At 66.3% G+C, this 55521-nt stretch carries 53 protein-coding genes, 1 other RNA gene and 1 riboswitch (1 of these 55 only partly in view); of the genes, 30 read left to right on the top strand and 24 right to left on the bottom strand.

Translation table 11 applies throughout. The features are described 5' to 3' along the window. On the bottom strand, positions 1 to 909 hold the 5' portion of the coding sequence (gene ilvG / locus ABIA73_RS19090) for an acetolactate synthase 2 catalytic subunit (RefSeq protein WP_059065039.1). 828 nt of this gene lie to the left of the window's left edge; 909 of the gene's 1737 nt are visible here — the first part of the coding sequence; it begins with the start codon at positions 907 to 909; its stop codon lies off the left edge, out of view. Between the two features lie 37 nt (positions 910 to 946). Continuing rightward, a complete protein-coding gene (gene ilvC, locus ABIA73_RS19085; RefSeq protein ID WP_025874152.1) occupies positions 947 to 1921 on the bottom strand; it encodes a ketol-acid reductoisomerase in 975 nt (324 codons plus the stop codon). Between the two features lie 800 nt (positions 1922 to 2721). Here ilvC and ggt point away from each other — a divergent pair. After that, entirely contained in the window at positions 2722 to 4383 is a 1662-nt protein-coding gene (ggt, locus tag ABIA73_RS19080; protein WP_080149926.1) for a gamma-glutamyltransferase, read from the top strand. A gap of 549 nt (positions 4384 to 4932) precedes the next feature. Here the strand turns inward: ggt and ABIA73_RS19075 are convergent. Further along, positions 4933 to 6510: a BCCT family transporter gene (locus ABIA73_RS19075; RefSeq protein WP_033831957.1), complete on the bottom strand. Its 1578-nt coding sequence runs from the start codon at positions 6508 to 6510 to the stop codon at positions 4933 to 4935. Positions 6511 to 6757: 247 nt separating this feature from the next. After that, a riboswitch (TPP riboswitch) is annotated at positions 6758 to 6859 on the top strand. A 93-nt stretch (positions 6860 to 6952) separates the two neighbouring features. On the opposite strand from ABIA73_RS19075, the gene thiC reads away from it, so the two are divergent. The 5 genes from thiC (at position 6953) to ABIA73_RS19050 (ending at position 16107) form a co-directional block, all read left to right on the top strand. After that, a complete protein-coding gene (gene thiC, locus ABIA73_RS19070; protein ID WP_025874155.1) occupies positions 6953 to 8797 on the top strand; it encodes a phosphomethylpyrimidine synthase ThiC in 1845 nt (614 codons plus the stop codon). A gap of 101 nt (positions 8798 to 8898) precedes the next feature. After that, entirely contained in the window at positions 8899 to 9570 is a 672-nt protein-coding gene (locus ABIA73_RS19065; protein ID WP_032976761.1) for an ion channel, read from the top strand. A gap of 259 nt (positions 9571 to 9829) precedes the next feature. Then, positions 9830 to 12154 carry a winged helix-turn-helix domain-containing protein gene (locus ABIA73_RS19060; protein ID WP_354276163.1) on the top strand — a complete coding sequence of 775 codons (2325 nt, stop codon included), beginning with the start codon at positions 9830 to 9832 and terminating at the stop codon, positions 12152 to 12154. A 115-nt stretch (positions 12155 to 12269) separates the two neighbouring features. After that, a complete protein-coding gene (locus ABIA73_RS19055) occupies positions 12270 to 13169 on the top strand; it encodes a helix-turn-helix transcriptional regulator (protein ID WP_025874158.1) in 900 nt (299 codons plus the stop codon). Between the two features lie 49 nt (positions 13170 to 13218). Continuing rightward, positions 13219 to 16107, top strand: coding sequence for a TonB-dependent receptor domain-containing protein (locus tag ABIA73_RS19050; protein ID WP_025874159.1), 2889 nt, complete (start codon positions 13219 to 13221; stop codon positions 16105 to 16107). Between the two features lie 318 nt (positions 16108 to 16425). Here the strand turns inward: ABIA73_RS19050 and ABIA73_RS19045 are convergent, their stop codons facing one another. Then, positions 16426 to 17547 carry an HDOD domain-containing protein gene (locus ABIA73_RS19045; protein ID WP_025874160.1) on the bottom strand — a complete coding sequence of 374 codons (1122 nt, stop codon included), beginning with the start codon at positions 17545 to 17547 and terminating at the stop codon, positions 16426 to 16428. Between the two features lie 151 nt (positions 17548 to 17698). Continuing rightward, positions 17699 to 18235, bottom strand: coding sequence for an inorganic diphosphatase (gene ppa, locus ABIA73_RS19040; RefSeq protein WP_354276162.1), 537 nt, complete (start codon positions 18233 to 18235; stop codon positions 17699 to 17701). Positions 18236 to 18417: 182 nt separating this feature from the next. Between ppa and ABIA73_RS19035 the strand changes: the two genes are divergently transcribed. The 5 genes from ABIA73_RS19035 to ABIA73_RS19015 all read left to right on the top strand — a co-directional run bounded on the left by ABIA73_RS19035 (position 18418) and on the right by ABIA73_RS19015 (position 24100). Beyond that, complete coding sequence (locus ABIA73_RS19035; RefSeq protein ID WP_025874162.1) at positions 18418 to 18909, top strand: hypothetical protein; 492 nt, start codon at positions 18418 to 18420, stop codon at positions 18907 to 18909. Beyond that, entirely contained in the window at positions 18909 to 19385 is a 477-nt protein-coding gene (locus ABIA73_RS19030) for a hypothetical protein (RefSeq protein WP_354276161.1), read from the top strand. The genes ABIA73_RS19035 and ABIA73_RS19030 overlap by 1 nt, the downstream gene beginning before the upstream one ends. An 85-nt stretch (positions 19386 to 19470) precedes the next feature. Next, positions 19471 to 19971 (top strand): RNA polymerase sigma factor, encoded by a 501-nt coding sequence (locus ABIA73_RS19025; RefSeq protein WP_354276160.1) that lies wholly within the window; start codon positions 19471 to 19473, stop codon positions 19969 to 19971. Positions 19972 to 20074: 103 nt separating this feature from the next. Beyond that, positions 20075 to 21016 carry a FecR family protein gene (locus tag ABIA73_RS19020; protein ID WP_354276159.1) on the top strand — a complete coding sequence of 314 codons (942 nt, stop codon included), beginning with the start codon at positions 20075 to 20077 and terminating at the stop codon, positions 21014 to 21016. A 168-nt stretch (positions 21017 to 21184) separates the two neighbouring features. Continuing rightward, complete coding sequence (locus ABIA73_RS19015; RefSeq protein ID WP_354276158.1) at positions 21185 to 24100, top strand: TonB-dependent receptor; 2916 nt, start codon at positions 21185 to 21187, stop codon at positions 24098 to 24100. Positions 24101 to 24241: 141 nt separating this feature from the next. On the opposite strand, the gene ABIA73_RS19010 is transcribed toward ABIA73_RS19015, so the two are convergent. Further along, complete coding sequence (locus tag ABIA73_RS19010; RefSeq protein WP_032976752.1) at positions 24242 to 24499, bottom strand: DUF2789 domain-containing protein; 258 nt, start codon at positions 24497 to 24499, stop codon at positions 24242 to 24244. Positions 24500 to 24606: 107 nt separating this feature from the next. Between ABIA73_RS19010 and ABIA73_RS19005 the strand changes: the two genes are divergently transcribed. The 5 genes from ABIA73_RS19005 to ABIA73_RS18985 are packed head-to-tail and all read left to right on the top strand — an operon-like array spanning position 24607 to position 27558. Continuing rightward, complete coding sequence (locus ABIA73_RS19005) at positions 24607 to 25194, top strand: biliverdin-producing heme oxygenase (protein WP_263929489.1); 588 nt, start codon at positions 24607 to 24609, stop codon at positions 25192 to 25194. Positions 25195 to 25225: 31 nt separating this feature from the next. Continuing rightward, entirely contained in the window at positions 25226 to 25693 is a 468-nt protein-coding gene (locus tag ABIA73_RS19000; RefSeq protein WP_025874169.1) for a YbaN family protein, read from the top strand. After that, positions 25680 to 26408: a tonB-system energizer ExbB gene (gene exbB / locus ABIA73_RS18995; protein WP_032976748.1), complete on the top strand. Its 729-nt coding sequence runs from the start codon at positions 25680 to 25682 to the stop codon at positions 26406 to 26408. Before ABIA73_RS19000 ends, exbB begins: the two co-directional genes overlap by 14 nt. An 8-nt stretch (positions 26409 to 26416) precedes the next feature. Continuing rightward, positions 26417 to 26842 (top strand): TonB system transport protein ExbD, encoded by a 426-nt coding sequence (gene exbD / locus ABIA73_RS18990; RefSeq protein WP_032976747.1) that lies wholly within the window; start codon positions 26417 to 26419, stop codon positions 26840 to 26842. Continuing rightward, on the top strand, positions 26839 to 27558 hold the full coding sequence (locus tag ABIA73_RS18985) for an energy transducer TonB (RefSeq protein ID WP_354276157.1): 720 nt from the start codon (positions 26839 to 26841) through the stop codon (positions 27556 to 27558). Before exbD ends, ABIA73_RS18985 begins: the two co-directional genes overlap by 4 nt. A gap of 81 nt (positions 27559 to 27639) precedes the next feature. Here the strand turns inward: ABIA73_RS18985 and ABIA73_RS18980 are convergent, their stop codons facing one another. Beyond that, positions 27640 to 29667 carry a sodium-translocating pyrophosphatase gene (locus ABIA73_RS18980; protein ID WP_025874173.1) on the bottom strand — a complete coding sequence of 676 codons (2028 nt, stop codon included), beginning with the start codon at positions 29665 to 29667 and terminating at the stop codon, positions 27640 to 27642. 306 nt (positions 29668 to 29973) lie between these two features. On the opposite strand from ABIA73_RS18980, the gene ABIA73_RS18975 reads away from it, so the two are divergent. Continuing rightward, positions 29974 to 30477 carry a hypothetical protein gene (locus ABIA73_RS18975; RefSeq protein ID WP_025874174.1) on the top strand — a complete coding sequence of 168 codons (504 nt, stop codon included), beginning with the start codon at positions 29974 to 29976 and terminating at the stop codon, positions 30475 to 30477. A 271-nt stretch (positions 30478 to 30748) separates the two neighbouring features. Here ABIA73_RS18975 and ABIA73_RS18970 read toward each other — a convergent pair whose 3' ends face one another. Both ABIA73_RS18970 and ABIA73_RS18965 read right to left on the bottom strand, forming a co-directional pair. Continuing rightward, positions 30749 to 31138, bottom strand: coding sequence for a DUF488 domain-containing protein (locus ABIA73_RS18970; protein ID WP_218787946.1), 390 nt, complete (start codon positions 31136 to 31138; stop codon positions 30749 to 30751). 31 nt (positions 31139 to 31169) lie between these two features. Then, a complete protein-coding gene (locus ABIA73_RS18965; protein ID WP_025874176.1) occupies positions 31170 to 32426 on the bottom strand; it encodes a 6-phosphofructokinase in 1257 nt (418 codons plus the stop codon). Between the two features lie 136 nt (positions 32427 to 32562). Here ABIA73_RS18965 and ABIA73_RS18960 point away from each other — a divergent pair, with 136 nt between their 5' ends. The 3 genes from ABIA73_RS18960 (at position 32563) to ABIA73_RS18950 (ending at position 35393) form a co-directional block, all read left to right on the top strand. Continuing rightward, complete coding sequence (locus ABIA73_RS18960) at positions 32563 to 33126, top strand: adenylate kinase (protein ID WP_025874177.1); 564 nt, start codon at positions 32563 to 32565, stop codon at positions 33124 to 33126. Positions 33127 to 33453: 327 nt separating this feature from the next. Next, on the top strand, positions 33454 to 34818 hold the full coding sequence (gene mpl / locus ABIA73_RS18955) for a UDP-N-acetylmuramate:L-alanyl-gamma-D-glutamyl-meso-diaminopimelate ligase (protein WP_105164600.1): 1365 nt from the start codon (positions 33454 to 33456) through the stop codon (positions 34816 to 34818). Then, positions 34815 to 35393, top strand: coding sequence for an LON peptidase substrate-binding domain-containing protein (locus ABIA73_RS18950; protein ID WP_032976742.1), 579 nt, complete (start codon positions 34815 to 34817; stop codon positions 35391 to 35393). Before mpl ends, ABIA73_RS18950 begins: the two co-directional genes overlap by 4 nt. Before the next feature lie 144 nt (positions 35394 to 35537). On the opposite strand, the gene ABIA73_RS18945 is transcribed toward ABIA73_RS18950, so the two are convergent. After that, positions 35538 to 37535, bottom strand: coding sequence for a bifunctional DedA family/phosphatase PAP2 family protein (locus ABIA73_RS18945; protein WP_105164599.1), 1998 nt, complete (start codon positions 37533 to 37535; stop codon positions 35538 to 35540). 85 nt (positions 37536 to 37620) lie between these two features. On the opposite strand from ABIA73_RS18945, the gene ABIA73_RS18940 reads away from it, so the two are divergent. Next, on the top strand, positions 37621 to 38283 hold the full coding sequence (locus ABIA73_RS18940; protein WP_105164598.1) for a serine/threonine-protein kinase: 663 nt from the start codon (positions 37621 to 37623) through the stop codon (positions 38281 to 38283). Further along, complete coding sequence (locus ABIA73_RS18935; protein ID WP_025874182.1) at positions 38280 to 38768, top strand: DUF2867 domain-containing protein; 489 nt, start codon at positions 38280 to 38282, stop codon at positions 38766 to 38768. The genes ABIA73_RS18940 and ABIA73_RS18935 overlap by 4 nt, the downstream gene beginning before the upstream one ends. A gap of 47 nt (positions 38769 to 38815) precedes the next feature. Here the strand turns inward: ABIA73_RS18935 and ABIA73_RS18930 are convergent, their stop codons facing one another. After that, positions 38816 to 39499 (bottom strand): hypothetical protein, encoded by a 684-nt coding sequence (locus ABIA73_RS18930; protein ID WP_025874183.1) that lies wholly within the window; start codon positions 39497 to 39499, stop codon positions 38816 to 38818. Positions 39500 to 39606: 107 nt separating this feature from the next. On the opposite strand from ABIA73_RS18930, the gene ABIA73_RS18925 reads away from it, so the two are divergent. From ABIA73_RS18925 to ABIA73_RS18915, 3 genes are all read left to right on the top strand, one after another. Next, entirely contained in the window at positions 39607 to 40425 is an 819-nt protein-coding gene (locus ABIA73_RS18925; RefSeq protein ID WP_059065008.1) for an SDR family oxidoreductase, read from the top strand. A gap of 92 nt (positions 40426 to 40517) precedes the next feature. Then, on the top strand, positions 40518 to 41510 hold the full coding sequence (locus ABIA73_RS18920; protein ID WP_025874185.1) for a YiiG family protein: 993 nt from the start codon (positions 40518 to 40520) through the stop codon (positions 41508 to 41510). Between the two features lie 190 nt (positions 41511 to 41700). After that, positions 41701 to 42615 (top strand): YiiG family protein, encoded by a 915-nt coding sequence (locus tag ABIA73_RS18915; RefSeq protein WP_425603212.1) that lies wholly within the window; start codon positions 41701 to 41703, stop codon positions 42613 to 42615. Between the two features lie 150 nt (positions 42616 to 42765). Here the strand turns inward: ABIA73_RS18915 and ABIA73_RS18910 are convergent, their stop codons facing one another. Further along, positions 42766 to 43638 carry an ion transporter gene (locus ABIA73_RS18910; protein WP_025874187.1) on the bottom strand — a complete coding sequence of 291 codons (873 nt, stop codon included), beginning with the start codon at positions 43636 to 43638 and terminating at the stop codon, positions 42766 to 42768. A 63-nt stretch (positions 43639 to 43701) separates the two neighbouring features. On the opposite strand from ABIA73_RS18910, the gene ABIA73_RS18905 reads away from it, so the two are divergent. Next, positions 43702 to 44928: an acetylornithine transaminase gene (locus ABIA73_RS18905; protein ID WP_088101212.1), complete on the top strand. Its 1227-nt coding sequence runs from the start codon at positions 43702 to 43704 to the stop codon at positions 44926 to 44928. Between the two features lie 72 nt (positions 44929 to 45000). On the opposite strand, the gene ABIA73_RS18900 is transcribed toward ABIA73_RS18905, so the two are convergent. Beyond that, entirely contained in the window at positions 45001 to 45603 is a 603-nt protein-coding gene (locus ABIA73_RS18900; protein ID WP_354276156.1) for an HAD-IA family hydrolase, read from the bottom strand. Positions 45604 to 45725: 122 nt separating this feature from the next. Between ABIA73_RS18900 and azu the strand changes: the two genes are divergently transcribed. Next, positions 45726 to 46175 carry an azurin gene (gene azu / locus ABIA73_RS18895; RefSeq protein WP_033831930.1) on the top strand — a complete coding sequence of 150 codons (450 nt, stop codon included), beginning with the start codon at positions 45726 to 45728 and terminating at the stop codon, positions 46173 to 46175. Between the two features lie 46 nt (positions 46176 to 46221). On the opposite strand, the gene ABIA73_RS18890 is transcribed toward azu, so the two are convergent. The 3 genes from ABIA73_RS18890 to thiE are packed head-to-tail and all read right to left on the bottom strand — an operon-like array spanning position 46222 to position 48390. Further along, a complete protein-coding gene (locus ABIA73_RS18890; RefSeq protein ID WP_354276155.1) occupies positions 46222 to 46395 on the bottom strand; it encodes a hypothetical protein in 174 nt (57 codons plus the stop codon). Between the two features lie 54 nt (positions 46396 to 46449). After that, entirely contained in the window at positions 46450 to 47739 is a 1290-nt protein-coding gene (hemL, locus tag ABIA73_RS18885; RefSeq protein ID WP_025874191.1) for a glutamate-1-semialdehyde 2,1-aminomutase, read from the bottom strand. A 15-nt stretch (positions 47740 to 47754) separates the two neighbouring features. Next, a complete protein-coding gene (thiE, locus tag ABIA73_RS18880) occupies positions 47755 to 48390 on the bottom strand; it encodes a thiamine phosphate synthase (protein ID WP_088101054.1) in 636 nt (211 codons plus the stop codon). A 34-nt stretch (positions 48391 to 48424) separates the two neighbouring features. On the opposite strand from thiE, the gene ABIA73_RS18875 reads away from it, so the two are divergent. Then, on the top strand, positions 48425 to 48649 hold the full coding sequence (locus ABIA73_RS18875) for a rubredoxin (RefSeq protein WP_025874193.1): 225 nt from the start codon (positions 48425 to 48427) through the stop codon (positions 48647 to 48649). Between the two features lie 90 nt (positions 48650 to 48739). Here ABIA73_RS18875 and ABIA73_RS18870 read toward each other — a convergent pair whose 3' ends face one another. The 8 genes from ABIA73_RS18870 to ABIA73_RS18835 all read right to left on the bottom strand — a co-directional run bounded on the left by ABIA73_RS18870 (position 48740) and on the right by ABIA73_RS18835 (position 52993). After that, complete coding sequence (locus ABIA73_RS18870; protein WP_025874194.1) at positions 48740 to 49585, bottom strand: SirB1 family protein; 846 nt, start codon at positions 49583 to 49585, stop codon at positions 48740 to 48742. Between the two features lie 317 nt (positions 49586 to 49902). After that, complete coding sequence (locus tag ABIA73_RS18865; RefSeq protein ID WP_025874195.1) at positions 49903 to 50349, bottom strand: DUF192 domain-containing protein; 447 nt, start codon at positions 50347 to 50349, stop codon at positions 49903 to 49905. A gap of 21 nt (positions 50350 to 50370) precedes the next feature. Next, entirely contained in the window at positions 50371 to 51018 is a 648-nt protein-coding gene (rpiA, locus tag ABIA73_RS18860) for a ribose-5-phosphate isomerase RpiA (protein WP_032976728.1), read from the bottom strand. A gap of 24 nt (positions 51019 to 51042) precedes the next feature. Continuing rightward, positions 51043 to 51522, bottom strand: a complete 480-nt coding sequence (locus ABIA73_RS18855; protein ID WP_025874197.1) for an EVE domain-containing protein — start codon at positions 51520 to 51522, stop codon at positions 51043 to 51045. After that, a complete protein-coding gene (locus tag ABIA73_RS18850) occupies positions 51519 to 52112 on the bottom strand; it encodes a 5-formyltetrahydrofolate cyclo-ligase (RefSeq protein WP_032976727.1) in 594 nt (197 codons plus the stop codon). Before ABIA73_RS18850 ends, ABIA73_RS18855 begins: the two co-directional genes overlap by 4 nt. A gap of 83 nt (positions 52113 to 52195) precedes the next feature. Next, a non-coding RNA gene (gene ssrS / locus ABIA73_RS18845) (6S RNA) lies at positions 52196 to 52381 on the bottom strand. A gap of 97 nt (positions 52382 to 52478) precedes the next feature. After that, positions 52479 to 52775: a cell division protein ZapA gene (locus tag ABIA73_RS18840; protein ID WP_025874199.1), complete on the bottom strand. Its 297-nt coding sequence runs from the start codon at positions 52773 to 52775 to the stop codon at positions 52479 to 52481. Next, positions 52772 to 52993 carry a TIGR02449 family protein gene (locus ABIA73_RS18835; RefSeq protein ID WP_025874200.1) on the bottom strand — a complete coding sequence of 74 codons (222 nt, stop codon included), beginning with the start codon at positions 52991 to 52993 and terminating at the stop codon, positions 52772 to 52774. The genes ABIA73_RS18840 and ABIA73_RS18835 overlap by 4 nt, the downstream gene beginning before the upstream one ends. A 153-nt stretch (positions 52994 to 53146) precedes the next feature. Here ABIA73_RS18835 and ABIA73_RS18830 point away from each other — a divergent pair, with 153 nt between their 5' ends. Further along, positions 53147 to 53695: a YecA/YgfB family protein gene (locus ABIA73_RS18830; RefSeq protein ID WP_059064996.1), complete on the top strand. Its 549-nt coding sequence runs from the start codon at positions 53147 to 53149 to the stop codon at positions 53693 to 53695. A gap of 5 nt (positions 53696 to 53700) precedes the next feature. After that, positions 53701 to 55023: an aminopeptidase P N-terminal domain-containing protein gene (locus ABIA73_RS18825; RefSeq protein WP_248149062.1), complete on the top strand. Its 1323-nt coding sequence runs from the start codon at positions 53701 to 53703 to the stop codon at positions 55021 to 55023. Positions 55024 to 55521: the final 498 nt, after the last annotated feature.

Below are 55521 nucleotides of genomic sequence, written 5' to 3'. Positions count from 1 at the left end.
CACCACGCGGGCAAACGGTGCGAACTCGGCCAGCTTGCCGGTCGCCCGATCATCGAAGCGCGCACCCAGCACCAGCAGCAGATCGCTTTCCTGCACGGCCATGTTCGCCGCGCGGGTGCCGTGCATGCCCAGCATGCCCAGCGACTGCGGGTGCTGGGGAGGCAGCGCGCCCAGCCCACGCAGGGTCATCACGGTGGGGATGGCGCTGGCTTCGACGAATTCGCGCAGGTCCTGCACGGCATCGCCCAGGGCGATGCCACCACCGGCGTAGACCACCGGCTTCTCGGCCGCCGCCAGAGCCGCGATGGCCTCGGCGATGGCCGCGTCGGCGGGGGCCGGCGGCGGTTCCACATTGGCCGGCACATGCGCCGGCAGGTGGCTGGCATCGGCCAGCTGCACGTCCTTGGGCAGATCGATCAGCACCGGGCCGGGACGGCCTTCGCGGGCGATGCGGAAAGCATCGGCCACCACGCGCGGCAGGTCATCGACGCTGCGCACCAGCCAGCTGTGCTTGACGATCGGCATCGTCAGGCCGAACACGTCCAGTTCCTGGAACGCATCGGTGCCCAGCAGCGGCGTGGCGACCTGGCCGGTGATGCAGACCATCGGCACCGAATCGAGCATCGCATCGGCGATGCCGGTGACCAGGTTCGACGCGCCCGGACCGGAGGTCGCCACGCAGACGCCGACCTGGCCACTGGCGCGCGCAAAGCCGTTGGCGGCCAGTGCCGCGCCCTGCTCATGGCGCACCAGGATGTGCTTCAGCGACGAATCCACCAGCGCGTCGTAGAACGGCATGATGGTGCCGCCCGGATAGCCGAACAGCGTACGGACACCCTCGGCCTCCAGCGCCTGGGTCAGCCAGCGCGCGCCGTTGGGCGGCGCGCTGCGGTGTGTGGGAGAGTTCATGGGGGAACCTTGCAGAGCGGGTGGGGGTGCCGCGTTGTTACGCGGCTTGACCTTGCAACCAGACCATCTTGGCGCGCAGTTCCTTGCCTACCTTCTCGATCGGGTGCTCCAGGTCGGCCTGCTTGAACTTGTTGTAGTTCGGCAGGCCCGCTTCGTACTCGGCCACCCAGTTCTTGGTGAAGGTGCCGTCCTGGATGTCCTTCAGCACTTCCTTCATGCGCGCCTTGGTACCGGCGTCGATCACCCGCGGGCCGCTGACGTAGTCGCCGTACTGCGCGGTCTCGGAGATGAACTCCAGCATCCGCGAGATGCCGCCTTCGTAGAACAGGTCGACGATCAGCTTCAGTTCGTGCAGCACTTCGTAGTAGGCGATTTCCGGCTGGTAACCGGCTTCCACCAGCGTCTCGAAGCCCGCCTGCACCAGTGCCGAAGCGCCGCCGCACAGCACTGCCTGCTCGCCGAACAGATCGGTTTCGGTTTCTTCCTTGAAGGTGGTCTGGATCAGGTTGGCGCGCGCACCACCCAGGCCGGCCGCATAGGCGAGCGCGTACTCGGCGGCCTTGCCGCTCTTGTCCTGGTAGACCGCCCAGATGCATGGCACACCGCGGCCGATTTCATATTCGCGACGGACCAGTGCACCCGGGCCCTTCGGTGCGACCAGCACGACGTCCAGGTCTTCGCGCGGCTTGATCATGTCGAAGTGCACGTTCAGACCATGCGCGAACAGCAGCACCGCGCCCTGCTTCATGTTCGACGCCAGCACATCCTCGTACAGCTTCTTCTGCACCATGTCCGGGGTCAGCACCGCGACCAGGTCGGCATCCTTCACCGCATCGGCCGGTGCCTTCACGGTGAAGCCATCGGCCTGTGCCTTGACCTCGGTGGGGCCGCCCGGACGCAGGCCTACCACCACATCGAAGCCGGATTCACGCAGGTTCAGCGCGTGCGCGCGGCCCTGGCTGCCGTAGCCGATGACGGCGATCTTGGTCTGGGGCAGTTCGTTGGTGCTCATGGGGGAGGTTCCTTGCGGGTGGGAAGAAAAAAGACGGCCGGCAGTCGAAGCGACGTACCGGCCGGTCAGGGAAAAGCGGGGAGGGCAGCGCCGCGCATCGCACAGGTACTGCCACCACGAGAGTTCGTGGTGCAGCGGGTCCAGGTTGTGGAGGAGGCGGTGGTCATGGTGGTTGCGTCTGAAACCAGGTCCTGAAATGAAAAAACCCGCACCTGGGCGGGTGCGGGTTTTTGAAGAGTTCCGGTGTGTTTGTTGCTTACACGCTGGCTCGTCCCGCACCTGTTGGTTGGGTAATAAGTACGAGCACAACAATCGAACGCAGCGAGGCGGCGCCGGTATCGGCGGCTTCGATGTGGGTTCGCGGTGGTGTGTTGTGATGCAACATGTGATCGAGAAAACCACAGCCATTTCCGCTGTGTCAACCCTCGCAGCACTATTTCCGTCAGTTTCCGCTGCATGCAGTGCAATCGCTTGTGGCACAAGGATGGTTGCTGCTGAAAGTGTTTCGGTGAACCCGAATTCACTCTTTTCAACGGGTTTTTTGCGCGGATTTTGGCGATACCAGCTGCGCTCGTCGGGTCGTGCAGCGCCCCGTGTGTCGCGGGAGGTTCCGCGCGCATTGCGATGCGTTCGTGGCAATGGCGTCCGTGGCTCCATGAGGCGCCCCATGACCTATGCCCGATGGCCCCCGGTCGCGGTAGCGGCGAAGATCGGGTCACCACCCCTTCCCTCGGAACCTGACCGTGTCCCGACGTCTTGCCCGTTCCCTGCTGGCTGCTGCCGTGCTGGCTGCCGTGCCCATGCTGTCCCAGGCCGCCGACCGCATTACCGGCCACACCTTCGCCACCCGCTCGGAGGTGATCGCCCCGCATGCGATGGCCGCCACCTCGCAGCCGCTGGCTACCCAGATCGCGCTGGACGTGATGAAGGCCGGTGGCTCGGCCGTCGATGCCGCCATTGCGGCCAACGCAGCGCTGGGGTTGATGGAGCCGACTGGCAATGGCGTCGGCGGCGACCTGTTCGCCATCGTGTGGGACCCGAAGACGCAGAAGCTCTACGGCTACAACGGCTCGGGCCGTTCGCCGAAGTCACTCACCCTGGCCGAGTTCCAGCGTCGTGGCCTGAAGGAGATCCCCGCGACCGGCCCGCTGCCGGTATCGGTGCCGGGCGCGGTTGATGGCTGGTTCGCGCTGCACGAGCGCTTCGGCCGCAAGCCGATGGCCGACAACCTGGCCCCGGCCATCCGCTACGCGCGCGACGGTCATCCCGTTGCCGAAGTGATTGCCTATTACTGGGATCGCTCGGTGCCGAAGCTGTCGCAGTATCCGGGTTTCAAGGAACAGTTCACGATCGATGGCCACGCGCCGCGCAAGGGCGAGATGTGGAAGAACCCCAACCTTGCCGACACCCTGCAGAAGATTGCCGACGGCGGCCGTGATGCCTTCTACAAGGGCGACATCGCCCACACCATCGGCGATTACTTCAAGAAGAACGGCGGCTACCTGAGCTACCAGGACATGGCCGACCATCATGGCGAGTGGGTCGAGCCGGTCAGCAGCAACTACCGCGGCTACGACGTGTGGGAGCTGCCGCCCAACAGCCAGGGCATCGCCGCGCTGCAGATCCTCAACGTACTGGAAGGCTACGACTTCTCGAAGATTCCGTTCGGCTCACCCGAGCACGTGCATCTGTTCGTGGAAGCCAAGAAGCTGGCCTTCGCCGATCGTGCGCGCTTCTACGCCGACATGGCGTTCCAGCCCGCGCCGGTACAGAAGCTGATTTCCAAGGAGTACGCAGCGCAGCGTCGCGCGCTGATTTCGATGGACAAGGCGCTGAAGGAAGTGCAGCCGGGCACGCCCAAGCAGCTGGAAGAGGGCGACACGATCTACATGACCGTGGCCGATGCCGACGGCATGATGGTGTCACTGATCCAGTCCAACTACCGCGGCATGGGCAGCGGCATGGCCCCGCCGGGGCTGGGCTTCATCCTGCAGGATCGCGGCGAGATGTTCGTGCTGCAGAAGAACCATCCCAACGGTTACGCACCGGGCAAGCGTCCCTTCCAGACCATCATTCCGGCCTTCATCACCAAGGGCGGCAAGCCTTATGCAAGTTTCGGCGTGATGGGCGGTGCGATGCAGCCGCAGGGGCACGCACAGATCGTGATGAACCTGGTGGACTTCGGCATGAACCTGCAGGAGGCCGGTGATGCACCCCGCATCCAGCATGAGGGATCGACCGAACCGACCGGGCAGGCGACGGCGATGACTGATGGTGGCGAGGTCAATCTGGAAACCGGGTTCCCGTACGAGACGGTGCGGGCGCTGATGCGCAAGGGGCACCGGGTGGTGTTCGCCGATGGTCCGTATGGCGGTTACCAGGCGATCCTGCGTGATCCGGAAACCGGCGTGTATTACGGCGCGTCGGAGAGCCGCAAGGATGGGCAGGCGGCGGGCTACTGAGGTTTCCCGGCCACCGGGCTGAGCCCCCTCTGCGGTGTTGGCAGCAATGCTGTGGTTGGCCGGGTGGGTAGGTTGCCTGGGGGACGCCGCAAGTACGTCCTTGTAGGCTCGGGCGCGCCATCCATGGCGCTCACGCCCCCAGCCAACCCACCCACCCGGCCACGGACAGTTTCCTGTGGCCGCCACCGCAGTAAGAGAAAGAAGAAGATCAAAAGCAAAGGCAGCAGCAACAGCCGCGTGCTGATGGTTGGGGTCGGATCCGTTTTCCTTTGGAAAACGGATCCGACCCCTCCTTGTTTTCCGATACACCTTCATCCACGCATGGCGTGGATCTACTGCCGTCACCGGGAAATTGTCGGAGGCGGGGAGGGGGCCGATGGCGGGACCGTCCACGGCATGGATGCCGTGGCCGAGCCTACAGGGACGTACTTGCGGCGTGTCCCGCCATCGGCCCCCTCCCCGCCAGGCAAGCAGCAACCCAGAGCCGCCTTGGCTTTGGCCGTTGCCTTTGCCTGAAAAAAGCGGTGCAGCCGCAGGCTGCAAACACCCTCAATCCTGATCCTGCGCGCGTGCCGCCTCCGCCTGGGTCTCTTCCTGCGCCGCCATCTCGCGTGCGATCCACGCATCGATCATGCGTCGCTGGCGCTGCGCCTGCCGCCGCTCGCGCGTGTACTCCTGGTCCAGCACCCGGTACAGCGACACCATCACCAGCACCATCAGCAGCGCGAACGGCAACGCCGCAATCGTGATCATGCCCTGCAACGCCTCCAGACCACCCGCCAGCAGCAATGCGCCCGCGATCAGTGCGATGCCCACACCCCACGCAATCTTGTGCCTGCGCGATGGCTCACCCGCATCGTCGGTGGACATCGTGGCCAGTACCAGTACCGCCGAATCGGCCGAGGTCACGAAGAAGATCATCAACAATACCAGTGCGATGCTCGACAGCAGCAACGGCAGTGGCAGGCTGTCGAACAGGGTGAACAGCACCGTCTCATAGCCGTTGCCCAGCGCCTGCACCAGGTCGGCGTGGCCGAAGATCTGCGACCAGATTGCGGTGCCACCGAAGACCGAGAACCAGAAGAAGCCCAACAGGGTTGGCGCAAGCACCACACCCACCACGAACTCGCGCACGCTGCGTCCGCGCGAGATGCGCGCGATGAAGGAACCGACAAACGGTGCCCAGGAAATCCACCACGCCCAGTAGAAGATCGTCCAGTCCGCCACCCAGGTGCTGGACGAGAACGGCGACATGCGCAGGCTCATGGTCACCAGCTGGTTGAGGTAGGAGCCCAGCGTGGTGGTGAAGGTGTTGAAGATGGCGCCGGTCGGGCCGAGCACCAGCACCAGTGCCAGCAGCAATGCCGCCAACGCCAGATTGACGTTGGACAGCCACTTCATGCCGCGGCCCACGCCACTCAGCGAGGAGGCCATGTAAAGCACGAACGCCACTGCGATGATGGTCAGCTGCAGCGGTATGCCTGCGTGCAACCCGAACACCCGTTCTACGCCGGCGGCGATCTGCACCGTACCGAAACCCAGTGCCGTGGCTACGCCGACCGCGGTGGCGACCACGGCGGAGATGTTGACCACCTTTCCGATCCAACCGCGATGGTGGCGGCCGATGATCGGCTGCAGCATGTCGCTGATCTGGCCACCGCCGTTGCGGTTGAACTGGAACCAGGCCATCGCCAGACCGATCAGCGCATAGATCGCCCACGGATGCAGGCCCCAGTGGAAGAACACGTAGCGCATGGCGGCACGCGCAGCATCCATGCTCTGCGGTTCAATGCCTTCCGGTGGCTTGGTGAAGTGTGAGATCGGCTCGGCCGCGCCCCAGAACACCAGGCCGATGCCCATGCCGGCGGCGAACAGCATCGACATCCAGCTGGCGCGCGAAAATTCGGGTTCGGCGTCTTCGCCACCGATGCGCAGGTTGCCGAAGCGGCCGAAGGCCAGGTACATCAGGAACACCAGCGCCAGGAACACCACCAGCAGGTACAGCCAACCGACGCTGCGGATGACATCAGCCAGCGCCGCCTGCACGACGGTATTGAAGGGGCCGGGCGCGAGGCCGGCCAGCAGCACCAGGACAAGCACCAGTGCGATGGAAATGCGAAACACCATGAAGGAGCTTCTCCGATCAAGGGAATGAGGGGAGCGAGCGAAAGCTTGCAGGGAGTAGGCCGGCGACAGTGTGCGCGCACCGGACAGGCACCGCGATGGCGGCAGGGAAAGCGCCACGTGCAACGGTGCGGCGCGCGTGCACGTTACTGAATGCGACGTCACGGTTCTGTTAACGCGGGTGCGGCAGATCTGCGCCCTGCGTGGATGAACGGGCAGAAGGTCGAGTGGTTTCTATGCTCTAATGCCCACCAAGAAGCGGGGGTACCGCGGCCTTGTGGCCACGGTTGAGATAGTCCCTTGGAACCTGATCCGGCTCATACCGGCGTAGGGAAGCTTTGCAATGCAGCCGTACCCGGAACCTGCCCAGGGAGCGCCTTGGTGCCGTCCGGGCGCGGGTGCAGTGCGCCGCCGCTTCGTCCCTGACCTTCCTGGACGATGCCCGATGAACGCACAGCTCTCCGCCCTGCAGCAACAGGCCCAGCAACTCTCCGAATCCGTGACCCGGCCCATTCCCGGCTCGCGCAAGATCCACGTGCCTGGCTCGCGCCCGGACCTGCAGGTGCCGATGCGCGAGATCGCGCTGACCCGCACGCCGACCGTGTTCGGCGGCGAAGAGAACGCACCGGTCACTGTCTACGATACCTCCGGCCCGTACACCGATCCGGACGTGCGCATCGACCTGTCCGCGGGCCTGCCGGCACTGCGCCGTGGCTGGGTGGAGGAGCGCAACGACACCGAGCAGCTCGACGGCCTCAGCTCCTCGTTCGGCCGCGCGCGCGAACATGATCCGAAGCTGGACCCGGTGCGTTTTCCCGCGCGCAGCCTGCCACGTCGCGCGCGGGCCGGCGCCAACGTCACCCAGATGCACTATGCGCGCCGCGGCATCATCACCCCGGAAATGGAATTCGTGGCAATCCGCGAAAACCAGCGGCTGGAAGCCATCCGCGATGCCGCACTGCTGCAGCAGCATCCTGGCGAGGCATTCGGTGCGTCGATCCAGCAGATCATCACCCCGGAATTCGTGCGCGAGGAAATCGCCCGCGGCCGTGCGGTGCTGCCCAACAACATCAATCACCCGGAAAGCGAGCCGATGATCATCGGCCGCAACTTCCTGACCAAGATCAACGCCAACATCGGCAACAGCGCGGTGTCCTCGGGCATTGCCGAGGAAGTGGAAAAGCTGGTGTGGGCGATCCGCTGGGGCGGCGACACGGTGATGGACCTGTCCACCGGCAAGCACATCCATGAAACGCGCGAATGGATCATCCGAAATTCGCCGGTGGCGATTGGTACGGTGCCGATCTACCAGGCGCTGGAGAAGGTCGATGGCCGCGCCGAAGCGCTGACCTGGGAGATCTTCCGCGACACCCTGATCGAACAGGCAGAGCAGGGCGTGGACTACTTCACCATCCATGCCGGGGTACTGCTGCGCTATGTGCCACTCACCGCCAGGCGTGTTACCGGCATCGTCAGCCGCGGCGGTTCGATCATGGCCAAGTGGTGCCTGGCCCACCACAAGGAAAACTTCCTCTACACGCATTTCGAAGACATCTGCGAAATCATGAAGGCCTACGACGTAACCTTCTCGCTGGGTGATGGCCTGCGTCCTGGCTGCATCGCCGATGCCAACGATGCGGCGCAGTTCGGCGAGCTGGAGACGCTGGGCGAGTTGACGAAGATTGCATGGAAGCACGACGTGCAGACCATGATCGAAGGCCCCGGCCATGTGCCGATGCAGCTGATCAAGGAGAACATGGACAAGCAGCTGCGCGAGTGTGGCGAGGCACCGTTCTACACGCTCGGTCCGCTGACCACCGACATCGCACCGGGCTACGACCACATCACCAGCGCGATCGGTGCGGCGATGATCGGCTGGTTCGGCACTGCCATGCTCTGCTACGTCACGCCGAAGGAGCATCTGGGCCTGCCCAACCGGCAGGACGTGCGCGACGGCATCATGGCCTATCGCATCGCCGCCCATGCTGCTGACCTGGCCAAGGGGCATCCGGGGGCGCAGGTGCGTGACAACGCGCTGAGCAAGGCACGTTTCGAATTCCGCTGGGAAGACCAGTTCCACCTCGGCCTGGACCCGGAGAAGGCCAAGGAATTCCACGACGAGACCCTGCCCAAGGACGCGCACAAGCTGGCCCACTTCTGTTCGATGTGCGGCCCGCATTTCTGTTCGATGAAGATCACCCAGGACGTGCGCGAGTACGCCGAGAAGGGCATGCAGGAAAAGTCCGAGCAGTTCCGGGCGGCCGGCGCCGAGGTGTACCAGCAGGGCTGATCGCAGATGGGCAGTGCCGGGTCATGCCCGGCACCGTCCAGTCACCCAACTCACCGACATGCCGCTATCCTCGCCCCATCGTTCCCCGGGGACACGGAACCATGCCCATTGCCGTCACCACCCGCTGGCTGGCCATCGCCCGCCGTCATCCCTCTGCCTGGCTGCTCGGCGCACAGCTGCTGTCGGTACTGCTGTACCCGGCATTGGACGAAACCGCTGCCGGGCGCGCGGCAGTAGGCGTATTCGGCATGGCCGTGCTCGGCCTGGCACTGTGGGTGGTGCAGCGCAGCCCGCTGGGGACATGGCTGGCGTTGGTGCTGGCCATCCCGGCGGTGGTGTTTTCCCTTTCGGCGGCCCTGCTCGACCGGCCTGCACTGGGCATCACCGCGCAGCTGCTGGAAAGCCTGCTGTATTTCTACACCGCCGGTGCGCTGATCGCTTACATGCTGCAGGACCACAAGGTGACGCGCGACGAGCTGTTCGCCGCCGGTGCCACGTTCACTCTGCTGGCATGGGCATTCGCTTTTACCTTTGCCGTATGTCAGCAGTGGTATCCGGGCAGTTTCCAGGGCGCCAGTGGCGGCGCGCAGCGCACATGGATGGAGCTGCTTTATCTGAGCTTCAGCTTATTGTCGGGGGTAGGTCTCAGCGACGTCGTGCCACTGCATCCGCAGGCCCGCGCGCTGGTAATGCTGGAGCAGTTTTCCGGCGTCATGTACGTAGCGCTGGTGGTTTCGCGGCTGGTTGGCCTGACCATGCTGAAACGCTTCTGAAAATGAACGCCAGATAAAAATATCGCGCCCAAAAGGGCGCGAATGATGATGCGTATTATGTGAATGCGTCGGCGAGAGAGAGCCTGATGTCGACCACGCGATAGGCGAGGTAACTCGCATAGGCTAATATCCGGAGGCTTCGTTTTTTTTGCGGTATGCGCCGATGCTTTGTGCGGAATCTGGCTTCTTGCTGTGCCAAGGATGGGAAGGGATCGATGGTGAACAGTGTTTGCGGCCTGTTTCAGCCCCATAGCAACGAATGATCAACAGCGAAATCCAGTCGCCTGAATCCGACCGCGTCCGCGTCGGTGAGTGCATCGTTACTTTGTCCTCGCGTGAGGTCGAAGTCGCCGGTGCCCGCCGTACACGCCGTTTGACGCCCAAGTCGCTGGGCGTGCTGCGCGTGTTGATGCGGCAGCCGGGGCGGGTGGTGACCCGTGACGAGCTGTTCGCCGAAGTGTGGCCGGACACGCTGCCGACCAACGATGTGCTGACCCAGGCCGTGACCCAGCTGCGCAAGGCCTTCAGCGTCGACGACGACAACGGCCAGGCGTACATCGAGACCATCGCCAAGACCGGCTACCGCCTGCTTGTGCCGGTGCAGCCGCTGGCGGACCACGAGACCGATGCGATCGCCGTTGCAGAGGACTCGACCGCATCACAGCCGCCTGCGCCGGATGCCGTAGCTCCCGCCGGCGTGCCGGTGGTTGAACGCGGAAGCCGCCGCTGGCGCCGTCTGCGCCGTCGCTTGCTGCTGGCACTGGGCGTGGTGATGCTGCTTGCGCTGGTGGTGTTGAGCGTACTGCTGCTGCGCCGCCCGGCGCCGGTGAATTCTCCGGTGGATGCGGCAGTGGAGAACGGCACGCGGGTGATCGGAAGCCCTGAGCGGCCGTATCGATTGATTACCGCGACGGCCGGTTTTGAGACCTATCCCACACTTTCTCCTGATGGATCGCAGGTCGCCTACGAAGGCGCCAACGACGATGGCGCCGGCGGCAACGCCATCAAGGTGCAGACCTCCGGCAATGCCCCCGCGCGCCAGCTGCTGTCGCCACCGGCAGGTGCCAGCGACCGCTTCCCGAACTGGTCGCCCGATGGCCGCGAAATCGCCTTCGCCCGCTTTGGTGCCGATGCCAGCTGCCAGGTGCTGATCGCCAGCGCCACCGGCGGCGCCGTGCGCCAGGCCACGCGCTGCGACGGCACCGAGCTGCTCAGTTTCGACTGGACGCCCGATGGTCGTGGTCTGGTCTTCGGCAGCATGGTCGGTCGCTATGCCCATCGCGGCATCCGCGTGCTCGATCTGGCCACCGGCCAATGGCGTGCGCTGGAGTACGCTGTCGACGAGGATGATTTCGACTACGCCCCGCGCTATTCCCCGGATGGCCGATGGCTGGTGTTTGTCCGCAACCCTCAGCTGGGCGACCTGTGGCGGATGCCTGCCAGCGGCGGCACGCCCGAGCAGTTGACCACCGAATCGGCCGAACTGCGTGGTTGGGCGTGGCTGGGCGACGGTCGGCATATCGTGTTCGGTCGCCGCGTGGACAGCGAAGCACGCCTGTACTACCTCGACGTCGAGCGCCGCACGTTGCGCGACGCTGGGCTCGACGATGCGCAGTGGCCGGCAGTGTCCCGCCGCGGTGACATGCTGGCGTTCGTGCATCGGCGCGCGCAGTTCGGGGTGTTCAGGATGCCCGCGCAGGGCGGTGCCGGTGAGCGCCTGTTCGCCTCCAGTGGCCGCGACGGGCAACCGATGGTGGCACCGGATGGGCGGCAACTGGTGTTCAGTTCCGATCGTTCCGGCAGCTTCGCCCTGTGGTGGGCCGACATGCAGCGGCCGGAGTCGCTGCGGCCGATCGAGGGGCTGAAGCCCGAGGCACGGCAGGCGCCCGACTGGTCGGCCGACAGCCGGCATCTGCTGGTGGTGGGCCGCGATGAGCATGGCGAAGCGGTTGTCTACGAGATCGCACCGCGCGATGAACAGCTGCATCGCCTTCCGGTTCCCGCCGAGCAGCCATTGCAGGCGTTGTACGGCGCAGACGCGGAGCAGTTGCTGGTGGTCGAACGTGATGCCGACCAGCACACCCGCTTGAGCCTGTTCGACCGCAGCGCGCAGCCATGGCGGCGGTTGGCCAGCCTGGAAGGCGTATCGCAGGCGCGCTTCGACCGCAGTACCGGGCGGGTGCTGTTCACCCGGCTGGCAGCCGGTGGGCTGTGGTCGGTGGACGCGACGTTGACCCCTGCCAGCGTGCAGCAGGTCAGTGAGGACCGGCCCAGCCGCTGGCGCTACCGGACCTGGACAGTGGCCGGCAACGGCAGCATCGACTACCTGGGCAGCAGTGCCAGCTGCGGCACGACCCTGGTCCGTATCCAGTCCGGACGCGAAGAAGCCGAGCGTTGCCTGGACGCTCAGCGGCTGAGCGCGGGCAATGGACTGAGCGCCAGTGCCGACGGAAACAGCCTGTACCTGGCCCTGGCCATCAGCGATGGTGCCGACATCGGTGTGATGCGACTGCCCGAACAACCGCCCGCACTGTTCCCGGCATTCTCCAAATTATTGATCTTGAACGAGAAAGGGCCTTCGTAATTTCTTCGTGACGATCTCGCCGCGAATTCGTGGCGATCTCGGCAGTCTTTCCTGACGCGCTGTCACCTCATTTGGCAAAACGGAGGCCTGTACTTGGCAAATCCGTGGTGCCCCTATGCGTCAACTCTCGCTGGCCGATCGTGGCCAAACCGTATCCCTGGACAAGGCGATCGACGATGTCGCGCCGACCTGCATGGGGGTTGCCCGCCTCGGCAGCCTGCAGACCGCCGGCACCAGTTTCAGCGTCTGGATGCAGGTGCGCGGCACCTCGTGGGTTGAAGCCAAGGAAGGGCGGTTCCGGCTTCGCCAGGGCGAGTGGATCGCGTTCGAGAAGGAGTCCAGGCCGCTGGTCCAGGCCGGACGCAACGGCTTGTGCGTGGGCATGAACCTGAACGTGGAAGCGCTGCGCGTGCTGACCGAAATGGCCGACTGCGGCCTGTACGCCGGTCGTGGCCAGATGAACCGCGCTGATGCGCGGGTGGCGCTGCGCCTGTGGCGTGACGCCCTCGCCAGCGGGCAGCCGGCGCAGGCACTGCGTCCGTTGCTGCTGCATCTGGCCGGTCTGCAGCGCAGCCTGGCCGACAACGTACAGCGTTGCCCGGGCCGCTCGCGCAGCCGCAAGCGCCAGGTGTTTGGTCGCATGCAGCGCGCGCGCCTGTATCTGGAAGGCAACAGCCACCGTGTGGTGCGCATCGGCGAACTGGCCGAGCTGACCAACTTCTCCAGCTGGTATCTCTCCAAGACGTTCCAGAGCCTGTACGAGGAAAGCCCGCAGTCGCTTTCGGCACGGTTGCGCCTCGAACGTGCGGCCGATCTGCTGCGCGATACCGACATGATGGTCGGCGAAGTCGCTGCCGCCAGCGGTTTCGACAACTGCTGCAGCTTCGCGCGTGCCTTCCGCGCCCGCTACGGCCAGTCCGCCTCGCGCTTCCGCGAGAATGACGGACAGCTTCCGCCACACTCCGCAAAGTCTCCGGTTGTGTCGCGCAAATACAGCGCTGCAACGCAATCGTAACGTGCTACGGCGTTTTAACACGCTACTAACACGTACCTTGGAGAGATTGATGAACGTTCGTATTCCTGCAGTGCGGCTCGGCTTGTTGCCGGCCGGCATTGCGCTTGCCTTGGCACCGTCCTTCGCTTCGGCGCAGGACGCAGCTGCCGGCGGCACGACCGACCTGGACCGCATTTCGGTCACCGGTTCGCGCATCCGCCAGGCGAGCATGGAAACCGCGCAGCCGGTGATCGCGCTGCAGCGCGCCGACATTGAAAAGCAGGGCTTCACCAGCGTTGCCGACATCGTGCAGAACCTGTCGGCGACCGGTTCGCCGGCGATCAGCCGCGCCGATGCCCTGTCTTCGGGCGAAGAAGTCGGCGGCCAGTACGTCGACCTGCGCAACCTCGGCCCGGAGCGCACCCTGGTGCTGCTGGACGGCAAGCGCATGGGCACCAGCACCGGCGGCTACACCGACCTGGCCTCGATCCCGACCTCGGTCGTGGAACGCATCGAAGTGCTGACCGACGGTGCATCGGCCATCTATGGTTCCGACGCCATCGCCGGCGTGGTCAACATCATCACCCGCAAGAACTTCGACGGCCTGGAAGCCAGCGTCTACGGTGGCCAGTACGGCCAGGGCGACGGCCAGAAGCAGGTCTACAACTTCGTCTATGGCCAGACCGGTGAGCGCGGTTCGATCACCTTCGGCGCCGAATACAGCAAGGAAGACGAGGTCAAGGCCAAGGATCGTTCCTTCAGCCGCTACCCGAACGGCCGCTTCCACCCGTTCCCGACCGACGACGATGCCAATGGCTGGTCGCCGGCGTCGAACCAGGGCGTGCTGATCGACGACATGGGTACCCCGAAGGACGCCAACGACGATATCTGGTACACCCGTGCCAATACCGGTGCCGGCAACGGCATGGGCGACTTCCGTGAGTTCGGCACCGCCGACTACACCAATGCCAGCCAGGAAATGTGGCTGCAGAACAAGCTGACCCGTCGCTCGGTCTTTGCCAACGGCAACTACGACCTGACCGACAACATCCGCGCCACCGCGAACGTGCTGTACACCAAGCGCACCGCGACCTCGCAGATTGCCGGCTACCCGTACCAGTCCGAGGTCTACGGCACCCCGCTGTCGGCCGACAGCATCTACAACCCGCTGGGCAAGGACGCGAACTTCATCCGTCGCACCTCCGAGTTCCCGCGCCAGACCGAATCCGAGCAGGAAACCTTCCGCTTCTCGGCCGGCCTGGAAGGTTCGTTCGAGTTCGCCGACAAGTTCTGGGACTGGGACGTGGGCTACGTCTACAACCAGAACAAGGGCGTCAAGACCGGCACCGGCAACCTGTTCATCCCGAACGTGCAGAACGCCGTCGGCCCGTCCTTCATGGACGGCGACGTTGCCCGTTGCGGCACCCCGGGCAAGGTGATCGCCGGTTGCACCCCGTGGAACCCGCTCGCACCGTACGGCTCCACCGGCAACGGTTCGCTGGCTGACCCGGCACTGCAGGCCTACCTGTTCCTGCCGAGCCACGACACCTACACCAACACCACCAAGGCCTACAGCGCCAACATCTCCGGTTCGCTGTTCACGCTGCCGGCCGGTGACCTGGCCATCGCTGCCGGTTACGAGCACCGCCAGGAAAGCGGTGAGTACAACCCGGATGCACTGCTGCAGTCGGGCCTGAGCACCGACCTGGCCGGCGCACCGACCAAGGGCAGCTACAAGCTCGACGAGTTCTACGTCGAACTGAACGTGCCGGTGCTGGCCGACATGCCGTTCGCCAAGGAACTGTCGCTCGACATGGCCGGTCGCTATTCGGACTACAACACCTTCGGCGACACCATCAACAGCAAGTTCGGCCTGAAGTGGAAGCCGATCGACGACCTGCTGGTGCGTGCGACCTATTCGACGGGCTTCCGCGCGCCGAATATCGCCAACATGTACGGCGGCACCTCGCAGACCTTCGACGCCTACACTGATCCGTGCGACAGCAGCTTCGGCTCGGCTTCGCGCAATCCGTCGGTTGCCGCGGCCTGCGGCGCACGTGGCGTTCCGGCGAACTTCCGCCAGATCACCTCCGGTGGCGCACAGTCGACCGGCCCGGGCACCCAGTCCTACAGCGCCTTCGAGTCGGGTTCCAACCCGGAACTGCAGCCGGAAACCTCCAAGACCTGGACTGCCGGCCTGGTCTACAGCCCGAACTTCGTGCAGGGCCTGGACGTCAGCCTGGACTGGTGGAAGATCCGCATCAACAACGTGATCGCCGCCGAGTCGGTGACCTCGATCCTCAACCAGTGCTACGTGCTGGGCGTGGCTTCGGCGTGTGACCGCTTCAGCCGCGGTACCGAAGGCCGCACCGTCAACCAGGTGGTCGACGTTACCCGTACCCTGATCAACGGTGGTTACCAGGAAACCGCAGGTTACGACCTGGGCATCAAGTACCGCCTGCCGGAGTTCTCCTTCGGCAAGATCGTGGTTGACTGGAAGACCACCTACGTCGATTACCTCGAGTACAAGCGCGACAACGAAGCCGAGACTCCGGTCGAGCAGCACACCAGCTGGGCAACCGGCGACTGGGGTGCGAACTTCCGCGTCCGCTCGAACCTGAATGTCGATTGGAGCCTGGGCAACCTGGGCGTCAACTGGGCCGTGCGTTACTACTCGAGCATGAAGGAGCCGTGCTCCTACGACACCGAGTGCAACCTGCCTGACTTCAACTCGGCCTACACCCTGGGCCAGCCGACCCGCAAGGTTGGTTCGAACACCTTCCACGATGTGCAGGTGCGTTACACCCTGCCGTGGCAGGCTACGGTCTCGGTCGGTGCCAACAACGTGTTCAACCACGAAGGCCCGGTCATGTACAGCCAGCCGAACTCGAGCTTCTCCTACTACGGTGGCTTCGACATCGGTCGCTACTACTACATGAAGTACACCCAGCGCTTCTGATCCATCGAAGCGTGACAGCAGAAAGAGGAGGGCGGGCCGCAAGGTCCGCCCTTCTTGTTTGTGCGGTCGAGCAACGCGGCTGTCCACGCCGCGCGCGCCGAACCTCCGGTCACCGACGGTTGATCCATGCCCGTGTAGATCCACGCCATGCGTGGATGAACGTCCGGTCACTTCCAGTAGATCCACGCCATGCGTGGATGAACTTCCGGTCACTTCCAGTAGATCCACGCCATGCGTGGATGAACGTCCGGCACAACGAAAAAAGGCAGGCCACACGGCCTGCCTTTCGTCCCCTTCGTACCCGCCTGACGCTGTGCCTCAGGCCTCGCTCGGCACCAGCCCCATCAGGCTGTTGGCGTGCTCGCGCCACTGCGGCAGCTTGTTCAGCACACCGGCGCGCTGCAGATACTCTTCATCCACCGGGTCACCGTTGACCAGCGCCAGTGCCACGTGCACCGCACCGGTCACCCAGAAGCTGCGTGTATTGGCGCGCTGCGGCTGCAGATGGAACGCCACCGCCTCGATGATCGGCATCGGCAGGCCCCACAGGCCCAGCAGATAGGCGCCGGCTTCGGCATGCCCGGGGCGATCATCATCGGCCGGCTCCGGTTCGCTGCGCTCGTTGCGTACGCCTGGCAGCAGCAGGCCGATGTCGGCCAGCAGGGCGGCGGTGGCACCGAGTTCGGCGCTGGAGTCGGGCAGCAGGCGTGCGGCCAACCGCGAGGCCATCAAGGCACGCTGCTGCAGCGAATTGCGTTCGGCCCCGGACAAGGTGGGCGCGGAGAACACCTCACTGGCCAGCACCAGGTCACGCAGCGTGGCCAGGCCCAGCCGGGTCACGGCGGTGCGCAGGTCGGCGATGGTGCGGCCCTGGCTGAAGAACGCCGAATTGGAAAGCTGCAGCACCTTGGCCGCGATCGCCGGGTCGGCGGCGACCAGCTTGGCGACATCGGCGCTGTCGGCGTCGTCGTCATGTTCCAGTGCCTGGGTCAGGCTCAGGTACAGGTGCGGCGGCGAAGGCAGCTTCTCGATGCGGCCGATGGCATCGCGCAGGCGCGGGCTGTCCAGCACTTCGCGCAGCTCTTCCAGGCTGGTCAATGCTTCCAGCAGTACTTCTGGTGCCAGCGGCAATGGCAGGAAGCGATGGGCGACCCCGATCAGGCGTGCCGGCGGCGGCCGGTTGCCATGCTGTGCATCGACCAGTGCGATGCGGATGGTCTCCGGGCGCAAGGTGCGGATCTGTCCCAGCAACGTGGTCGCGTTGAGATCAGGCAACTGCGGGCAGACGATCACCGCGTCCACGCCCTGGGTGGCGACCGCGGTCATCGCGGCATGGCCATCGGTGGCGGTCAACGGCTGCCAGTCTTCCCCAAGATCGGCAATGAATTCGGTCAGCTCAGCCGGCAGGCTGGCTGTATCCCCAACAAGCAGAATACGCACGACACATTCCCCTGGCTGTCTCGACGGTCGATGTCGATGACGTGTGAAGTGACGCAATTTACCTAATACGGCGGCAAAGGTGATGTGCCGCCGTCATGAAACGTGACCCGCATCGCTCCGACGCCGTGCGCCGGAGCAATGCTGTTCAGTCTCAGGCCTTGCTGTCGAGGTGGCGCTGGTGCGCCTCGATCAGGATCTGCTTGGCCTCGTCCGCGCCGCCCCAACCGTCCAGCTTGACCCACTTGCCCTTCTCCAGGTCCTTGTAGTGCTCGAAGAAGTGGCCGATGCGCTCCAGCCAGTGGCTGGACACCTGCTCGATGTCTTCCACGTGCGCGTAGCCGCCGAACACCTTGGTGACCGGCACGGCCAGGATCTTCTCGTCGCTGCCTGCCTCATCGCTCATCTTCAGCACGCCGACCGGGCGGCAACGCACCACCGAACCCGGGACCAGCGGCAGCGGCAGCACCACCAGCACGTCGGCCGGATCGCCGTCGCCGCACAGGGTGCTCGGCACGTAGCCGTAGTTGCAGGGGTAGCGCATCGGGGTGGAGAGGATGCGGTCGACGAAGATCGCGCCGGTTTCCTTGTCCACTTCGTACTTCACCGGCTCGGAATCCTTCGGGATCTCGATGATGACGTTGATTTCTTCCGGCGGGTTCTTGCCGGGCGAGACGAGTTCCAGACCCATGGTGTGCTCCAGGTGGGGGATGTAGACGGATAGCCCTCCATTTTATGCCTTTGCCGGTCGCTGTGCAGGGTGGGGCGCCGACGGGCCGTCGCGGTAGCCGACGACCGGCCAGGCCGGGGTTTCCCGATGGGGCCGGCCGGGCGGCCGGGGCAGGCTGGAACCCTGAACCGAGGAGACCTGCCATGAACTGGAATCGTTGGCGCTGCGGCGTCCTGCTGTTGCTTGCTCCGTTGGCCGCGCTCGCGCGCGGGACGCATGTCGACCTGATCCACTACCCGACCCGGGAGGCCGGGTGGGACAGGGCCTACGCGCTTGAGGGAGCGCTTGCGCAGGCGTTCGACCGTGTGTGCGCCGATACCTTCTGCGAAGGCGATTACAGCAACTACCGGGTGATGGAGTTCCGTTGTGCGGTGCTGGCCCATCGGGGCACGGTGCAGCGGTGTGTGTGGGTGCTGGCGGCCAGCGAACTGGTGGTGCAGGGTGACACCGGCCAGGTGCAGGTCGACAACGGTCGCTGGACCTGCCCGGTGGAGATGCGGCCCGGGGTGCCGGTTGAAGCCTTCTTTGCCGCGCTGGAGGCGCCGGATGGGCTGATGGCACCGCTGCCCGGGCTCGATCATGGGCTGTTCGACGGGCTTGCCGACTGCCTGCGGGCGCAGGGGAGGGACGCCTGATGCGCACTTTCCCGGCACGATGGCTGCTCTGCGGTCTGATGGTGGTTGGCGCTGCGCAGGCCGCGCCGGCGTTCGTGGACGCCCGTGACTATCCCGATCCAGCGACCGGCCGGGAGCGGTTCCTGGCCGCCGAACGGATGCTGGTGCGCGGGTTCGATGATGTCTGCGGCGACACGTTCTGCGAGGGGCAGTACTACAACCTGTGGGCCATGCGCCTGCGCTGTTCGGTGGAGCGAGCGACAGGTGTGGTCGGCAGTTGTATCTGGACCTTCGCCGGCAGCGATACCTGGGTGCGGAAGGAAGGACGGATCGATGTCGACCTTGGCAGCTATGCATGCGTGCTGCCGCTGGCATCTGGAACCCGGTTGGAGCAGCTCCTGCAGGTCTGGCAGGTGGGTTCCGGGGATGAGGCGATCCACGCGCCCTTGCCCGGTACGAGCAGGAGCGTCTATGACGGGCTGACAGACTGTCTTTGACGTCGATGATTGCGAATGCAAACGTGATTTATTCGCATTAACGGAGTAGCATGCGCGCCGCCCTGTCCGTCCCTTGGCTCCGCGCATGTCCTCCAATGCCCTCACCCTGACCGAACTGCTGATCCGCGAACGACCGGTACTGCTGCGACGCGTGCAGCGCATCCTCGGCGGCGACAGCGGGGCCGAAGACGTGATCCAGGCGGTCTGGTTCAAGGCGCGTGGGGTAGACAGCAGCCAGGGCATCGACAATCCGCGCGCCTATCTCTATCGATTGGCCATCAACCTCGCCACCGACCACGGCCGCGAATCGACGCGCCGCAACCGCCTGCTGGCCGAGCACTACCTGTGGCAGGAGGACGAGCAGATCTCCACCGAGGAACAGGTGATGGCGCAGGATGAACTGCAGCGTGTGCTTGATGCCGCCGGCCACCTGCCCGAGCCGACGCGCACCATCTTTCATCTCAATCGCCTGCAGGGCCTGACCCAGGCCGACATCGCCCGGCGCCTCGGTGTGTCGGTGACCACGGTGGAGAACCACGTACGCACCGCGCTGCAGCGGCTTGCCTGGGCGCGCAGTGGCCGATGAACGATCCGGCTTGGGGGCGCACACCCGTCATGCGTCTTGATTCGCAGGCCCCCCATGCGCTCTAGTCCTTCCGCCCACCTCTGACCGTGTCCCCTGCCAGCCGATGAGCCCGCCCCCGACACCCCGCAGCACCGCCGATGATGCCGTGGCCGAACAGGCCAGGGACTGGATCGTGTGCCTGGCGTCCGGCGATATCAGCGACGCGCGCATGGACGCGTTCGAGCAGTGGCTGGCCGAGCCCGCGAATCGGCGTTCGTTCGAGCATGAGCGCATGCTGTGGCGCAGTGTGGGCCCGCGCCCGGCCGCCACCGAACGCAGGCAGGCAGCGCGCCGTCCGCGGCGGCTGCGCTGGGCCATGGCCACGGCCGCTGCGCTGGCGGTGCTGGTGGCCTGGCCCGATGCCTGGCTGCGCCTGCAGGCGGATCATCGCAGCGACCACCGGGTGCAGGATGTGCATCTGCCCGATGGCAGCCGCGCTGTGCTCGATGCCGACAGCGCGATCGCCGTGCACTTCGATGACCAGCGCCGTCGCGTTGAACTGCTGCGTGGCCGCGCCTGGTTCGACGTGGCGCCCGATGCGCAGAGGCGATTCAGCGTTGCTGCTGGCAACGGTGTAGTGGAAGACATCTCCACAGCTTTCACGGTCGCCCACGTTGCGGCCGGGGTGGAGACCGAAGTCGGGCAGGGCCGGGTACGCGTGGCCAGTCCTGTCGATGGCGGCTGGACCTATCTGCAGGTGGGGCAACGTGCCAGCTATGGCGAGCACCGAGGCGTGCAGCGCCTGGCTGACGTTGCTGCGGACGGCGTCGGCGCCTGGGGCCAGGGCGAACTGCTGCTGGAGCAGGCCAGTGTGGCCGACGCCGTGCACGCGGTCGGCCGCTATCGCGCAGGGCCGACCTTCGTGCGCGGCGATCTTTCCATGATTCCAGCCGTGAGCGCGGCGCTGCGCGTCGATCATCCGGAGCAGGCACTGGATGCACTGGCGGCCACCGCCGGCCTGCAGGTCGCCCGCCTGCCGCTGGGCGTGGCGATCGTGTACCGGTAGTACCACGCCAGGCGCGGATGTAGCGGATGCAACGCATCGGTCTTGGGGAAAGCGCGCCGCCACTCGTCTCATCCACGAACGTACCCGCCGCCGCCACGTACGTCGTTGGGTCCGCGCATGCGCGGATGATGCCGCGCCCGCGGCCACGCTTCTCTGACAGGTTCCCCCATGTACGAATTCCGCCGCCCGGGCCGCGCACCGCGCCCGTCCCGTCTGTGCATCGCGTTGCTGGCCGCCGGCCTGGCAACCGCCGCCCCCGCCGTGATGGCGCAGTCCAGCAGCGCTGCTCCGGCAGCGGCCCAGCACTTTGATATTCCCGACCAACCGCTGGACGATGCACTGCGCGCCTACATGCGCCAGTCCGGTGTGCAGGTGGTCTATCCGAGCACGCTGGCCAAGGGCGTGATCTCGCAACCGGTCAGTGGCACGCTGTCAGCCGACGAGGCCCTCGCCCGCCTGCTGCGCGGCAGCGGCCTGAGCGTGCGCCGGGTAAGCGCCGATGCGGTCACGCTGGAGGTCGCTGCGGCGGGACAGACGGGCGGCGTGATCGTCACCGATACCCTCAGCGTGGCCGGAGACCGCGTGCAGGGCGGTGCGGTCAGCGATGAAGCGCGCCTGCTCGACAGCTACCGCAGCGTGGGGTCGACCACCACCATCGGCCGCGTCGCGCTGGAGCGTTTCCGCGGCACGTCCAACGGCGACATCGTCAAGGGCGTGGCCGGTGTCACTGCGGGCGATCCGCGCGTGGGCAACGGCTTCGACGTCAACATCCGCGGCATCCAGGGCCAGAGCCGGGTGCCGGTCATCATCGACGGTGGCCAGTCCAGCATGGACACCTACCGTGGCTATGCCGGCCAGTCGCAGCGCACCTATCTCGACCCGGACCTGATCTCGCGCCTGACCATCACCAAGGGCCCGAGCCTGCAGGCCAATGCCTCCGGCGGCATCGGTGGCGTGGTCGAAATGGAAACGCTGAATGTCGATGACGTGCTGCGCGAGGGGCGTGATGTCGGCGTGCGCGTGCGCGGGGGGCTGGCCAACGGCAGCGCCAACAACCTGCCCGGCTACGAAGCCGCGCCGCGCAGCGATCGTAGTGCCACCGGCAGCCAGTTCTTCAACGTGGCCGCTGCCGGTCACTGGGACCGCTTCGACCTGGTGGCCGCCTATGCATACCGCGACAACGGCAACTACTTCTCCGGCAAGCACGGCTATGACGACTTTCCGCAGACCCGTCGCACGCTGGCGCCGCTGAATCCGCCACGCACCGAAGTGTTCAACACTTCCTCGCGCTCGAAGTCGACCCTGCTCAAGGGCACCTGGCGCATCGACGACGCGCAGACGCTGGAAGCGGGCTATCGTCGTTACGAAGGTACTGCGGGCGAGATCATGGCGTCGCAGATCATCCGCGTCGACCGCGACCGCGTGCCGCAGTGGGACCCGGGCCATGTGGACATGGACAGCTACAGCCTGCGCTACCGGTTCAACCCGGACAGCGAGCTGATCGACCTGCGCGTCAACGCGTGGTACACCGATGCCGACAGCGTGATGTACAACAGTCTGACCGGCATCACCCCCTGGTACTTCGATCGCCGCACCGAGTGGTACGACGCACCCAGCTTCAGTGGCAATCCCGGCTACAAGGATGCCTACCGCAACCCGTTGCGGCAGAAGCGCTTCGGCCTGGACGCCAGCAACACCTCGGTGTTCGACGGCAGTGCCGGCCGCTTCACCCTCGATTACGGCCTGTCCTACAGCGACGAGGACATCGCCCCGGGCAGGTCTGGGCCGATCATGCACGACGACCTGGTCAACAACCGCTTCCTGCGCAATGCCGAGCGCAAGGAATACAGTGCGGTTGCATCGCTGAAGTGGGCACCGGACGAGCACTGGGAGATGCTGCTGGGTGGGCGCTGGAACCGCGTGGACGTGCATGACCGCAACCGCCTGGCCACGCCGGACGGATACGAAGTGCAGGGTCAATACCGCTACACCGAACTGCTCAACGGCAATCCCAAGCTGCCGTCGTGGCGGGCCAAGCGCATCGCCCTGTTGAACTGGTATCCGGACGCCAACGGCAACTTCACCCAGGAGTCGCTGCTGGCCTCCCCGTACAAGAAGGGCACCGTCGGTGACATCGGTGGCTGGAACTTCCATGACGCTGACGCCGCGGAGGACCTGAAGGTACCGGTGAGCTGGACCTGGTCGCAGCCGATCCGCCGTCGTGACAGCGCGTTCTCGCCGACCGCCAGTGTGGCCTTCCGTTTCAGCGAAGACAGCATGGTCTACCTGAAGTACGCAGAAGGCACCAAGCTGCCGAGTCTGTTCGAAACCACGCTCGGCCTGTTCACCGCGGCCAAGCCGGTGGATGAACTCAAGCCCGAGCGTGCGCACAGCTGGGAACTGGGCGCGAGCACGATCCAGCACGACCTGTTCACTGCCGGTGACCGCCTGGCGCTGAAGCTGGCCTACTTCGATACCCGCATCGATGACCTGATCACCCGCGACTACCGCACCTTGTCGGCCGGACTGATCCGCAACGTCGACCGCTTCAAGGTGTCGGGCATGGAGTTCCAGTCCAGCTATGACAGCGGCAAGGTGTTTGCCGATCTGTCGGCGCACTACTACTTCAAGGCCAAGACCTGCGCACCGGACATCGCGGCGGAACGCCGCGCCTACGGTGTCCAGCGCAGGATCGAGGAACTGGTCGGCACGCCGGACTGCGTTGATGGTGGTTTCGAAGGCTCCTACAGCAACACCCAGAACCCGCCGCGCTACATGGTCAACCTGACCCTGGGCTCGCGCCTGTTCGACGAGCGGCTGACCTTCGGCACCCGCGTGGTCCACAACGCTGGCCCGATCAGCAAGCTGGACAAGGAATGGAACGTCGGCCTGTCGGCGATCCAGCAGCTGTACCGGCCGACCACGCTGGTGGATCTGTTTGCGAGCTGGAGCTTCAACGACCAGCTGTCGGTGGAAGCGAACGTGGACAACGTGACCGACCGCTACTACCTGGATCCGCTGGCGCTGGGCGTGATGCCCGCACCTGGCCGGACTGCGCGACTGGCCTTTACCTGGCGGTATTGATCAACCCTCCACGCTTGCACCGGTGGAGGGGGCGGATCCCTTTCCCGGGGAAAGGGATCTGGCCCCATCGGGTCCGGTCATCCACGCATGGCGTGGATCTACTGGGGGCGCCGGGCCATGCCCGGCGCTGCCGCCAGGCGCTTACAGCCCGGTCGCGGCCTTCACCGCCGCTTCGTGCAGCGCTTCATTCAGTTCGTCCACCACGGTGGTCCATGCCGCATCGGCCTGCAGCGATTCGGCCAGGAACTGGCGTTGGGCTTCGTTCCAGTACGGGGCATCGGCCACTTCCACGCCGGCGGCCAGCTGATGGTCGGCGATGAACCGGGCAATGCCCTCGGCACTGGCATCCAGGCCCAGCTGCAGGAACAGGTTGGTCATGCGCGGTTCGGTGGTGATCATCGGTGGTGCCCTGGCAATGGAAAGGAACCTGCATTATCGACGCAAGCAGGGTTGGGGGAACCCTCGCCAGGATCGTCTACAGGGGGACGCTTTCCCTGGCACTCCCGATGACCGTTCAGACATCCCTCGAAGACAGCCGCAGCGTGCGGCTGAAGGCCGCCACCCGTGACAGCCATGGCGCCCTCGACAAGCGCATCATGGCCGGCGACATCTTCGCCGACCGCCGCAATTTCGCTCGCTTCCTGCGCGTGCAGTACCGCTTCCACCGCAGCATCGACGCGTTGTACGCCAGCCCTGCGCTGGACGCATTGCTGCCGGACCTGGCGGAGCGTCGCCGCCTGCAGCAGGTGCGCTGCGACCTGCAGGACCTGGAGCAGGCGCTGCCGGGCGAGGACATCGCGGCCCTCCGCGACGACCTGCCGCTGCCGACCGCGTTGGGCTGGTTGTATGTTGCCGAAGGTTCCAACCTGGGCGGCACCGTGCTCTACAAGATGGCCGCTGCACTCGGCCTGGATCGGAGCTTTGGTGCTCGTCACCTGGCGGCACACCCCGATGGGGCCGCGCGGCATTGGCGCGAATTCACTGCTGCTCTCGATGCAGTGGTGCTGTCGCCGGTACAGGAACAGGAAGTGATCGATGCCGCCGATGCCGCGTTCCGCAGCGTGCACGGCCATGTCGAAGTGGAGTTCTCCTGATGTACCTGCACCGCCCGCCGGCGCGCGATTGATGCGCTGGCTCTGGTTCGCGCTCGGCTGGTTGATGGTCGCGCTGGGGGTGATCGGCGCACTGCTGCCGGTCATGCCGACCACCATTTTCCTGATCCTGGCGGTGGCCTGCTTCGCACGCAGTTCGCCCAGGTTCGAACAGCGGCTGCTTTCCCATCCGCGCTACGGTCCGTCGCTGCGCCTGTGGCGTGAGCAGGGCGCGGTATCGCGCAAAGGCAAGGCGTTTGCCAGCGCCGGCATGGCGGTGGGATTCGCGATGTTCTGCTGGGGCGCACACCCGTCCTGGCGTCTGCTGCTGGGCGTGGGACTGTTCTTTGCGGTCAGTGCCGGTTATGTCCTGAGTCGACCGGCGCCCCGTTTCGATCCAGCGCCGCTGGTGGGCGTGGACGACGCCACCGATCCGCGCGCTGCCCGCCGTCGCACTGCTTCTACCGATTCCAATGGAACCTCCGACGATGCTGCCTGCTGATCTGGCTCCCATGGCCGCCCCCGCACTGACCCCCTGGGGCATGTACCTGGCCGCCGATGTGGTGGTGAAGGGCGTGATGATCGCCTTGGCCGTGGCCTCGCTGGCCACCTGGACCGTGCTGCTGGCCAAGGGCTGGGAACTGGCCCGGCAGGCACGCGCGCTGCGCCTGGCGCGAAGCGTGCTGCTGTCGGCACCCAGCCTGCCGGTCGCAGGCGGCGAGCCCGCATTGCAGCAGAACATCGCCGCAGCCATGCTGGATGCCGCGCGCACCGAACTGCATCTGTCGCAGGAACTTGATCACCGCGAGGGGATCAAGGAGCGGGTGGCATCACGACTGGAGCGCCTGGAACTGGAGACCGCACGCAACCAGCGTCGTGGCATCGGCGTGCTTGCCAGCATTGGCGCGGTGGCGCCGTTCGTAGGCCTGTTCGGCACCGTGTGGGGCATCATGAACAGCTTCATCGGCATCGCCCACAGCAATACCACCAACCTTGCCGTGGTGGCGCCAGGTATTGCCGAGGCGCTGCTGGCTACAGCGCTCGGTCTGGTCGCGGCGATCCCGGCGGTACTGGTCTACAACCACTTCACTCGGGTGCTGGCAGGCCTGCGCGGCCTGCTGGGCGATCTTTCCGCGGCTGTGCAGCAGCTGGTGTCGCGTGATCTGGATCGGGCTGCACGCCGGGCGCCGACAGGCACGCTGCGTGCAGTGAACTGAGGCACGCCATGGCGATCAGGACCGCATCCACACGCGATGACACCCCGGAAGAAGCTCACGAGATCAATGTCACGCCCTTCATCGACGTGATGCTGGTGCTGCTGATCATCTTCATGGTGGCCGCGCCGCTGGCCACGGTGTCGGTGCCGGTGCAGCTTCCTGCCAGTAGTGCGCAGGCGGCGCCGGCAGAAAATGCGCCGGTGTATGTGACCGTGCAGGCCGATCTGTCGCTGCGGGTGGGCGAGGCGCCGGTGGCACGCGATGGCCTCGCCTCTGCGCTGCGCTCGGCAACGCACGGCGATACGTCGCAGCGCCTCTATCTGCGTGCCGATCAGCGCGTCTCCTATGGAGACCTGATGGCGACGCTGGATGCGTTGCGCAGTGCCGGTTACCTGAAGGTCGCCCTGGTCGGGTTGGAGCAGGGCGCACGATGAGCGGGCTGCAGCGCTGGGCAACCAGCCTGGCGATCGTGCTGCTGGCCCATGCGGTGCTGATCGCTACGGCGTGGTGGTGGGCATCGCGTACGCCGCCGGTCGTGGCAGCGGCACCTCCTGCCGCCTTGATGCTGGAACTGGCTCCCGCCGCACAGGCCCCACCGGTACCGCCGCGCGCGCTGCCGGCCGGACCGCTGCAGCAGGAGCAGCAGCGGCGCGTGACCGTGCCCAGGCAACAAGAACAGATCAAGGCGCCGGTGCTGCCCCAAGGCGAACTGGCGGCCCCGGCCGAGCCACCTGCGGAACCGGCAGAGGAAGCGGCGGACAGCAACATCGATCGCACGCTGGCGCCGCCGGACGTTCCTGCCCAGGCCGCAGCGAGCTACGCCGCACCGCGTACCACGGCCGGCGAACGCAGCAGTGCCAACGCCACCTGGCAGGGGATGCTGCTGGGACACCTGCAACAGCATCGGCGCTATCCACGCCAGTCCGAACGGTTGCGCCAGCAGGGCGTGGCCTATGTGCGCTTTGCCGTTGCCCGCGACGGCCGCGTATCGGCGCCGCGCATCGAGCGCAGCAGCGGCTTCGCACTGCTCGACCAGGAGACGCTGGACACGGTGCAGCGCGCCAGCCCGGTGCCGGCGCCGCCGGCCGATGTGGCCGGCGACCCGGTGGAGGTGATGGTACCCGTCGCGTTCTTCCTGCGCGGGCGGTGATCGTCGGCGGGGTCGGATCCCTTCCCGCAGGAAAGGGCTCTGACCCCATCGGAGGCGACCCCATCGGAGCCGCCATCGGATCTACAGCAACGGCACCAGCAGCAGCGCCACGATGTTGATGATCTTGATCAGCGGGTTGATCGCCGGGCCGGCGGTGTCCTTGTACGGGTCACCGACCGTGTCGCCGGTCACCGCTGCCTTGTGCGCTTCGCTGCCCTTGCCGCCGAAGTGGCCATCCTCGATGTACTTCTTGGCGTTGTCCCAGGCACCGCCGCCGGTGGTCATCGAAATGGCCACGAACAGCCCGGTGACGATCGTGCCGATCAGCAGCCCGCCCAGCGCGCGTGGTCCCAGCAGCAGGCCGACCACCACCGGCACGGCCACCGGCAGCAGCGACGGTACGATCATTTCGCGGATCGCCGAGCGGGTCAGCATGTCCACCGCCTTGTCGTACTGCGGCTTGGCGGTGCCCTGCATGATGCCGGGAATCTCGCGGAACTGCCGCCGCACTTCCTCCACGACCGCGCCGGCCGCGCGACCGACGGCTTCCATCGCCATCGCACCGAACAGGTACGGAATCAGGCCACCGATCAGCAGGCCGATGATCACCGTGTGGTCGCTGAGGTCGAAGCGGAACTCCTGGCCGGGATTGGCCGCCTGCAGGTTGTGGGTGTAGTCGGCGAACAAGACCAGCGCGGCCAGTGCTGCCGAACCGATGGCATAGCCCTTGGTGACCGCCTTGGTGGTGTTGCCCACCGCATCCAGCGGATCGGTGATGTCGCGGATCTCCGAAGGCAGCTCTGCCATCTCGGCGATGCCACCAGCGTTGTCGGTGATCGGCCCGTAGGCATCGAGTGCGACGATCATGCCCGCCATCGACAGCATGGCGGTGGCGGCGATGGCGATGCCGTACAAACCGGCCAGCGCGTGCGCGCCCCAGATCGCCGCGCAGACGGCGATCACCGGCAGGGCGGTGGACTTCATCGAGATGCCGAGGCCGGCGATGATGTTGGTGCCATGGCCGGTGGTCGAGGCCTGCGCCACATGCTGCACCGGCTTGTACTGGGTACCGGTGTAGTACTCGGTGATCCACACGATCAGGCCGGTCAATACCAGCCCTATCAGCGCACAGCCATACAGCGCCATCGGCCCGTACACGTTGTCCGCCATCAGTCCTGTGGTGATCGGATAGAACGCGATCGCTGCCAGCACACCAGAGACAATCACGCCCTTGTACAGCGCGCCCATGATCGAGCCACCGGGCTTCACCTTCACAAACAGCGCGCCGATGATCGAAGCGATGATCGAAACACCGCCCAGCACCAGCGGATACAGCACCGCATTGGCGCCGGCCTCGGCCAGCATCAGGCTGCCCAGCAGCATGGTGGCGATCACGGTGACCGCATAGGTTTCAAACAGGTCGGCGGCCATGCCGGCGCAGTCGCCCACGTTGTCGCCGACGTTGTCGGCGATCACCGCCGGGTTGCGCGGGTCGTCTTCGGGAATGCCTGCTTCGACCTTGCCGACCAGATCGGCGCCGACATCGGCCCCCTTGGTGAAGATGCCGCCGCCCAGGCGCGCGAAGATCGAGATCAGCGATGAGCCGAAGGCCAGGCCGACCAGTGCATGCAGTGCCTGTTCCATCGGCAGGCCCAGCCGCAGCAGCAGTGCGTAGTAGCCGGCCACGCCGAGCAGGCCCAGGCCGACCACCAGCATGCCGGTGATCGCACCGCCGCGGAAGGCCACGTCCATTGCCGCGCTGATGCCGTGGCGCGCTGCCTCTGCGGTGCGTACGTTGGCGCGCACCGACACGTTCATGCCGATGTAGCCCGCCGCACCGGACAGCACCGCACCGACCGCGAAGCCGATCGCGGTGTACCAGCTCAGGAAGATGCCGACCAGCACGAACAGCACCACGCCGGCGATGCCGATGGTCAGGTACTGGCGGTTGAGGTAGGCGCGCGCGCCTTCCTGGATGGCCGTGGCGATGGCGACCATGCGTTCATTGCCGGTGGGTTGGCGCAGGATCCAGCGCGCCGAGACGATTCCGTACAGGATCGCGAGAATGGCGCAGCCCAGCGCCAATGACAGCCCGTGACGTTCCAGCATTAGACCCCTCCGCAGAATGGATGGACAAGCATCCAGTGGCGATGAACGGCACCACGAGGGGGACGACGGGCTGCAGCCTGGAACCAACCCGTACCGACCTTGGTGGTCGTCCGACGTATGGCGGTGTTCAGCATTCCCTGGTGTCCGCAGTATGCGTGCACCCGCGCCCGGATGGTAGCGCCGGGCCGCGCCCGGCGAGCGCAGCGGTTGCTGCACCGACGCGATAGCCGTCGTCCCCATCGCCACCTTTGCACCCCGTTAAGCCAACCTCTGCAAGCCTGCGCGCAGTCCCGTCGGAGAATCCCCATGCGCCTGTCCCTGTTGATGCTTGCCGTTCTGGCCCCGGCCCTGCCTGCCTTCGCGGCGGAAGCACCGGAACTGCAGCGCGCGGTGGGTGCACCACAAGCGGTCGGCGCGGTGCACACGCTGCGGCAGATTCCCGAAGCCTGTGCCCGCCTGGAAGGCGCGTTCACTGGCCAGGCGGCGGAGCCCTATCGTTTCTCGGCGGTGCGCACCAGCGAGCAGTGCCAGCCGCGTGCCCGCTTTGTCGACTACAGCAAGGCGCAGCCGAGCGCTGACAAGGGCTGGAAACTCAATGATGTGATCCGTGTTCCGAATGCCGCCTGCCCGGCGCAGCAGGCGGTGGTGCGCGTGTGGCGTCTGCCGGTGAACAACGCCCAGGCGCTGGATGGGCAGGGACAGTCGCGCATCTATCTGGAGGAAGCCAAGAAGCAGGCCGCTGCCGGCAAGATCCCGCAGGTGACGATGTTCGCCGCGCAGCTGCAGATGGAAGGCAAAGCCTGCAATTGAGGCCGAGCATCCACGCATGGCGTGGATCTACTGGGAGGGAGGCCTGGGCAAGGCCTGCAATTGAGGCCAGGCATCCACGCATGGCGTGGATCTACTGGGAGGGAGGCCTGGGCAAAGCCTGCAATTGATGCCAGGCATCCACGCATGGCGTGGATCTACTGGGAGGGAGGCCTGGGCAAGGCCTGCAATTGAGGCCAGGCATCCACGCATGGCGTGGATCTACTGGGTGTGAGACCTGGGTAGTGCCGGCCGCTGGCCGGCAACCCCGCGATCAATCCGCAAGCCTCGCTCCACGCGCCATCAGCAGATCGCGCAGTGCCGACCGGTGGCAATGCGCCTCGTCCTCGCAATAGCAGCCCACCGCGATATCGCTGTGCTGCGACAGCGCTGCGAGCAGGTCCAGCGCATGCGCTGCATCGGGCGCCTTCATTTCGGCGTTGTAGTGACGGAAGAACGCCGTCCAGTCGGCGGCGCTCTTCGCCTCATGCGCCTGCTTCACCAGCTCCGCGCTGGGGGACAGCGTCGGGAACCACACGTCGTACCAGTCCTGCCGGGCAAATTCGCTGCGCGGCACACCACGCGGCGGGCGCCGCACGGTGCCGATGCGCAGGCCTTCACCGGCCGCACGCGGAGAGCCAAGTCGAACAACACGCAACGCCATGGCATTCCTCGCAAAAAGGGGACGGAGGGGGTCAGCCTTCGAACGCAGGCAGCTTCTGCTTCACCGCCACGTTCTTCAGCGTCACGTACTTGGGCAGGCCATCGCTACCGTAAGGCAACGGTGCTTCGCCCTTGATCAACGGCTGCAGGTAGGCGCGCGCCTTGGCCGTGATGCCGAATCCATCGCGACGGATGAAGCTGGCCGGCATCTTCTTCTCGTGGTTGGCGATCTTCGACAGCGGTGCGGCTTCGATCTTCCAGCGATACGGCGCATCGCTGCTGCGCACGATCACCGGCATCACCCCGTTCTGGCCCTTCAGCGCCAGCTGCACCGCGGCCTTGCCGACCGCCTGGGCCTGTTCCCAGTCGGTTTTGCTGGCCAGGTGGCGGGCTGAGCGCTGCAGGTAGTCGGGCAGGGCCCAGTGCACCTTCAGCCCCAACTGGTCCTTGACCCGCCCGGCCAGATGCGCGGCCACGCCGCCCAGCTGCGAATGGCCGAAGGAGTCCTTGCCGCCGCCGGCGTCGGCGACGAAGCGGCCATCGGCGGTGGCGATGCCTTCCGACGCCACCACCACGCAGTAGCCCACGCGCGCGACCACGGCCTTGACCTTGGCCAGGAACGCGGCCTCGTCATAGGCGCGCTCGGGCAGCAGGATGATGTGCGGGGCGTCGTCCTCGCCGGTGCCGGCCAGGCCGGCGGCCGCGGCCAGCCAGCCGGCGTGGCGGCCCATCGCCTCGTAGATGAAGACGCGGGTGGAGGTCTCGGCCATCGCGGCCACGTCCAACGCCGCTTCGCGCACGGACACGGCCGTGTACTTGGCCGCCGAGCCGAAGCCGGGGCAGGTGTCGGTCACCGCCAGATCGTTGTCGATGGTCTTGGGCACGCCGATGCAGGTCAGGTCGTAGCCGGAGCTTTTTGCCAGCTGCGACACCTTCAGTGCGGTGTCGGCCGAGTCGTTGCCGCCGTTGTAGAGGAACCAGCGCACGTCATGGGCGCGCAGGACCTCCAGCAGGCGGTCGTAACGGGCACGGTCGGCCTCCAGCGATTTCAGCTTGACCCGGCACGAGCCGAACGCGCCGCCGGGGGTGTGGGCCAGGGCGCGGATGGCCGCAGCACTCTCCTTGCTGGTGTCGATCAGCTCCTCGCGCAGGGCGCCTAGGATGCCGTTGCGCGCAGCCAGGACCTTGATTCCCTTGGCGCGGGCCTGTTCGATCACCGCCGCGGCAGTGGCGTTGATGACGGCGGTGACGCCGCCGGACTGGGCGTAAAGGAGGGTGCCATTGCGCATGCTTCTACCTGTTCGGGGGAGGGGACATTGCAGGGACATTACCCGGATGCGCTAAAGTGGCGCTATTGCGGTGCAGCGATACCGGACCGTCCGGGGCGCGAACCTTCTTTATTTTCAACACGTTGGAGTCAGGTCAATGCGATTGGTTCTGTTGGGACCGCCCGGTTCGGGCAAGGGGACACAGGCGACGCGCCTGAAGGAAAAGCTCGAGATCGCCCACATTTCCACCGGCGACATGCTGCGCGCTGAAATTGCCGCCGGCTCGGAGCTGGGCAAGCAGGCCAAGTCGGTGATGGATGCCGGCAACCTGGTGTCCGATGAGATCCTGCTGGGCATGCTGAAGTCGCGCCTGGCCCAGGCCGATGTCGCCAAGGGCTTCATCCTTGACGGCTATCCGCGCAATGTGGCCCAGGCCAACGCGCTGGACGGCATGCTGGCCGAGATCGGCCAGCCGCTGGATGCCGTGGTGCAGCTGGACGTGGCCACCGAACTGCTGGTCGAGCGCATCGCCGGCCGTGCGCAGGAGCAGGGCCGCGCTGACGACAATCCGGAATCGGTGCGCAAGCGCCTGCAGGTCTACACCGAGCAGACTGCTCCGGTGGTGGACTTCTACGCCGGCCGGGGCACCCTGGCCCGCGTCGATGGCGTCGGCGAACTGGACGAGATCGAAGCCCGCATCCTGGCGGCGATCAAGCGCTGACCCTCGTGGCCGGTTGATGCCGGCCACCGCAGGCGCAAAAAAACAGGCCTGATCCGCGAGGATCAGGCCTGTTTCGTTTCATAGGTGCCAGCAAAGGGCTTGCTCAGGGCCCCCACAGCATGAGCTCCCTTGGGGATGGCCTCTTGGGGAGTAGGACCGGTTCGGGTACTGCGGCTGGCATCCTGAATTGTGTCCGGGTTCACAGAACATCGCTATCAGGAATTCCCTGACATGTGGCTGGAGTTTTCTCACAGCAGCTGTAGGGGTTCTCTTACCCCGGTGCTGACAATGGCCCTATACAGCCGTGATCGGTCACAATCCCCGGTCATGAGCAGCGTACATATCCTTGCAATCGCCGGCACCTTCATGGGTGGCGTGGCCGCCCTGGCGCGGGAACTGGGCCATACGGTCAGTGGCAGCGACCAGGCCATCTATCCGCCGATGTCGACCCAGCTCGAGCAGCTGGGCATCACCCTGGACCAGGGCTACCGCGCCGACAGCGTGCCGGAGGGCACCGGGCAGGTGGTGATCGGCAACGCGCTGTCGCGCGGCAATCCTGCCGTCGAAGCCGTCCTGGACGCCGGCCAGCGCTACATTTCCGGCGCCCAGTGGCTGTCCGAGCAGGTCCTGCCGGGCCGTGACACCCTGGCCGTGGCCGGTACCCATGGCAAGACCACCACCACCACCATCCTGACCTGGCTGCTGGAGAATGCTGGTCGCTCCCCCGGCTTCCTGATCGGCGGCGTAGCCGAGGACTTCGGCGTGTCCGCCCGCTTGGGCCAGGGCCGCGAGTTCGTTGTCGAAGCCGACGAGTACGACACCGCGTTCTTCGACAAGCGCAGCAAGTTCGTGCACTACCGGCCGCTGGTGGCGATCCTCAACAACCTTGAATACGACCACGCCGACATCTTCCCCGACGTGGCGGCGATCCAGCGCCAGTTCCACCACCTGGTGCGTACCGTGCCGGCGCGCGGCCGCCTGATCGTCAATGGCGAAGACGCGCACCTGGCCGAAGTGCTGGCGATGGGCTGCTGGACCCCGGTCGAACGCTTCGGCTTCGACCCCACGCTGGAATGGCATGCCGAGCTGTTGGCCGCCGATGGCAGCGCGTTCCGCGTCCATCATCGCGGGCAGGCGCTGGGTGATGTGCACTGGTCGCTGCTGGGCCGGCACAATGTGCTCAATGGCCTGGCTGCACTGGCCGCTGCGCACGCAGTCGGTGTCGCGCCGGCCGAGGTGATCCCGGCGTTGGCGCGCTTCCGCAGCGTCAAGCGGCGCATGGAAGTGATCGGCAACCACGATGGCATCACCGTCTACGACGACTTCGCCCATCACCCGACCGCTATTGCGACCACGCTCGAAGGCCTGCGTGCCAAGGTCGGTGATGCCCGCATCGTGGTGGCGATGGAGCCGCGCAGCAATTCGATGCGGTTGGGCGCTCACGCACAAGCACTGGCACCGTCCTTGGCACTCGCCGATGAGGTGGTGTTCCTGCACCGCCCGGAGCTGGCCTGGGATGCGGCAGCGGTGATCGCGGCGGTGCGCGGACAGGCGCATGCCGTGGCCGACACCGATGCGCTGTTGGCGCAGCTGCAGGCCGACGTGCGCAGCGGCGACCATGTGGTGTTCATGTCCAACGGCGGCTTCGACGGCGCGCCGCGCCGCTTCCTTGCAGGGCTGCAGGCACGATGAGCAGTGAGGGTTCGCTGCCGCTGTTCCCGCTGCATACGACGCTGCTGCCGGGCGCGGCCATCGGCCTGCGTGTCTTCGAGCCACGCTACCTGGATCTGGTGCGCGAAACCGGCCGCAGCGGCGAAGGTTTCGGTGTCTGCCTGATCCTGGAAGGAAACGAAGTGGGAGCGCCGGCAACGCCGGCCGCCTTCGGCGTGCAGGTGAAGATCGAGGATTTCGATGTCGGCGCCGATGGCGTGCTGCAGCTGCGATTGCGCGGCACCCGTCGTTTCCACGTCGAGCGCACGCGCGTGCGCGACAACGGGCTGGTGGTTGCCGATGTGCGCTGGTGCGATGAGGATCCCGATGACGAACTGCGTCCGCAGCATGCGCTGCTGGCGACGGTACTGGACCACATCATCGAGCAGGCGGGCACGGCGTTCGCACCGGCCTCGCCGGCCTTGATGGACCAGGCCAGCTGGGTCAGCTGGCGATTGGCCGAGCTGCTGCCGCTGAGCGAACAGCAGCGCCTGCAACTGCTGCAGCTGGACGACCCGCACCAGCGCCTGCAGCAGCTGCTGGGCTGGATGCCGTAAAAGCCCGGCCGCGGTGCTCGCCGGGCATGGCCCGGCGTCGTCGGTAGATGCCAACCTTGGTTGGCAGCCTTTCCCGAAAGCGCCAACCAAGGTTGGCAACTACCAGAGCGGGACGGTAGCGCCGGGCCATGCCCGGCGGCTTCGTTACGGCGTGGCGGTCTTCAACCGCAGTACCGGCAGCCCGGTCTCCGGCTGCACATCCTCGCGCTGCGGCAACGACTGCACCGCTTCCTTGACCGCATTCAACGCCGGGTCGATGCCCCGCACCGGGTGCCACATGCCGATCCACTGGAAGTGGCGCTCGTAGCGCAGGGTCTGTGCGCTGCCCAGCCACAACGGGGTGTCGCCCGGCTGCAGCTGCGCCGGCGCCTGCCACAAGCGCAGTACGTAACGCTCGTCGGCCTGCGCGCCCTGGCGCACCATCAGCAGCGCTTCAACGCGCGTATCCAGTGTCGCCGGCAGTACCGGCAGTTCATTGGCGCCGGTGTTCTTGTCCAGCATCAGCAGCGCTTCCTGCCAGCCGGCCTGGGCCTGCACCTGCCAGCCGCGCGCTTCCAGCTGCGCCTGCAGCGGCGCCAACGCACCGGCCACCTGCACGTCCAGTGGCCAGCGCTGGTCATCGTCGAATTCGTTGCGACGCGCCGGCAGCTTCGCCCAGTCGTGCTGCCACCAGGCCTGCGCGTCCATCGCCAGCGGCGCGGGCAGGGTCGGCTCGAAGCGTTCCAGCTTGATGGCGATGTTGCGCGGCGCGTACCACATCGCCGCCACCACGAAGACGCCGTAGAACAGCCATGCCACCGGCTTTACCCAGAACGAGCGGTTGAAGCGGCGGCGGTAGGCGATGCCCAGCACCAGCAGCCAGAAGGTGCCGAACAGCATGCCGCCGATGACATCGCTCAGCCAGTGCGCACCCAGGTACAGGCGCGCAAAGCCGATCAGGCTGACCACGATGCCCGACACCAGGTAGGGCCAGACGCGGGTGCGGCCGGGCATTTCGCGGGCGATCAGCACCGCGAAGAAGCCGAAGGTGATGGTGGCCATGGTCACCGACACCGACGGGAAGCCGAAGCCGCTGCTGGCATCGATCGGGCGCACCACATCGACGGTGGCGCCGAGCAGTTTGGTCAGGGCCAGGCCGAAGGCCAATGCGGCCAGCCAATGGGCGGCCGCCATCCAGCGCCGGCGCCAGACCAGATAGCCCAGCGCGGCAGCGGTTGCCGGCAGCAGCACCTGCCATGCGCCAAGCGAGGCCAACGCGGCCATCGGGTAGTCGGCCAGCGGATTGCGCAGGGCCAGCATCGCCTGGTGCACCAGCAGGTCCACCGCCAACGGCTCGCCATGGGCGACCACTACCGTCAACAGCGCGAACCAGCCCCAGCCCAGCAACAGCAGCATCAGTGCCAGCATCGCCAGCGGCACCGATTCGCGGCGCTTCGGGTCGAGCACGCCCACCGTGTAGCGGCCCAGCGTCGGGTGCCGGTTGGACCAGTCGAGCAGCCGCGCCAGCCAGCTGTCCATGCGCGCGGCCGACCAGCGATAGCCGTACAGCACGATGGCCCAGACCAGGCTGAGGATCACTGCCAACAAGCCCACCACCACCACCAGCCGGCCGGCAACAGCAGCGACGGCATCATAGGCTTCGCCAAGAATCCAGCCCGGTGCCAGGAACAGCACAGCCCAGGAAATACTGGCGATGCCACTGGCCTGCACGTAACGGCTGGCGGGCATTTTCAACATGCCGGCAATGGCGGGCACGAACGGCCGGATGGCACCGACATAGCGGGCGATCAGGATGCTCTTGAACGCATTGCGGCGGAACAGGTTCTCGCCCCGGTCAAGCAGCTGCGGGTAGCGGCTGAACGGCCAGACGCCACGCAGGCGGTCGCCCCAGCGCCGGCCTATCCAGTAGCTGATGCCATCACCGGCGAACGCACCCAGCGCCGCGGCGGCAACCGCATACGGCCCGGAGATCTGGCCCAGGCCGATGAACACGCCAACGGCGAACAGCAACGGCAGCGCCGGCACGATGGCGCCAAGAATGATGACCGCATCGCAGAAGGCGATCAGAAAGATGACCGCACCCGCCAACACGGGATGAGCGGCAATCCACGCGAGGGTGGCGTCGATCCATGAAGAGTCCATTGCCCGATTATAGGGGCGTGAAGGTGACTGGTTCCCAGCCGCTTGGTGACCGTTTGCAACCGGCGCCATCGCCTAGAATGTCGCCATGCCTGTATCCAATGACGCGCCAACGCATGCACTGAAGGCCGACAGTTTCGGCCGGATCCTCCTCGTGCAGGGGCCTGAAGGCCCCTTCGTGCGCCGCGATCTGGGGGCCACGCCGCTGTGGTTGCGGTTGCCTGCGTGGTGGTTGGCGCGACGCGAAGCGCGTGCATTGCGCCACATCCATGGCATGGCCGACGTGCCGCAACTGCTGGACTGGGATGGCCGCCACCTCGACCGCAGCTTCATGGCCGGCGACGCGATGTACCAGCGCCCGCCGCGTGGTGAAGTTGCCTGGTTCCGCGCCGCACGCCGCCTGCTGCAGCAGCTGCATCGGCGCGGTGTGGCCCACAACGACCTGGCCAAGGAAGCCAACTGGCTGGTGACCGAGGACGGTCGACCGGCCCTGATCGACTTCCAGCTGGCAGTGATCGGTGACCCGCGCTCGCGCTGGATGCGCCTGTTGGCGCGCGAGGACCTGCGCCACCTGCTCAAGCACAAGCGCATGTACTGCCGGGAGTCGCTGACGCCGGTGGAGAAGCGCGTGCTCAAGCGCACGTCGTGGGTGCGCGATCTCTGGTTCGCTACCGGCAAGCCGGTCTACCGCTTCGTCACCCGCCGCATCCTGCATTGGGAAGACAACGAAGGGCAGGGCCCCAAGCCGTGAGCGCCCAGCTGAGCGAAGGCAGCGTGCTGCGTTCGCAACTGCCGGGTGCCGATTTCGTCCATGCCTGCCAAGAGGCGGCGCCGCGCAACGGCCGTTCGGCGCTGCGGGCCTACCGCGATATGGCAGCGACGGTGCCCGGCTGGTTCGATGGACTGATGGCGCTGCGCAACAGGGTCATGCGGCTGCTGGGCATGAAGGATCTGGGCTCGCTGCGCGGAGTGCAGCAGACCGCCGACCCGCAGCCCGGGCAACGCCTCGGCATCTTCACCCTGCAGGCGCTGGACGAGGATGCCATCGTGCTGGAAGACAACGACCGCCATCTGCGCGTGCAGCTGGCGCTGCAATGGCACGGCGATATGTTGGAAGTGGCGACGGTGGTGCACACCCACAACGCGTTCGGCCGCCTGTACATGCTGCCGGTGGCACCGGTGCATCGATGGATCGCGCCGCACCTGCTGAGCAAGCAGGTGCGCGGATATCAGTAGATCCGCGCCATGCGTGGATGCGCGTTGCCGCATGGCGCGGCAAACCCCTACGGCGTCACCGGCACCACCTGCTGGCCGATGAAGTTGCGCTTGCCATCGAAGTCATAGCCGATCTGCAGCTGGCCCACGTCCGGGCACGCATGGCAGTCGCGCAGCGGCGTGCGGTACAGCAGGCGGATGCCGCCCCCATCCAGCGCCGCGGTACCCGCGGCCTGCGCCGGCGCGAACGGCGTGGCCTGCGGATGCGCCTTGAGCACCTCCTGCACGCCGGGATCGGCGCGCAGCGTGTCGTCCAGCTGCACCGCATCCACGTCGATACGCTTGCCTGCGGCATCGACCAGGCGCGTGCCTTCATTGGTATTGGCGCGGAACGGATACTCGACGGTGGCCACGCCCAGGCCGTCGTGTTCATGCCAGGCGGTCACGTAGGCCAGTTCGCCACCGGTGGACAGCTGCTCGGCCGCAGTGACCGCATCGGCACTGGCCCCACCGGACCGCATCGCATCGCGCAGGCAATCGCGGGTGGCCGCGCTGTCGCCCTGGCGGCAGGCGTTGAGGTCACCATCCCAGACAACGGCCTCGCTCCAGCGCAGCTTGCCATCACCGGTGGCCTTGTCGACGCTGGCGGCGTCATCCTTGGCCGGCGCGCTGCCGGGTTCGGGCGAGCGGCCCTGGCAGGCGGTGAGCAGGGCCAGGCCCAGGGCAGGCAACAACAGGCGGGAACAGCGCATGGCATGGACCTCGTGCAGTGACCGGGGCGCCAGTATCGTCAACGTGCGGTGAACTCCGCGTAGGCGCGGCATACTAGCGGCTCATTGCATACGCTGGAGTGTGGAACGTGGGCAGTCTGCAGGGCAAAACCCTTTTCATCACCGGTGCCTCGCGTGGCATCGGCCTGGCGATCGCGTTGCGCGCCGCGCGTGACGGCGCCAACGTCGCCATTGCCGCCAAGTCGTCGGTGCCCAATCCGAAGCTGCCGGGTACCATCCACAGTGCCGCCGAGGCCGTCACTGCAGCCGGTGGCCAGGGCCTTGCGCTGAAGTGCGACATCCGCGAAGAAGACCAGGTGCAGGCGGCGGTTGCTGCCGCCGTGGACACGTTCGGTGGCATCGACATCCTGGTCAACAACGCCAGCGCCATCTGGTTGCGCGGCACCCTGGACACGCCGATGAAGCGCTTCGACCTGATGCAGCAGGTCAATTCGCGCGGCAGCTTCCTGTGCGCGCAGGCCTGCCTGCCGTACCTGCTGCAGGCGCCGAACCCGCATATCCTGACCCTCGCGCCGCCGCCGAGCCTCGAGCCCAAGTGGTGGGGCGCGCATACCGGCTACACGCTGGCGAAGATGGGCATGAGCTTTGTCACCCTCGGCCTGGCCGCCGAGTTCGGCCCGCAGGGCGTGGCGGTCAATGCGCTGTGGCCGCGCACGGTCATTGCGACCGATGCGATCAACATGATTCCCGGCGTGGACGTCGGTGGCTGCCGCACGCCGCAGATCATGGCCGACGCTGCACACGCGGTGCTGGTGCGCGAGGCGGCCGGTTTCCACGGCCGTTTCCTGATCGATGACGAGGTGCTGGCCGAAGCTGGCGTGACCGATCTTTCCGGGTATGCGGTGGATGCGTCGCGTCCGTTGCTGCCGGATCTGTTCCTGGATTGAGCCTGCCGGTAGGGAAAGGCCGATGGCTGCCGCCTTCGGCCCGCTGCGCTAGAATGCGCGGCTGTAATCGTTTTCAACAGGGATGTGAGCCCATGTCACGTACTCTTTCCATCGCGGCGCTCGCCGCTTCGCTGTCGCTTCTTCTGGCTGCCTGTGGTGGCAAGGCGCCCGCAACTGACGGCGACGCGGGTTCCGCCGGCAAGCCGGAGGCCAGCACGGCGCCGGCTGACGCCCAACAGCAGTTGACCGCAAAGCTCAACGCCTACATCGGCTGCTTCAACGCGCTTGATTCGAAGACGCACGGCAGCATCCAGACCTACACGCGCTGGATCAAGGACGTGGACGCCGGCCCGAGCGGGCGCGAGACGAACGTGTACGGACCGTTCGAGATCGGCGATTACGACATGAAGCAATGCGACGCCCCCGTGACCGAGGCGATGGCTGCCAAGCCGGCGCTTGCCGATCTCGATGCCGCTGCGGGTCGCTATCAGCAGGCGCTGAAGGCCCTGGTGCCGATCAGCAAGGACGCGCACGACTACTACGATCGCCAGGACTACGAAGACGACGGGTTTGCCAAGGGCAAGCAGCTGCACGCGCCATTGATGGCCGCCTTCAAGGATTTCGTCGTTGCCAGTGAAACGTTCAACGCCGAACTGGAGCGCCAGAACGACGCTGCCCAGCGCGAACAGCTCAAGGCACTGGAGCAGGCCGAAGGACGCACCCGCGAGTACTACCGACTGGCGATGATGCTGGAAGCGAAAGCGATCATGGAGATGATGGGCGAGGACGACTTCGACGTGGCCCGGGCACGGGAGCGACTGGACGCCTTCAACCGCATTTCCGACGAAGCGCATGCCAAGGTGGCCGATCAGGAGCCGGGCAAGCTGGACTGGAACAGCTTCGAACGCGAGGCCGAGAACTTCCGCCGCGAAGGCAAGGAGCGGCTGCAGCGGGTCAGCGGCAAGGTTCCGTACACCGATTTCGAGCAGAGGATGCTGGCGTCGCCGTCGATGGCGCCGAGCGGCTCGACCGGGCGACTGCTGCACATCTACAACGCACTGGTGTTCCAGAGCAATCGCCAGTAATCCGGCGCACTGCCCCCACTTTTGTCGCATTCGACCTGGCTGATTGCGACGTGAAGGATGGGGTGTCCCGTCGTCTCATTGGCATCGGCGTCCGCGTATGCGGGCTGTTCCACCGCGCGCGAGAATGTGCGCCGTCTCATATCTGCAAGGAACCGGTTTGAATTCTTCCGCGCGTGTACTTTCTCTGCTTATGCTCGGCGCTGCCGCCGCCCTCTCTGGTTGCAACGGATCGACAGGACTGGCGGTGGCCGATCCGGGCCTGCAGAAGATCAACGCCTACATCGAGTGCTACAACGGCGTCGAACAGCCCATCCAAGAGGGCTTCCAGACCTATACCGCCTGGATCAAGGATCCCGAAGCGGGGCCGACGGGCAAGGAAGCGCAGCCGCGCTCGCCGGGCAAGGTGCTGTCGCATCGTGTCGAGTACTGCGGCCAACCGCTGACCGATGCATTGGCCCGGACGCCGGCCACGCCGCTGGATGAGCCGGTGCGGCAGTACCAGACGGCCTTCCAGTCGTTGTATGCGCTGATCGAACGCGCTGATGGCTATTTCACCCGTGAGGACTATCGGCGCGACAACGGCGAAGGCATGCGCGCGCAGCATGCGCCGCTGATGCAGGCCTACGCTGACTTCTTCAAGGCCAGCGAGGCCCTGGATGCGGCGCTGGAGAAGAACGAGGAGGAGCGCCGTGCCGCGCAGCTCAAGCAGATCGAAGCGGACGAAGGTCGTTCACTGGCGTACTACCACCTGCGCATGATCGGTGACGGCAAGCGCTTGGCGCTGTCGCTGCAGGGAGAGGCGCCGGACCTGCAGGTGGCGCGCACACAGCTGGCCGATTACCAAGCGCTGGTCAAGGAAATGCAGGATGCAGGCGTGGGCAAGGACAACCCGCTGTGGGCGCATGTACAGCGGTCGACGGACGTACTGATCCGGGATGCCGGCCGCCGCGTCGACCGCCTTGCGTCAGGTAAGGCATTCACCGAACGTGAGCGCGAGGAAGAACGGGCATCCAGTGGCCGTGTCGGATCGGCGCCTGCGGGCTCGGAGGCGGCAGTGATGGCCGCCTACAACGATCTGGTGACCACCAGCAATCGCATGAATTGAGCCAGTGGGTCGACTGCGATGGATGGATGCGGGATGCCGCATTCGTCCATCGCGCGGATCTGCTGTGTGCCTTTGGTGGGGCTTCATCCACGCATGGCGTGGATCTACTCCGCTGGCTTCGGTGGGGCCAGCCGTCGGCTGGGCTCATCGTCAGTGGCTGAACGTATCCGGCAGCGGTCCGCCACACTTGCGGCAGTGCCGTGCATCCGGCTCATGGCCTTCCAGCCCGCAGTGCGGGCAGCCACGTGCATCGCGGCGCGCGGCCAGCTCGGCATCGCGCATGGTGCTGGCCAGTTCGGCGGTGTAGATGCCGGTGGGCACGGCGATGATGCTGTAACCGATCAGGATCAGCACCGAGGTGACGAAGCGGCCGAGCACGGTCTGCGGCACGATGTCGCCGAAGCCGACCGTGGCCATCGTCACCACCGCCCAGTACATGCTGCTGGGAATGCTGGTGAAGCCATGGTTCGGTCCCTCGATCACGTACATCAGCGTGCCGGCGATGATCGTGATGGTGACCACCGTGAACAGGAACAGCAGGATCTTGCGCCGACTGCGCCACAGCGACTGCATCAGCACGCCGCTTTCTTCGATGTAGCGGGTCAGCTTGAGGATGCGGAACACGCGCAGGATGCGCAGTGCGCGCACCACCAGCAGGCTCTGCGCACCGGGAATGAACAGCGACAGGTAGGTCGGCAGGATCGAGGCCAGGTCGATGATGCCCCAGATGCTCACCGCGTAGCGCAGCGGGCGCTTGACCACCACCAGCCGCAGCACGTATTCGGCGGTGAACAGGATGGTGAAGCCCCATTCCAGCACGTACAGCCAGTCGGCATGGGCGATGTGGAAGCGCTGCACGCTGTCGAACATCACCACCAGCACGCTGGCGATGATCGCGTAGACCAGCAGCAGGTCGAAATTGCGCGAGGGCCGGCTGTCGTGGCGGTAGATGATGTCGAACCACCGGCGGCGCCAGCCGGTCTCGGTGGCGGGGTTCAGCTGGGGGGCGGAAAACGGTCGCATGCGTGCATTGTGCCGCACGGGTTCCAGCGCGAGAATGGGCATTCCTGAACCCTGCTGACCGCCATGACCGCCGCTACCGATCCGCTGATCTCCCTGTCGCACTACTACCTGCCGGTGTACAAGCCCCGCCAGGTGGTGCTGGAGCGAGGCCAGGGCGCCCGCGTGTGGGACAGCCAGGGCCGTGAGTTCATCGATCTGGCCGCGGGCATCGCCGTGTGCGGCCTGGGCCACAACGACCCGGACCTGGTCGCCGCGCTGGTCGAACAGGCCGGCAAGCTGTGGCACACCAGCAACGTGTTCTACAGCGCGCCGCCGCTGCACCTGGCCGAGGAACTGGTGAAGGCCAGCCGCTTCGCCGAGCGCGTGTTCCTGTGCAACTCCGGCGCCGAAGCCAACGAAGTGGCGATCAAGATGGTCCGCAAGTGGGCCTCCAGCCAGGGCCGCCCGGCCGACAAGCGCGTCATCATCACCTTCCGCGGCAGCTTCCACGGCCGCACCATGGGCGCGGTGACCGCTACCGCCCAGCCGAAGTACCAGGAAGGCTACGAGCCGCTGCCGGGGGGCTTCCGCTACATCGACTTCAACGATGAAGTGCAGCTGGAAACGGCGATGGCCGCTGGCGACGTGGCGGCGGTGATGCTGGAGCCGATCCAGGGCGAGGGCGGGGTGATGCCGGCCAAGTCCGGTTTCCTCAAGCGCGTGCGCGAGCTGTGCGACCAGCACAACGCACTGCTGGTGCTGGACGAGATCCAGGCTGGCATGGGCCGTACCGGTACCTTGTTCGCGCATTGGCAGGATGACGTGGTGCCGGACATGGTGACCCTGGCCAAGGCACTGGGCGGTGGTTTCCCGATCGGCGCGATGCTGGCCGGCCCGAAGGTGGCCGAGACCATGCAGTTCGGTGCCCACGGCACCACCTTCGGCGGCAATCCGCTGGCCGCGGCCGTCGCCCGCGTGGCGCTGCGCAAGCTGGCCTCGGCCGAGATCGCGGCCAATGTCAGCCGCCAGTCGAAGGCGCTGCGCGATGGCTTTGCCCGCATCAACGATGAGTTCAAGGTGTTCAGCGAGGTGCGCGGTCGCGGCCTGATGCTGGGTGCGGTGCTGAGCAAGGAGTTCGCTGGCCAGGCCGGTGCCATCCTCGACCACGCTGCGGAGCAGGGCCTGTTGACCCTGCAGGCTGGCCCGGACGTGCTGCGCTTCGTGCCGTCGCTGAACATCACTGACGAAGAAGTGGCGGAAGGCCTGAAGCGCCTGCGCGCGGCGATTGCCGCGTTCGTCGCCGCGCGCTGATCATTGACCAAGGTAGCGCCGGGCCATGCCCGGCGTTGCTTTTCCGCTGCGCTCGTCGGGCATGGCCCGGCGCTACCGCACCCCGTAGCGCTTCAGCACCTTCCCCAGTCCGCGTCCGTCCTGCACGGTTTCCGCGTGCAGGCCCGCTGCGCGTGCACCGCGCACGTTGACGAACAGGTCATCGACGAACAGCGTGTGCGCCGGTGCCACCTCGAGGGCTGCGAGCGTGCGCAGGAATACCTCCGGTGCAGGCTTGCGCAGGCCGAAGTCCGCGCTGCAGAACACCCGGCCGCGCAGCTTGGGAAACAGCTCCGGCAGCAGCGTCGGCAGCGCCTGCGTCATCAAGGCACCATTGTTGGTCAGCACCGCCATCGGCACCCGCAGGGCGTTCAGCCGTTGCAGCACGGCGTGCTGCGGGTGGCTGGCCGCGTGCCGGGCGGCGATCCAGGTGTGCAGCGTTACCGTTGTGCCGAGCCGTTCGCCCAGCTGGGCCAGATAGCGCGCGCCATCCAGCGTACCGCTGTCGTGTGCGGCTTCGAGCCCGCTGTCGTACAGCGCGGCCTGCACGTGCGCGGTCGGCACGCCCAGCGCCTGCGCCAGATGCAGCACGCGCTGTGCGCGCTGGTAGTGCAGCAGCACGCCATCAACATCGAGCAGGAGAAGATCGATCCGCATCGGTCGAGCATGCCATTGCCGTATCCCCGCGCAAACCCTGGACCACCACTGCGACACACGGTCGCAGCCGGGTGGCCAGGTGTCTGCCTAGAATGACCACCGAACCTGCAGGAGACGCGACGATGAAGGCTTGGATGGTAGCGGTGGGGCTGGGTGCGCTGATGCTGGCGCCATCGGCGATGGCGCGCGTATGTGCGGTGAGCATCGACAGCACCGACCAGATGAGCTTCAGCAGCCGGGAGATCAAGGTGGCCGCCGATTGCAGCGAAATCGACCTGACCCTGCGCCACACCGGCAGGCTGGCCGCCACCGCGATGGGCCACAACTGGGTGCTGACCCGCACCGCCGACTACCAGCCGGTGGCGATGGCAGGCATGCGCATGACCCTGGCCGACAGCTACCTGCCGAAGGCCGACAAGCGCGTGCTGGCCCACACCAAGGTGATCGGTGGTGGCGAGACCGCCCGCGTGCGTTTTTCCACGAAGGGCATGCAGAAGGGCGGCGATTACACCTTCTTCTGCTCGTTCCCCGGCCACTTCGCGATGATGAAGGGCAAGTTCGTCTTCGGTTGAGTGCGCAGCAGCCACGCATGGCGTGGCTCTACTCCAGAGACGCAGCTCAGTAGATCCACGCCATGCGTGGATGAAGCACATCGATCCAGTAGATCCACGCCATGCGTGGATGAGGCACGTCGATCCAGTAGATCCACGCCATGCGTGGATGAAGCACATCGATCCAGTAGATCCACGCCATGCGTGGATGAAGCACGTCGATCCAGTAGATCCACGCCATGCGTGGATGAGGGCAGGCAGTGCCGACCACGGTCGGCACCTACCAGGCCGGGGTTCAGCCCTTGGCCGCCTTGAACGCCACGCGTGCCGCTGCCAGCGTGGCCTCGATCACGTCATCGTCGTGTGCGCTGGACAGGAAGCCGGCCTCGTACGCCGACGGTGCCAGGAACACACCCTGGTCCAGCATCGCGTGGAAGAAGCGGTTGAACGCCGGGATGTCGCAGGCCGTGGCCTGGGCGTAGGTCTCCACCTTCTCAGCGGTGAAGAACAGCCCGAACATCGCGCCCACCTGGGTGGTGGTCACCGCTACGCCTGCATCGGCGGCGGCGGCTTCCAGCCCCGCGCACAGGCGTGCGGCGCGCGCGCTCAGATCGTCGTGGAAACCCGGCTGCTGGATCAGCTCCAGCATGGCCAGGCCGGCGGCCATCGCCACCGGGTTGCCGCTGAGCGTGCCGGCCTGGTAGATCGGGCCAGCGGGCGCGATCTGCTGCATCAGCTCGCGGCGGCCGCCGTAGGCGCCCACCGGCATGCCGCCACCGATGATCTTGCCGAAGGTGGTCAGGTCCGGGCTGATACCGTAGTGCGCCTGCGCACCGCCAAGGGCAACGCGGAAACCGGTCATCACTTCGTCGAAGATCAGCAGCGCGCCATGCTGCGTGCACAGCGCGCGCAGGTGCTGCAGGTAGCCTTCGCGGGGCGGAATGCAGTTGGCGTTGCCCACCACCGGCTCGATGATCAGGCCGGCGATCTCGCTGCCGCGTGCGTCGAACAGGGCGGTGGCCGCCTCGAAGTCGTTGTAGGGCAGGGTCAGGGTCAGTTCGCTCAGGCCGGCCGGCACGCCGGGCGAGGTCGGCACGCCCAGGGTCAGCATGCCGCTGCCGGCCTTGACCAGGAACGAGTCGCCGTGGCCGTGGTAGCAGCCTTCGAACTTGACGATGCAGCTGCGGCCGGTGGCACCGCGCGCCAGGCGGATCGCCGACAGGGTGGCTTCGGTACCGGAGTTGACCATGCGCACCATCTCGCACGACGGCACCAGCCGGGTGATGGTCTCGGCCATGGTCACTTCCGCTGCGCACGGCGCACCGAAGGACAGGCCGTTGTCGATCGCCTTCTTCACCGCCTGGCGTACGGCGGTGTGGTTGTGGCCGACGATCATCGGGCCCCACGATCCCACGTAGTCGATGTAGCGGTTGCCGTCGACGTCGTACAGGTAGGCGCCGTCAGCGCGCTCGACGAAGAAGGGTTCGCCGCCGACCGACTTGAACGCGCGCACCGGTGAGTTGACGCCGCCAGGCAGCAATTCCTGGGCGCGGGAGAACAGGGCGTGGGACTGGTCGTGGTTCATGGGGTTTCCTGGGGGTTACTGCTGCGTATCGAATCGGGCGAGGTAGGCGCGCTGGGTCGCGACCGGGTCCTGCGCGGCGTAGATGCCGCTGACCACGGCCAGCAGGTCGGCGCCGGCATCGATGATGGGACCGACATTGTCCGGGCTCAGGCCACCAATCGCCACCCGCGGCACGCCCAGTGCGGCGCTTTGCCGCAGCAGGTCGGGGTGGGCGCGGCTGCTGGTGACCTTGGTGGTGGTGGGGAAGAACGCGCCGAAGGCCACGTAGCTGGCGCCGGCCGCCACGGCACGCTCGGCGTTGGCCAGCTGGTCGTAGCAGGAGGCGCCGATGATGGCGTCCGGGCCGAGCAGGCTGCGCGCGGCGCCGATGTCACCGTCGGTGCCGCCCAGGTGCACGCCCGCCGCGCCGATGGCCTGGGCAAGCTCGGGGTCGTCGTTGACGATCAGCGGCACGCCGTGGGCGGCGCACAAGGCCTGCAGCGCCGTGGCCTGTTCCCGCCGCAGGGCATCGCTGGCGGTCTTGTTGCGGTACTGCAGCCAGGTGGCGCCGGCGGCGAGCAGCGGCGCGGTGCGCGCCAGCAGGCGGGCGGTATCGGGTTCATCGGGGGTGATCAGGTAGACGCCGCGGGGCGCCGGGGAAGCAGAAGTCATCGATGGCTACCGGTGAGTGGACCGCGATGGGACAATGGCGGCCCGTGAATCCAGCCCTGATTATCCGATGAGCGAAGCCACCCCCACCACCCTGCGTACCTGGATGTGCGTGGTCTGCGGATTCCTGTACCGCGAAGCGGATGGGCTGCCGGAAGAGGGCATCGCCCCGGGTACGCGCTGGGAAGACATTCCCGAGACCTGGACCTGCCCGGATTGTGGCGTGACCAAGGACGATTTCGAGATGGTCGAGATCGATTGATCGCAATCGCCGCCGGGCATGGCCCGGCGCTACCGGTGGGGCGGATCGTTGGCGGTGGGGGCGGACCGTTGGTCCGCACACCGGACAACCTCAATGCAGCCGCGGTACCGGGCCGCCCAGGTCGATCAGCTTCTCGCGCAGCCATTGCGCGTCGCTGGCCTCGGGGTTGCGCTTGAGGTACAGGCCCAGGTCGTTGCGCGCGCCGGCCAGGTAGTCCAGCTGCAGGTAGGCCAGGCCGCGATCGCGCAGGGCATCGTCCTGTTCGGGGGCAAGCTTGAGCAGGCGGTCGGCACTGCGCGCGGCACGATCCCACTCGCTGGCCTCGGCATAGACCCCATGCAGGTTGCGCAGCATGCGGATCAGGATCGCGCGGCTCGGTGCAGGATCGAGGATCTGCGCCAGCACCTGGTCGTCGGGCATCTGCCCGCCCAGGTGTGATTTGGCGCGTTCGCGCAGTTCGTCCACGTCCAGCGGCCGGCCCCCATTGAACGGGTCCATCACCAGCACGCCATCGTCAACCGGCAGGCGCACCAGGAAATGACCGGGGAATGACACGCCGTCCAACGGAATGCCCAGCCGTCGCGCCACCTCCATCTGCACCAGTGCCAGCGAGATCGGATTGCCCAGACGGCGCTCGAAGACCTGGTTGAGGTAGCTGTTGCGCGGGTCGTAGTACTCCTGGTGGTCGCCGCTGTAGCCCAGCTCATCGAACAGATGCCGGTTGATGGCCGCCATCTTCAGCGGGCTGTGCTCGATGCTGTCCACCTCGGCGCGCAGGTGCTCGACGTGGCTCTGCACCAGCGCATCGTAGGTCGACGGCTGCAGATCGGGATATTCATCGCGCGCGATCAGCAGCGCGGTCGGCAGCAGTGGCAGCGCCTCGTCGTCGAAGTCGGCCAGTGCATCCCAGTCGGGGAGTGTGATCCGGTCCTGCATGTCCACAGACTGGCGGCAATCGCAGGCGGTTTCAAGCAGCGTGGCGTGAATTCATCATCCCCCACGTGTCCCCATCCACGCATGGCGTGGATCTACCGTGTCGACCAAGGTCGACACCCACCAACAGCGGCAGGAAGCTGTCAGAGGTGGGCGGTGTGGGCTTGCAGGCCCGCAGGCGCCATGGATGGCGCCTACGAGCCCCCAGGGATGGGTTTACGGCGTGTCCTGCAAGCCCACACCGCCCCACCATGCCTCGATAACCCAGCTCTTGCTTTTGATGTTGATTCGGCGGGTGCCGGGCGCAGCCCGGCCGCCCCCTACTTCTCGATGCCCGGGCCGAAGATCAGCTCGGTGCCATCCTTCAGCTTGAGCTTCTCCGCCTGGCCGGCATTGAGTTCCAGCACGAAGCGTGCCGGGCCACCGCTGGGGTAGGGCGGGCACATGTCACCGGCCGAGCACGGCGGCACGTCGCGCTGCTGGCTCACCAGCCGCCGCTCGCTGTCGAAGTACAGGATGTCCAGCGCGATCTTGGTGTTCTTCATCCAGTACGCCTGCATTTCCTCGCGGTCATGCACGAACAGCATGCCGTGGTCCTCGGCCATCTGGTCGCGGAACATCAACCCGCGCGCACGGGTTTCATCGTTGGTGGCCAGTTCAACGTCATAGCGCGCACCATCAAGTTCCACCCAGTGGCGGGCAGCATCGGTGGCGCAGCCGGTCAGGGCCAGCAGCGGGAGCATCAGCAGTGAGCGCAGCAACGACATCGTCAGGGTCCTTCGAAAGGGTCAGAGCACGATCGGCGGCTCGCCGCCGACGATCACCACATCGGCACGGCGCCGTGCGAACAGGCCGACGCAGACCACGCCCGGCAGCTGGTTGAGCTCACGCTCGAGCTTTTCCGGATCGGTGATCTGCAGGTTGTGGATGTCCAGGATCTGGTTGCCGTTGTCGGTCACCACGCCCTCGCGCCAGGTCGGCTGGCCGCCGGTCATGTCGCGGATCTGGCGGGCAACCAGGCTGCGGGCCATCGGGATCACTTCCACCGGCAGCGGGAACCTGCCCAGCACCGGTACCTGCTTGCTCGGGTCCACGATGCAGACGAAGCGCTCGCTGGCCTCGGCGATGATCTTCTCGCGGGTCAGCGCAGCGCCGCCGCCCTTGATCAGGCACTTGCCGGGATCGCACTCGTCGGCGCCATCCACGTACAGCGACAGGGTGCCGGTGTGGTTCAGCTCGATCACCTCGATGCCATGCTGCTTCAGGCGCGCGGTGCTCTGTTCGGAACTGGACACCGCACCCTTGATGCGATGCTGGATGCGGGCCAGCGCATCAATGAAATAGGCGACGGTGGAACCGGTGCCGACACCGACGATCATGCCGTCTTCGACGTACTCGATGGCCTTTTCGGCGGCCAGGCGCTTGGCTTCAGACATTGCGGAGAGCTCTCAGGCAGGGAATCAGGATTTCTTTTCCAGCGACAGCAGCAGCTTCCACTGCGCAGCGGTCACCGGGAACACCGACAGGCGGTTGCCCTTGGCAACCAGCGGGAAGCCTTCGCCGAGTTCCTCGGCATGCAGCTTGATCTCGTCCAGCGCGATCACCTGCTTCAGCTTGCGGTCGAAGGCCACGTCCACCAGCATCCAGCGCGGGTTCTCGCGTGTGCTCTTGGGATCGTGGTAGTCGGATTTCGGATCGAACTGGGTGTCGTCCGGGTATGCCGCGCTGGCCACCGTGGCCAGGCCGACGATGCCGGGCACCTTGGTATTGGAGTGGTAGAACAGGATGCCGTCACCGACCTGCATGCCATCGCGCATGAAATTGCGCGCCTGGTAGTTGCGCACGCCGTTCCAGGGTTCAACCTTGACCTTGGCCAGGTCGTCGATGGAAAAGGCGTCCGGTTCGGACTTCATCAGCCAGTAGCGCTTGCGGGCGGTCATGCGTTCACGGGGGCAGCGGAAGGGAGCAGGGTGCCGGCTTCAGTGCAGATCGCATCCACCGGCACGTCCCAGGACGCCACCGGCAAGGACTCGACCTGCTGCACCGAGAATGCCGCGCCGACCAGCCAGGGTGGCGCCGGCCGATCATGGCGGAAGGCGAAGCTGCGATCATACCAGCCACCTCCCATGCCCAGCCGCCGGCACCGTGCGTCGAAGCCCACCAGCGGCGTCACCACCAGGGCCATCTGCGCCGGTTCCAGCGTGTCTTCGAGGGCGATGTCCGGTTCGGGAATGCCGTAGCGGTTGCTGGTCAACGGTTGGCCGGGGCGCCAGGGCGCGAAGCGCAGCACGTCGCCGTGCAGCACCGGCAGGCAGTAGGTCAAGCGATCGGGCAGCTGCAGTTGCCAGCGATGCAGGGCGATTTCGCCATCCAGCGCCCAGTAGCCGGCCACGGCGCCTTCGCGCGGGGCGAACGGCAGCGCCAGCAGCGCATCGGCCAGCGATTCGGCAGCGGCGATACGGGCGGGGGCGGAAAGGTCGCGGCGGCGTTGCCGCAGGTCGTGGCGCAGGGCCTGTCGCGGGTCGGTCATGGCAGCGTGCGGCAAGGATCAGCCGTCATTGTGCCGGAAAGAACAAGGGCGACGCCCGAAGACGCCGCCCTTGCTGGAATATTGCATTCTCCGCAATGTCGATGCATGCGAAACGACCTTGAACCCGGGGGCTCAAGTGGGAACGCTGGAGAACCATCGGGCTTCCCGCTGCAAGGCGGACCTGCACTCCCGGCGCTGTCGCGCTCCCGGTGTCGTTCTTAAGGGACAAGGCGAATGTTTGCACATGCCGTCGAGTACCGCAGAGAACGCGTGGCCATTATAACTACCGCGCGTGATCTGGATAGGCCGTTCGTCGGCAACAGTGCGTGCCAATTCAGAAAAGAGAAGGCGCATTCCGCGCCTATCTCAGGTGCTGCTGTCGATCGCCCGGTCCAGGCGCCGGTTCAGGTCGGCCAGGGTCTGTTGCAGGGCGACCGCCTGGCGGGCGTTCTCATCGCGCAGCAGCTGCAGTTCGTGTGCCAGGTTGAGTGCCGCCAGCACCGCGATGCGGTCCACTGCGGCCATCCGGTTGCTGCCGCGGATCTCGCGCATGCGCGCATCCAGCAGGCGGGCGGCCGCCATCAGGCTGTCGCGTTCATCGCCACCAACGCCGACCGTGTATTCGCGGTCTAGGATACGGACGCTGACCGGTTCGGCACTCATGTGTGCTGCTCCAGGGATTTGAGCCGGGTGATCATCGCTTCCACCCGCGAACGCGCCTGCTCGTTCTTGGCCAGCAGCGTCGAGCGCTCGGCCACCAGCTGTTCCTGCTGGTGGCGCAGGCTGCGGTTCTCCTCGGCCAGCCGCTGGTTGCGGTCGAGCAACGCCTCCACACGGGCGGCGAAGGCCTGCAGCTGGGCAAGGGGATCGGCGGGTTCCATGCCCGCACGATAGGCAAGCCGGGTCAGGGCGGTCAAGCACTGTCGCAGCAGGGCCCGGCGGCTACGGAGAGCAGGCGGACACATTGCTACACTACCGGGCTCACGGGCGCGCGCGTGCGCGCTCCGCAGTTTCCCTTCCGAACGAGCCGCACGATGACCGAACTTCCCTCCGTCGACGACGTTACCCGCGCCAGCCAGGAACTGGGCCTGGGCGCCACTGCTGCCGAGCTGCATGGCGGGCTGTGCGGCTGGCTGGCCGCTGGTGGTGCTCCTGGCAACGATTGGCCGGCGCGCGTGCTGGCCGACGACAATCTGCCGCAGGTGGCTGCCGACAGTGCGCTGGCGCAGTTGCTGGAGGCCACCATCAAGCAGCTGGAAGACCGGGACTTCGCCTTCGAGCTGCTGTTGACCGACAGCAGCGACGTGGCCGCGCAGGCGGACGCCATGTTCAGCTGGACCCGTTCCTTCCTGGGCGGCTTCGGCCTGGGCAGTGGCGGCCACCGGCCGGCCTTGTCCGAAGAAGGCGAGGAGGCGCTGAACGACCTGGCCAGCCTGGCCCGTGCCTCGAGCGAGGATTTTGAAGCGGGCGGTGATGACGACGACGAAGCCCTGTCGGAGATCGAGGAGTTCATCCGCGTGGCGGTGCTGCTGCTGCACGGTGACGTGGTGCTGGCCGCGCGCCATCGGCAGCGCCTGAACTGATGGATATCAAGCAGCGCACCGGCATCGCTGCCGGCGAGTACAAGCGTCGTCGCCGGCAGTTGATGGACATGGCGGGCGAAGACGCGATCCTGGTGCTGCCGGCGGCATCTGAGAAGGTGCGCAGCCTTGATACCCATTATCCGTACCGGCAGGATTCGGATTTCCAGTACCTGAGCGGCTTTCCGGAGCCGGAAGCGGTACTGGTGCTGATTCCCGGCCGGCGCCACGGCGAAGCGATCCTGTTCTGCCGCGAGCGCGATCCCGAGCGCGAAGCCTGGGATGGCGGTCGCGCCGGCCAAGAAGGCGCCGTGGCGCAGTTCGCGATGGACGATGCCTACCCGATCACCGACCTGGACGACATCCTGCCGGGCCTGCTGGAAGGGCGTTCGCGGGTGTACTACCACTTCGGCCGCGATGCGGATTTCGACCTGAAGCTGATCGGCTGGGTGAACCGCGTACGTTCGCAGGTGCGTCATGGTGCGCAGCCGCCGCATGAATTCCTGGAACTGGGCCATCTGCTGCACGAGCAGCGGTTGTTCAAGTCCGGTGCCGAGGTGGCGTTGATGCAGCGTGCGGCCGACATCAGTGTGCTGGCGCATCGCGCGGCCATGCAGCATGCGAAGGCGGGCATCCACGAGTACGAACTGCAGGCCGAACTGGAGCGGGTGTTCCGTGCCAACGACGCGGTGCCTGCGTACTGCAGCATCGTCGGTGCCGGCCGCAACGCCTGCATCCTGCATTACCGCGACAACAACGCACGCTCGCGCGACGGTGAACTGGTGTTGATCGATGCCGGCGCCGAGTACCGCGGCTACGCCAGTGACATCACCCGTACGTTCCCGGTCAATGGTCGTTTCAGCGCCGAGCAGCGCGCGCTGCATGATCTGGTGGGTGCCGCGCAGGCGGCGGCGCTGGCTCAGGCCAAACCGGGTGTGGCGTACGAAATGGGCCATCTGGCGGCGGTGCAGACCCTCACCGAGGGGTTGCTGCAGCTGGGCCTGTTGAAGGGCACGCTGGAAAAGAATCTCACCGAAGGCTTGTACCAGCGCTTCTACCGGCACAAGACCGGGCACTGGATCGGGCTGGATGTGCACGACGTAGGTGACTACCGCCTGGCCGGCGATTCGCGTCTGCTGGAGCCGGGCATGGCCTTCACCATCGAGCCGGGGCTGTACATCGGCGTGGACGACACGACGGTGGAACCGCGTTGGCGCGGCATCGGCATTCGTACCGAAGATGACGTGCTGATCACCGATGACGGGCATCGGGTGTTGACCGAAGGGCTGGAGCGTAGCGCCGACGAGATCGAAGCGTTGATGGCGGGGTAAGGGTGTTTCTGCAGGGCTTGCAGCCCTGCACCCGCTACAAGCCAGAGCAACAGCAACAGCGGCATTCCGTGGGATGGCGGGGTACTGTGGGTTTGCGGGGCCGCCGCAAGTACGTCCTTGTAGGCTTGGTCGCCGCATCCATGCGGCTCACACCCCGCAAACCCACAGTACCCCGCCTTCGACAGTTTCCCGCGGTTGTTGGTAACGGCGGTTGTCGGCACGCGGGACTATTGGTAGGTGTCGACCTTGGTCGACACGGAGCGAGCGCAGCAGGCGACCCGCTTCTGCTTTTCTTTTTTCTTTCCGTGGTTGGACGCGCGCAAGGAACTGTCAAAGGCGGGGTACGAGGGGTTTTGGCAGGGCTTGCAGCCCTGCATCCGCTACAAGCCAGAGTAACAGCGACAGCAACAGCAACAGCGGCATTCCGTGGGATGGCGGGGTACTGTGGGTTTGCGGGGCCGCCGCAAGTACGTCCTTGTAGGCTTGGTCGCCGCATCC

Source organism: Stenotrophomonas sp. 2694 (assembly GCF_040548715.1).
In the GTDB taxonomy this organism is placed as follows: Bacteria; Pseudomonadota; Gammaproteobacteria; order Xanthomonadales; family Xanthomonadaceae; genus Stenotrophomonas; species Stenotrophomonas indicatrix.
This window is presented reverse-complemented; position numbering and strand designations above follow the sequence as displayed.

Excerpts from the sequence above, each read along its gene's own strand:
- ABIA73_RS18920 (WP_025874185.1), top strand. The coding sequence starts at position 40,518 with ATGTCACGTACTCTTTCCATCGCGGCGCTCGCCGCTTCGCTGTCGCTT.
- ABIA73_RS18900 (WP_354276156.1), bottom strand. The coding sequence starts at position 45,603 with ATGCGGATCGATCTTCTCCTGCTCGATGTTGATGGCGTGCTGCTGCAC.
- ilvC (WP_025874152.1), bottom strand. The coding sequence starts at position 1,921 with ATGAGCACCAACGAACTGCCCCAGACCAAGATCGCCGTCATCGGCTAC.
- ABIA73_RS18970 (WP_218787946.1), bottom strand. The coding sequence starts at position 31,138 with ATGGCGTTGCGTGTTGTTCGACTTGGCTCTCCGCGTGCGGCCGGTGAA.
- ABIA73_RS18850 (WP_032976727.1), bottom strand. The coding sequence starts at position 52,112 with ATGACCGACCCGCGACAGGCCCTGCGCCACGACCTGCGGCAACGCCGC.
- ABIA73_RS19020 (WP_354276159.1), top strand. The coding sequence starts at position 20,075 with ATGAGCCCGCCCCCGACACCCCGCAGCACCGCCGATGATGCCGTGGCC.
- ABIA73_RS18910 (WP_025874187.1), bottom strand. The coding sequence starts at position 43,638 with ATGCGACCGTTTTCCGCCCCCCAGCTGAACCCCGCCACCGAGACCGGC.
- ABIA73_RS18905 (WP_088101212.1), top strand. The coding sequence starts at position 43,702 with ATGACCGCCGCTACCGATCCGCTGATCTCCCTGTCGCACTACTACCTG.
- ABIA73_RS18980 (WP_025874173.1), bottom strand. The coding sequence starts at position 29,667 with ATGCTGGAACGTCACGGGCTGTCATTGGCGCTGGGCTGCGCCATTCTC.
- thiE (WP_088101054.1), bottom strand. The coding sequence starts at position 48,390 with ATGACTTCTGCTTCCCCGGCGCCCCGCGGCGTCTACCTGATCACCCCC.
- ABIA73_RS18890 (WP_354276155.1), bottom strand. The coding sequence starts at position 46,395 with ATGGCGTGGATCTACTGGATCGACGTGCTTCATCCACGCATGGCGTGG.
- thiC (WP_025874155.1), top strand. The coding sequence starts at position 6,953 with ATGAACGCACAGCTCTCCGCCCTGCAGCAACAGGCCCAGCAACTCTCC.
- ABIA73_RS18870 (WP_025874194.1), bottom strand. The coding sequence starts at position 49,585 with ATGCAGGACCGGATCACACTCCCCGACTGGGATGCACTGGCCGACTTC.
- ABIA73_RS19000 (WP_025874169.1), top strand. The coding sequence starts at position 25,226 with ATGCGCTGGCTCTGGTTCGCGCTCGGCTGGTTGATGGTCGCGCTGGGG.
- azu (WP_033831930.1), top strand. The coding sequence starts at position 45,726 with ATGAAGGCTTGGATGGTAGCGGTGGGGCTGGGTGCGCTGATGCTGGCG.
- exbD (WP_032976747.1), top strand. The coding sequence starts at position 26,417 with ATGGCGATCAGGACCGCATCCACACGCGATGACACCCCGGAAGAAGCT.
- ppa (WP_354276162.1), bottom strand. The coding sequence starts at position 18,235 with ATGGGTCTGGAACTCGTCTCGCCCGGCAAGAACCCGCCGGAAGAAATC.
- rpiA (WP_032976728.1), bottom strand. The coding sequence starts at position 51,018 with ATGTCTGAAGCCAAGCGCCTGGCCGCCGAAAAGGCCATCGAGTACGTC.
- ABIA73_RS18975 (WP_025874174.1), top strand. The coding sequence starts at position 29,974 with ATGCGCCTGTCCCTGTTGATGCTTGCCGTTCTGGCCCCGGCCCTGCCT.
- ABIA73_RS18915 (WP_425603212.1), top strand. The coding sequence starts at position 41,701 with ATGCTCGGCGCTGCCGCCGCCCTCTCTGGTTGCAACGGATCGACAGGA.
- ABIA73_RS19015 (WP_354276158.1), top strand. The coding sequence starts at position 21,185 with ATGTACGAATTCCGCCGCCCGGGCCGCGCACCGCGCCCGTCCCGTCTG.
- ABIA73_RS18985 (WP_354276157.1), top strand. The coding sequence starts at position 26,839 with ATGAGCGGGCTGCAGCGCTGGGCAACCAGCCTGGCGATCGTGCTGCTG.
- hemL (WP_025874191.1), bottom strand. The coding sequence starts at position 47,739 with ATGAACCACGACCAGTCCCACGCCCTGTTCTCCCGCGCCCAGGAATTG.
- exbB (WP_032976748.1), top strand. The coding sequence starts at position 25,680 with ATGCTGCCTGCTGATCTGGCTCCCATGGCCGCCCCCGCACTGACCCCC.
- ABIA73_RS19025 (WP_354276160.1), top strand. The coding sequence starts at position 19,471 with ATGTCCTCCAATGCCCTCACCCTGACCGAACTGCTGATCCGCGAACGA.
- ABIA73_RS18875 (WP_025874193.1), top strand. The coding sequence starts at position 48,425 with ATGGCGGCCCGTGAATCCAGCCCTGATTATCCGATGAGCGAAGCCACC.
- mpl (WP_105164600.1), top strand. The coding sequence starts at position 33,454 with ATGAGCAGCGTACATATCCTTGCAATCGCCGGCACCTTCATGGGTGGC.
- ggt (WP_080149926.1), top strand. The coding sequence starts at position 2,722 with ATGCTGTCCCAGGCCGCCGACCGCATTACCGGCCACACCTTCGCCACC.
- ABIA73_RS18865 (WP_025874195.1), bottom strand. The coding sequence starts at position 50,349 with ATGTCGTTGCTGCGCTCACTGCTGATGCTCCCGCTGCTGGCCCTGACC.
- ABIA73_RS18950 (WP_032976742.1), top strand. The coding sequence starts at position 34,815 with ATGAGCAGTGAGGGTTCGCTGCCGCTGTTCCCGCTGCATACGACGCTG.
- ABIA73_RS19050 (WP_025874159.1), top strand. The coding sequence starts at position 13,219 with ATGAACGTTCGTATTCCTGCAGTGCGGCTCGGCTTGTTGCCGGCCGGC.
- ABIA73_RS19060 (WP_354276163.1), top strand. The coding sequence starts at position 9,830 with ATGATCAACAGCGAAATCCAGTCGCCTGAATCCGACCGCGTCCGCGTC.
- ABIA73_RS18930 (WP_025874183.1), bottom strand. The coding sequence starts at position 39,499 with ATGCGCTGTTCCCGCCTGTTGTTGCCTGCCCTGGGCCTGGCCCTGCTC.
- ABIA73_RS19055 (WP_025874158.1), top strand. The coding sequence starts at position 12,270 with ATGCGTCAACTCTCGCTGGCCGATCGTGGCCAAACCGTATCCCTGGAC.
- ABIA73_RS19010 (WP_032976752.1), bottom strand. The coding sequence starts at position 24,499 with ATGATCACCACCGAACCGCGCATGACCAACCTGTTCCTGCAGCTGGGC.
- ABIA73_RS19075 (WP_033831957.1), bottom strand. The coding sequence starts at position 6,510 with ATGGTGTTTCGCATTTCCATCGCACTGGTGCTTGTCCTGGTGCTGCTG.
- ABIA73_RS19005 (WP_263929489.1), top strand. The coding sequence starts at position 24,607 with ATGACCGTTCAGACATCCCTCGAAGACAGCCGCAGCGTGCGGCTGAAG.
- ABIA73_RS18855 (WP_025874197.1), bottom strand. The coding sequence starts at position 51,522 with ATGACCGCCCGCAAGCGCTACTGGCTGATGAAGTCCGAACCGGACGCC.
- ABIA73_RS18830 (WP_059064996.1), top strand. The coding sequence starts at position 53,147 with ATGACCGAACTTCCCTCCGTCGACGACGTTACCCGCGCCAGCCAGGAA.
- ABIA73_RS18840 (WP_025874199.1), bottom strand. The coding sequence starts at position 52,775 with ATGAGTGCCGAACCGGTCAGCGTCCGTATCCTAGACCGCGAATACACG.
- ABIA73_RS18945 (WP_105164599.1), bottom strand. The coding sequence starts at position 37,535 with ATGGACTCTTCATGGATCGACGCCACCCTCGCGTGGATTGCCGCTCAT.
- ABIA73_RS19065 (WP_032976761.1), top strand. The coding sequence starts at position 8,899 with ATGCCCATTGCCGTCACCACCCGCTGGCTGGCCATCGCCCGCCGTCAT.
- ABIA73_RS18835 (WP_025874200.1), bottom strand. The coding sequence starts at position 52,993 with ATGGAACCCGCCGATCCCCTTGCCCAGCTGCAGGCCTTCGCCGCCCGT.
- ABIA73_RS19035 (WP_025874162.1), top strand. The coding sequence starts at position 18,418 with ATGAACTGGAATCGTTGGCGCTGCGGCGTCCTGCTGTTGCTTGCTCCG.
- ABIA73_RS18940 (WP_105164598.1), top strand. The coding sequence starts at position 37,621 with ATGCCTGTATCCAATGACGCGCCAACGCATGCACTGAAGGCCGACAGT.
- ABIA73_RS18960 (WP_025874177.1), top strand. The coding sequence starts at position 32,563 with ATGCGATTGGTTCTGTTGGGACCGCCCGGTTCGGGCAAGGGGACACAG.
- ABIA73_RS18965 (WP_025874176.1), bottom strand. The coding sequence starts at position 32,426 with ATGCGCAATGGCACCCTCCTTTACGCCCAGTCCGGCGGCGTCACCGCC.
- ABIA73_RS19030 (WP_354276161.1), top strand. The coding sequence starts at position 18,909 with ATGCGCACTTTCCCGGCACGATGGCTGCTCTGCGGTCTGATGGTGGTT.